Origin of the sequence: Streptomyces sp. NPDC045470, from assembly GCF_040646595.1 — a bacterium.
GTDB lineage: Bacteria > Actinomycetota > Actinomycetes > Streptomycetales > Streptomycetaceae > Streptomyces.
On record NZ_JBEZAN010000012.1, the window covers coordinates 1 to 56,257 of the forward strand.

The 56,257-nt window shown below is 73.1% G+C and carries 50 protein-coding genes and 1 pseudogene (1 of these 51 cut by a window edge); 28 read left to right on the top strand and 23 right to left on the bottom strand.

From position 1 onward, the window contains the following. The 6 genes from AB0A97_RS27730 to AB0A97_RS27755 all read right to left on the bottom strand — a co-directional run. The coding region (locus AB0A97_RS27730) for a hypothetical protein (RefSeq protein WP_361154970.1) at window positions 1-206 on the bottom strand (206 nt) is incomplete at its 3' end. A 290-nt stretch (window positions 207-496) separates the two neighbouring features. Next, on the bottom strand, window positions 497-1,192 hold the full coding sequence (locus tag AB0A97_RS27735; RefSeq protein WP_361154972.1) for an HAD-IA family hydrolase: 696 nt from the start codon (window positions 1,190-1,192) through the stop codon (window positions 497-499). Between the two features lie 31 nt (window positions 1,193-1,223). Next, window positions 1,224-1,910, bottom strand: coding sequence for a phosphatase PAP2 family protein (locus AB0A97_RS27740; protein WP_361154974.1), 687 nt, complete (start codon window positions 1,908-1,910; stop codon window positions 1,224-1,226). 162 nt (window positions 1,911-2,072) lie between these two features. Further along, window positions 2,073-3,011, bottom strand: a complete 939-nt coding sequence (locus tag AB0A97_RS27745; RefSeq protein WP_361154976.1) for a M56 family metallopeptidase — start codon at window positions 3,009-3,011, stop codon at window positions 2,073-2,075. Window positions 3,012-3,102: 91 nt separating this feature from the next. Next, a complete protein-coding gene (locus tag AB0A97_RS27750; protein ID WP_361154978.1) occupies window positions 3,103-3,693 on the bottom strand; it encodes a DUF5134 domain-containing protein in 591 nt (196 codons plus the stop codon). A 179-nt stretch (window positions 3,694-3,872) separates the two neighbouring features. Further along, entirely contained in the window at window positions 3,873-4,265 is a 393-nt protein-coding gene (locus tag AB0A97_RS27755) for a VOC family protein (RefSeq protein WP_361154980.1), read from the bottom strand. A 137-nt stretch (window positions 4,266-4,402) separates the two neighbouring features. Between AB0A97_RS27755 and AB0A97_RS27760 the strand changes: the two genes are divergently transcribed. Beyond that, window positions 4,403-4,936 carry a GNAT family N-acetyltransferase gene (locus AB0A97_RS27760; RefSeq protein WP_361154982.1) on the top strand — a complete coding sequence of 178 codons (534 nt, stop codon included), beginning with the start codon at window positions 4,403-4,405 and terminating at the stop codon, window positions 4,934-4,936. 118 nt (window positions 4,937-5,054) lie between these two features. On the opposite strand, the gene AB0A97_RS27765 is transcribed toward AB0A97_RS27760, so the two are convergent. Next, window positions 5,055-5,738, bottom strand: a complete 684-nt coding sequence (locus AB0A97_RS27765) for a glycerophosphodiester phosphodiesterase family protein (RefSeq protein WP_361154984.1) — start codon at window positions 5,736-5,738, stop codon at window positions 5,055-5,057. Window positions 5,739-6,670: 932 nt separating this feature from the next. Here AB0A97_RS27765 and AB0A97_RS27770 point away from each other — a divergent pair. The 4 genes from AB0A97_RS27770 to AB0A97_RS27785 all read left to right on the top strand — a co-directional run bounded on the left by AB0A97_RS27770 (window position 6,671) and on the right by AB0A97_RS27785 (window position 10,643). Further along, a complete protein-coding gene (locus AB0A97_RS27770; RefSeq protein WP_361154985.1) occupies window positions 6,671-8,068 on the top strand; it encodes a DUF6421 family protein in 1,398 nt (465 codons plus the stop codon). Between the two features lie 47 nt (window positions 8,069-8,115). Further along, window positions 8,116-8,877 (top strand): SDR family NAD(P)-dependent oxidoreductase, encoded by a 762-nt coding sequence (locus AB0A97_RS27775; RefSeq protein ID WP_361154987.1) that lies wholly within the window; start codon window positions 8,116-8,118, stop codon window positions 8,875-8,877. Next, window positions 8,874-9,944: a low specificity L-threonine aldolase gene (locus tag AB0A97_RS27780; RefSeq protein ID WP_361154989.1), complete on the top strand. Its 1,071-nt coding sequence runs from the start codon at window positions 8,874-8,876 to the stop codon at window positions 9,942-9,944. Before AB0A97_RS27775 ends, AB0A97_RS27780 begins: the two co-directional genes overlap by 4 nt. A gap of 93 nt (window positions 9,945-10,037) precedes the next feature. Then, entirely contained in the window at window positions 10,038-10,643 is a 606-nt protein-coding gene (locus AB0A97_RS27785; protein ID WP_361154991.1) for a transglutaminase family protein, read from the top strand. A gap of 31 nt (window positions 10,644-10,674) precedes the next feature. On the opposite strand, the gene AB0A97_RS27790 is transcribed toward AB0A97_RS27785, so the two are convergent. Continuing rightward, window positions 10,675-11,388 carry a lysophospholipid acyltransferase family protein gene (locus AB0A97_RS27790; RefSeq protein WP_361154992.1) on the bottom strand — a complete coding sequence of 238 codons (714 nt, stop codon included), beginning with the start codon at window positions 11,386-11,388 and terminating at the stop codon, window positions 10,675-10,677. A gap of 331 nt (window positions 11,389-11,719) precedes the next feature. Between AB0A97_RS27790 and AB0A97_RS27795 the strand changes: the two genes are divergently transcribed. The 6 genes from AB0A97_RS27795 to AB0A97_RS27820 all read left to right on the top strand — a co-directional run bounded on the left by AB0A97_RS27795 (window position 11,720) and on the right by AB0A97_RS27820 (window position 16,410). Further along, window positions 11,720-12,052 (top strand): thioredoxin family protein, encoded by a 333-nt coding sequence (locus tag AB0A97_RS27795; RefSeq protein WP_361154994.1) that lies wholly within the window; start codon window positions 11,720-11,722, stop codon window positions 12,050-12,052. 210 nt (window positions 12,053-12,262) lie between these two features. Further along, complete coding sequence (locus tag AB0A97_RS27800) at window positions 12,263-12,787, top strand: flavin reductase family protein (protein WP_361155248.1); 525 nt, start codon at window positions 12,263-12,265, stop codon at window positions 12,785-12,787. A gap of 275 nt (window positions 12,788-13,062) precedes the next feature. Then, a complete protein-coding gene (locus AB0A97_RS27805) occupies window positions 13,063-13,851 on the top strand; it encodes an electron transfer flavoprotein subunit beta/FixA family protein (protein ID WP_125048215.1) in 789 nt (262 codons plus the stop codon). A gap of 57 nt (window positions 13,852-13,908) precedes the next feature. Then, entirely contained in the window at window positions 13,909-14,871 is a 963-nt protein-coding gene (locus tag AB0A97_RS27810) for an electron transfer flavoprotein subunit alpha/FixB family protein (RefSeq protein WP_361154996.1), read from the top strand. Window positions 14,872-15,076: 205 nt separating this feature from the next. After that, entirely contained in the window at window positions 15,077-15,556 is a 480-nt protein-coding gene (locus tag AB0A97_RS27815) for an ATP-binding protein (RefSeq protein WP_361154998.1), read from the top strand. Beyond that, entirely contained in the window at window positions 15,556-16,410 is an 855-nt protein-coding gene (locus tag AB0A97_RS27820) for an RNA polymerase sigma factor SigF (protein ID WP_361154999.1), read from the top strand. The genes AB0A97_RS27815 and AB0A97_RS27820 overlap by 1 nt, the downstream gene beginning before the upstream one ends. 68 nt (window positions 16,411-16,478) lie before the next feature. On the opposite strand, the gene AB0A97_RS27825 is transcribed toward AB0A97_RS27820, so the two are convergent. Further along, complete coding sequence (locus AB0A97_RS27825; RefSeq protein ID WP_361155000.1) at window positions 16,479-16,694, bottom strand: DUF5133 domain-containing protein; 216 nt, start codon at window positions 16,692-16,694, stop codon at window positions 16,479-16,481. Window positions 16,695-16,997: 303 nt separating this feature from the next. Between AB0A97_RS27825 and AB0A97_RS27830 the strand changes: the two genes are divergently transcribed. Beyond that, window positions 16,998-18,257: an aromatic acid exporter family protein gene (locus AB0A97_RS27830; protein WP_361155002.1), complete on the top strand. Its 1,260-nt coding sequence runs from the start codon at window positions 16,998-17,000 to the stop codon at window positions 18,255-18,257. Continuing rightward, window positions 18,229-19,236 carry a PP2C family protein-serine/threonine phosphatase gene (locus AB0A97_RS27835; RefSeq protein WP_361155004.1) on the top strand — a complete coding sequence of 336 codons (1,008 nt, stop codon included), beginning with the start codon at window positions 18,229-18,231 and terminating at the stop codon, window positions 19,234-19,236. The genes AB0A97_RS27830 and AB0A97_RS27835 overlap by 29 nt, the downstream gene beginning before the upstream one ends. A gap of 96 nt (window positions 19,237-19,332) precedes the next feature. Here AB0A97_RS27835 and AB0A97_RS27840 read toward each other — a convergent pair whose 3' ends face one another. The 4 genes and pseudogenes from AB0A97_RS27840 to AB0A97_RS27855 form a co-directional block, all read right to left on the bottom strand. Further along, entirely contained in the window at window positions 19,333-19,806 is a 474-nt protein-coding gene (locus AB0A97_RS27840) for an NUDIX domain-containing protein (protein WP_361155005.1), read from the bottom strand. Between the two features lie 88 nt (window positions 19,807-19,894). Beyond that, window positions 19,895-20,811, bottom strand: a pseudogene (locus AB0A97_RS27845) (IS5 family transposase). A 68-nt stretch (window positions 20,812-20,879) separates the two neighbouring features. Next, a complete protein-coding gene (locus AB0A97_RS27850; RefSeq protein ID WP_361155006.1) occupies window positions 20,880-21,398 on the bottom strand; it encodes a DinB family protein in 519 nt (172 codons plus the stop codon). A gap of 97 nt (window positions 21,399-21,495) precedes the next feature. Beyond that, window positions 21,496-25,473, bottom strand: coding sequence for a helix-turn-helix domain-containing protein (locus tag AB0A97_RS27855; RefSeq protein ID WP_361155008.1), 3,978 nt, complete (start codon window positions 25,471-25,473; stop codon window positions 21,496-21,498). A 320-nt stretch (window positions 25,474-25,793) separates the two neighbouring features. Here AB0A97_RS27855 and AB0A97_RS27860 point away from each other — a divergent pair, with 320 nt between their 5' ends. Both AB0A97_RS27860 and helR read left to right on the top strand, forming a co-directional pair. After that, window positions 25,794-27,077: an aldolase gene (locus AB0A97_RS27860; protein WP_361155009.1), complete on the top strand. Its 1,284-nt coding sequence runs from the start codon at window positions 25,794-25,796 to the stop codon at window positions 27,075-27,077. Window positions 27,078-27,420: 343 nt separating this feature from the next. Next, entirely contained in the window at window positions 27,421-29,598 is a 2,178-nt protein-coding gene (gene helR / locus AB0A97_RS27865; protein ID WP_361155010.1) for an RNA polymerase recycling motor ATPase HelR, read from the top strand. Window positions 29,599-29,961: 363 nt separating this feature from the next. Here helR and AB0A97_RS27870 read toward each other — a convergent pair whose 3' ends face one another. Next, window positions 29,962-31,005 (bottom strand): LacI family DNA-binding transcriptional regulator, encoded by a 1,044-nt coding sequence (locus AB0A97_RS27870; RefSeq protein ID WP_361155011.1) that lies wholly within the window; start codon window positions 31,003-31,005, stop codon window positions 29,962-29,964. Between the two features lie 362 nt (window positions 31,006-31,367). On the opposite strand from AB0A97_RS27870, the gene AB0A97_RS27875 reads away from it, so the two are divergent. Further along, entirely contained in the window at window positions 31,368-32,324 is a 957-nt protein-coding gene (locus AB0A97_RS27875; protein ID WP_361155012.1) for an ROK family protein, read from the top strand. A gap of 167 nt (window positions 32,325-32,491) precedes the next feature. Beyond that, window positions 32,492-34,477, top strand: a complete 1,986-nt coding sequence (locus tag AB0A97_RS27880) for a protein kinase (protein WP_361155250.1) — start codon at window positions 32,492-32,494, stop codon at window positions 34,475-34,477. 175 nt (window positions 34,478-34,652) lie between these two features. Here AB0A97_RS27880 and AB0A97_RS27885 read toward each other — a convergent pair whose 3' ends face one another. Beyond that, a complete protein-coding gene (locus tag AB0A97_RS27885) occupies window positions 34,653-36,740 on the bottom strand; it encodes an NPCBM/NEW2 domain-containing protein (protein WP_361155014.1) in 2,088 nt (695 codons plus the stop codon). Between the two features lie 271 nt (window positions 36,741-37,011). On the opposite strand from AB0A97_RS27885, the gene AB0A97_RS27890 reads away from it, so the two are divergent. The 5 genes from AB0A97_RS27890 (at window position 37,012) to AB0A97_RS27910 (ending at window position 41,682) form a co-directional block, all read left to right on the top strand. Then, window positions 37,012-38,271 (top strand): ABC transporter substrate-binding protein, encoded by a 1,260-nt coding sequence (locus AB0A97_RS27890; RefSeq protein WP_361155016.1) that lies wholly within the window; start codon window positions 37,012-37,014, stop codon window positions 38,269-38,271. Window positions 38,272-38,316: 45 nt separating this feature from the next. Then, a complete protein-coding gene (locus AB0A97_RS27895) occupies window positions 38,317-39,231 on the top strand; it encodes a sugar ABC transporter permease (protein ID WP_361155017.1) in 915 nt (304 codons plus the stop codon). Further along, window positions 39,228-40,169, top strand: a complete 942-nt coding sequence (locus AB0A97_RS27900; protein WP_361155019.1) for a carbohydrate ABC transporter permease — start codon at window positions 39,228-39,230, stop codon at window positions 40,167-40,169. The genes AB0A97_RS27895 and AB0A97_RS27900 overlap by 4 nt, the downstream gene beginning before the upstream one ends. A 111-nt stretch (window positions 40,170-40,280) precedes the next feature. Then, on the top strand, window positions 40,281-40,574 hold the full coding sequence (locus AB0A97_RS27905; protein WP_361155021.1) for a hypothetical protein: 294 nt from the start codon (window positions 40,281-40,283) through the stop codon (window positions 40,572-40,574). A gap of 73 nt (window positions 40,575-40,647) precedes the next feature. Beyond that, a complete protein-coding gene (locus AB0A97_RS27910; RefSeq protein WP_361155023.1) occupies window positions 40,648-41,682 on the top strand; it encodes an NUDIX domain-containing protein in 1,035 nt (344 codons plus the stop codon). A gap of 219 nt (window positions 41,683-41,901) precedes the next feature. Here AB0A97_RS27910 and AB0A97_RS27915 read toward each other — a convergent pair whose 3' ends face one another. Then, window positions 41,902-43,275, bottom strand: a complete 1,374-nt coding sequence (locus tag AB0A97_RS27915) for a dipeptidase (protein WP_361155024.1) — start codon at window positions 43,273-43,275, stop codon at window positions 41,902-41,904. Window positions 43,276-43,465: 190 nt separating this feature from the next. Between AB0A97_RS27915 and AB0A97_RS27920 the strand changes: the two genes are divergently transcribed. The 3 genes from AB0A97_RS27920 (at window position 43,466) to AB0A97_RS27930 (ending at window position 46,875) form a co-directional block, all read left to right on the top strand. Further along, a complete protein-coding gene (locus AB0A97_RS27920) occupies window positions 43,466-44,668 on the top strand; it encodes a geranylgeranyl reductase family protein (RefSeq protein ID WP_361155025.1) in 1,203 nt (400 codons plus the stop codon). A 318-nt stretch (window positions 44,669-44,986) separates the two neighbouring features. Then, the gene (locus AB0A97_RS27925; RefSeq protein ID WP_361155252.1) at window positions 44,987-46,213 is read left to right on the top strand and encodes a histidine kinase; all 1,227 of its coding nucleotides are present in this window, start codon (window positions 44,987-44,989) and stop codon (window positions 46,211-46,213) included. Beyond that, on the top strand, window positions 46,210-46,875 hold the full coding sequence (locus AB0A97_RS27930) for a response regulator transcription factor (protein WP_361155026.1): 666 nt from the start codon (window positions 46,210-46,212) through the stop codon (window positions 46,873-46,875). Before AB0A97_RS27925 ends, AB0A97_RS27930 begins: the two co-directional genes overlap by 4 nt. A gap of 66 nt (window positions 46,876-46,941) precedes the next feature. Here the strand turns inward: AB0A97_RS27930 and AB0A97_RS27935 are convergent, their stop codons facing one another. The 3 genes from AB0A97_RS27935 to AB0A97_RS27945 form a co-directional block, all read right to left on the bottom strand. Next, window positions 46,942-47,205 carry a DUF6332 family protein gene (locus AB0A97_RS27935; protein WP_361155028.1) on the bottom strand — a complete coding sequence of 88 codons (264 nt, stop codon included), beginning with the start codon at window positions 47,203-47,205 and terminating at the stop codon, window positions 46,942-46,944. Window positions 47,206-47,353: 148 nt separating this feature from the next. Beyond that, a complete protein-coding gene (locus tag AB0A97_RS27940) occupies window positions 47,354-48,136 on the bottom strand; it encodes a maleylpyruvate isomerase family mycothiol-dependent enzyme (RefSeq protein ID WP_361155030.1) in 783 nt (260 codons plus the stop codon). Further along, window positions 48,123-48,506, bottom strand: coding sequence for a hypothetical protein (locus AB0A97_RS27945; protein WP_361155032.1), 384 nt, complete (start codon window positions 48,504-48,506; stop codon window positions 48,123-48,125). The genes AB0A97_RS27940 and AB0A97_RS27945 overlap by 14 nt, the downstream gene beginning before the upstream one ends. 346 nt (window positions 48,507-48,852) lie before the next feature. Between AB0A97_RS27945 and AB0A97_RS27950 the strand changes: the two genes are divergently transcribed. Both AB0A97_RS27950 and AB0A97_RS27955 read left to right on the top strand, forming a co-directional pair. After that, window positions 48,853-50,097, top strand: a complete 1,245-nt coding sequence (locus AB0A97_RS27950; RefSeq protein ID WP_361155033.1) for an ROK family protein — start codon at window positions 48,853-48,855, stop codon at window positions 50,095-50,097. Window positions 50,098-51,135: 1,038 nt separating this feature from the next. Beyond that, window positions 51,136-52,545: a lamin tail domain-containing protein gene (locus AB0A97_RS27955; RefSeq protein WP_361155034.1), complete on the top strand. Its 1,410-nt coding sequence runs from the start codon at window positions 51,136-51,138 to the stop codon at window positions 52,543-52,545. Here AB0A97_RS27955 and AB0A97_RS27960 read toward each other — a convergent pair. From AB0A97_RS27960 to AB0A97_RS27975, 4 genes are all read right to left on the bottom strand, one after another. Continuing rightward, a complete protein-coding gene (locus AB0A97_RS27960; RefSeq protein ID WP_361155036.1) occupies window positions 52,535-53,275 on the bottom strand; it encodes an amino acid racemase in 741 nt (246 codons plus the stop codon). The genes AB0A97_RS27955 and AB0A97_RS27960 overlap by 11 nt on opposite strands. Window positions 53,276-53,434: 159 nt before the next feature. Next, the gene (locus AB0A97_RS27965; protein ID WP_361155037.1) at window positions 53,435-54,484 is read right to left on the bottom strand and encodes a phosphotriesterase; all 1,050 of its coding nucleotides are present in this window, start codon (window positions 54,482-54,484) and stop codon (window positions 53,435-53,437) included. Then, window positions 54,478-55,062 carry a DUF4865 family protein gene (locus AB0A97_RS27970; RefSeq protein ID WP_361155038.1) on the bottom strand — a complete coding sequence of 195 codons (585 nt, stop codon included), beginning with the start codon at window positions 55,060-55,062 and terminating at the stop codon, window positions 54,478-54,480. The genes AB0A97_RS27965 and AB0A97_RS27970 overlap by 7 nt, the downstream gene beginning before the upstream one ends. A 117-nt stretch (window positions 55,063-55,179) precedes the next feature. Next, on the bottom strand, window positions 55,180-55,761 hold the full coding sequence (locus AB0A97_RS27975) for a TetR/AcrR family transcriptional regulator (RefSeq protein WP_361155039.1): 582 nt from the start codon (window positions 55,759-55,761) through the stop codon (window positions 55,180-55,182). A gap of 222 nt (window positions 55,762-55,983) precedes the next feature. Here AB0A97_RS27975 and AB0A97_RS27980 point away from each other — a divergent pair, with 222 nt between their 5' ends. Beyond that, a protein-coding gene (locus AB0A97_RS27980; RefSeq protein ID WP_361155041.1) for an SHOCT domain-containing protein crosses the window boundary here: on the top strand, window positions 55,984-56,257 show its 5' portion. It continues 38 nt past the right edge of the window; the window shows 274 of its 312 coding nt (coding positions 1-274); the start codon lies at window positions 55,984-55,986; the stop codon falls past the right edge of the window.

Below are 56,257 nucleotides of genomic sequence, written 5' to 3' on the forward strand. Positions count from 1 at the left end.
GCGGCCTTTTCTATTTGCTCGCGGTGCGGGGCGTACATGTGCTGGAACTTCTGTCCCTGCTCGTCGTCTCCCCACGGCGAGCCGAGGCCGTCCAGACGGCCTTTGAGTTTGCTCGTCGCCTTCGCCAGCGCGTTCGCTTCCCGGTGGAAACGCGGCGCCGCGGACTTGAGTTGGTCCGTATCTATGTCAAAGCCGTCACCGGCCATAGGTCCCCCCCAGGAACTGTGCTTTCGCGTGTTCCCACAACCTATCGCGAGCCACTGACAACGCTTCAGTCACTTTCACGGCCGTAGCTGTTCGCTGAACAAGTAATTGGCCGTATGTGGTCCGGGCGGCCACAGCCTTCCGATGTGGGCTGTCCGCGGCGCGGCGAGAAGTGAGACCGAATGGAGCTGCTTGTTTCTGCCGCCTTTGCGTGGATCCGTGGGCGCCGGTCGGGCGAAGGGGACCGCCCCCGGTTTCCGGCGCCACAAGGTGCCCGCCGGGTGTGCGAAGGTCAGCCGGCCGAGGCCAGGGCGGGGCGGAGGCCGTCGGGGCGTTCGGGGGGCGGGACGTGGTCGACGGGGAGGTAGGTGCAGCCCAGGGCGGTGGCTCCGCCGTCCGCGGTGCGGTCGTCGCCCACCATCAGGACCTCCGTGGGGGGCAGTCCCAGTTCCTCGCAGGCGATCTCGAACAGTCGTGGGTCGGGCTTCTGGATGCCGTGTTCGTACGACAGGACGTAGCTGTCGACGAAGCGGTCGAGGCCGTGTGCGCGGAGCACCGGCCGCAGGTCCCAGCCGATGTTGCTGACCACGCCGGTGCGGATGCCGCGCCGCCGCAGCTCGGACAGGACCTCGGCGGCATCCGGGTACGGCGCCCACGCGGCGGGTGTCATGTGGCGTTCGTACAGCGCGTCGTACAACGCGTCGTCGGGCAGCGGTACTTGCCGGGCCAGTCCGGTGTACAGCTCGCGGTGCCGGTCGGCGCTGCGGTCCCGGACCTCCCAGAGCGCGGCCAGCTCGGGCGGCATGTGGTCCGGCGACGAACCGCCGGGCAGCGCGCCGGCTCGGCTCAGCTCCGCCGCGAGGCGGGCCACCTCCTCCTCCGCGACGTCCGTCCCGGTCTCGTGCAGTACCGCCCGCAGCCAGCTCTCCGGCGATTCGATGCGCAGCAGCGTCCCGGAGAAGTCGAAGAGCACACCTTTGATCGTCATAGGGCCATCCTGGCGCGTCGGCGGCCCTCCGTCATCGCCGCGTTCCGTACCGGCGGGCGTACCCGGCCGCCGCGGCCGCCACCAGCGCCCCGCCCAGCAGCCAGCCCCCGAGCACGTCCGTGGCCCAGTGGACTCCCAGGTAGACGCGGGTGAGCCCGACACCCGCCACGGAAACGCCGACCAGCACCGCGGCCGCCCACAGCCGGCGCCGACGGGCCCCGGACAGCCGCAGCAGCCACAGTGCCAGGCCGCCCGCCACCGCGGCCGTCATGGCGTGGCCGGAGGGGAAGGCCGCGTAGTGCGCGGAGTCGACGGGGTCCGGCCACTCCGGACGCTGGCGCCCCACGAGCGCCTTCAGCACCTGCTGCAACGCCGTCCCGACGGCTGCTGTGACGGCCACCCAGCAGCCGAGCAGCCACTGCCCGCGGCGCAGTAGTGCGACGACCGCGACGGCCAGGAGGGCCCGCAGGGTCCACGGGTCCCACACCCAGTCCGAGAAGATTTTGTTGACGGAAGTCAGACCGGGGGCCGTGACGGCCGTGCGGTGCAGGGACGTGGCGATGCCGTGGTCGAAGGCGAGCAGCGGGCTCCAGCGGGCGGCCACCAGGGCGAGGAGGGCGGTGAAGGGAAGGAGCAGGAGGAGAGCGAGGCGTACGGAGCGGCGTGGTGAGGGGGGCGACGTGCTGGGCGCCGGGAGGGTGGCGGGGGTGGGGGGCATGAGGGAATCCTCGCGGAGGCGTGCGGGGTGGGGCCAGGGAGACTCCGTACGGGGGTGTGTTCGTACGACGGCGGGTGCCCGGCCGCGTACGCCCGAACCGCCTCGGTGCGCCCGTGCGCTCACGCCCCCGCGCCCGTACCCCCTCAGCGCGCTCCTCGCCCCTCAGTACGTCAGCGCGCTCAGTCCCGGTATGAACGTCACCAGGAGCGGGATCGCCGGGACGAGAGCCGCGACCGCGGTCATGCGCAGGCGGCGGCCGGGGGTGAAGCGCGGGGCCGGGGCGAGCAGGCGGTGTACGCGGTGGGGGAGCTGGGCGCACTGGGCGGGGCAGGGACCGAACACCCCGCGGTCCTCGTTGAGTTCGACCAGGGCCAGGGCGATCGTCAGGCGGCCGAAGCGGCGCGAGGCCACGTCGTCGGCGGCCAGTTCGACCAGCCGGTGCACCTGGTCGCGGAACGCGGCGAAGACCGGGACCTGCGGGAATCCGGCCGCGAGGGCCGAGGCGCAGTACAGCAGCACGTCGTGGCGGGCCCGCGCGTGGCCCTGCTCGTGGGCGATCAGCGCGTCGAGCTGACGGCCTTTCAGGCGGCGCAACGCCGAGGTGGTGACGACCAGTTGAGGGGTGGCGCCGGGCAGCCACCACGCTTCGGGGCGGTCGCCTTCGAGGACCACGAGCCGGTCACCGGAGGGCTCCTCGCCGGGCAGCAGCGGGGAGCGCCGCAGCAGGTCGGTGCGCCGCTGCCGCCGCCGGGCGCGGGCGCCGCGTACCTCGCGGGTGAGCATGACGGCCGTCCACGCGCCGCCGCCCGCCAGTATTGCGGCCAGTACGCCGGACCACGGGCCGTAGTCCTTGAGGGCGTACGCCTCGACGACGACGCGCGGCGCATGGCCGAAGAGGTGACTGCGTACGGCTTCCCACGCGGCGGCGCCGAAGAGGGACATCGCGAGGGCGCAGCACAGCAGTACGGTGGCGACCACGCACTGCCACACCCACAGGGCGAGCACCGGTTCGCGGTCGGGCCATTCGGCGCGGGCCATCAGGCGCGGCGCCGTCGCCGCGACCAGCGCGCCGAGCATCATCAGCGCGAGGGGGACCATCATGGCTTCAGCCTATGAGCGCGCGGCTACTGCGAGGTACGATCCGCCTCGGAAGTGACGTATACCACGGCCCCCGAAGCTCGAAGGGCCAGACTCAAAGGACCAGCAGCATCGCGAACATGCCGATGCCCATCGCCACCCGGCACGCTCCCACGACCTCCGGCCAGGAGGCCCGCGCCGGGGCTTGCACGGCGTCGTCCGCCGTGCCGGGAGCGGCCGCCGGTGTCAGCCGTACGCCGGCGGCGACGACGTACACGGCGTAGTAGGCCAGGAGCAGCACCGTGAACACCGGCAGTCCGCCAGGCCCCGTCGACCCCATGTGCTCCATGGACCCCGCGTGTGACGTGTGCGCACCACCACCCGGCCCGCCGCCGGGGACGGACACCATCGCCAGGGACATGTAGACCATCGCCGCCGCGCCCACCGCGTGGTGCGGATGCCTGTGCAGCAGCGCCCACAGGCCCGCGGCGCCGAAGACGGCCGCGAACGCCCAGGGGGCCCAGGGTGGCTGCGCCACGGCCGTGGCGGGTACGGCCATCGCCGCCATGCCCAGCCCCATCAGCGCCTCACCGCGCGCTTCCCGCCGCTGTGCGGCCGTACCGCGCCGTACGCTCGACAGGCAGTACGCGCCCGCTCCGGCACACAGCAGCACCAGCAGCCAGCCGACCCATGGCGGTCCGTGCACGGCGTCCTCCCCGAGAGCCCGTACGGCGGTCGCACGCGGGCGACGGTGCGGCGCGGCGTCGTGCGGCCCGGTACAGCGGCATCGTGCCCCGCTGACGGGTCGGGGACGCCCGCCGGAAACCCGGCATCGGGAGCGCACGGGCGCACGGTGGGGAGCATGGGCGGGCGGAGCCGCGGAGGTCAGATGCCGGGCCGGTACCGCAGCGGGTGGTCCGCCGGGACCTCGGTCAGCACGATGCGGTGGCCGTCCGGGTCCGCGATCCACATCTCGATCAGGCCCCACGGCTCCTTCACCGGAGGGCGCAGGACCTCCACCCCACGGGCCACCAGTTCCTCGTGCGTCGCGGCGGCGTCGGCGACCTGGAGCCAGAGTTGGAGCGTGGTCGTGGGGGGCTCGGGGGAGCGGCCGGAGACCTCCAGGAAGCCGCCGCCGAGGAAGTAGACCGTGCCGCGCTCCGGGCCGGTACCGAATTCGCGGTAGACCTCCAGGCCCAGCGCGCCGCCGTAGAACTCCCGCGACCGCTCGGGGTCGGACGGCCGCACCAGCACCCTGCTGCTCAGTACATGCACCATGCTGCGGACCCTACGCCTTCGGGCGGGCCGGGCGGTGGCGCGGTCGCTCTTGTTAGCCTCCGGTACGGCCGTACCGCGCGACGCCCCGGCGCCGGCGCCCGTACGCCGCGCCGCACGCCACCGAGAGGACACCGCCGATGCCGACCGTCGAGCTGACCTACAGAACCGCCACCGAAGCCGACGTCCCGGCGGTCGTCGAGCTGATCGAGTCCGCCTACCGCGGCGACGCGAGCCGGGTCGGCTGGACCACCGAGGCGGACCTGCTGGAAGGCCAGCGCACCGACCCGGAGGGTGTCACGGCCGTCGTGCGCGACGCGGACAGCCGGCTGCTGCTCGCCGAGAACGCGGGGGAGGTCGTCGCCTGCTGCCAGCTCGAACACCGCGGCGACCACGTGTACTTCGGCATGTTCGCGGTCCGGCCCGAGCTCCAGGGCGGTGGCTTCGGCAAAGTCATCATGGCCGAGGCGGAGCGCACCGCCCGCGCCGAGTGGGACGCGGCCGAGATGCGGATGACGGTCATCCGGCAGCGGGACGAGCTGATCGCCTGGTACGAGCGGCGCGGCTTCCGGCGTACCGGGAAGATGTTCCCGTTCCCGTACGGTGACGAGCGGTTCGGCATCCCGCAGCGCGCCGACCTGGAGTTCGAGCTGCTGGTCAAGACGCTCGGCTGAGGCGCCGGGCGGGCCGCCCCGTACCGCGGCAGCCCGCCCGTACCGCCCGTACCGCTCGTCATGCGGTGACCCGCCCGTACCCGCGTCCTGCGGCGGCCTGCCGCCGCCGCGCCGCACTTCAGGCCGTGAACCGCACCGCCCGCCGGATCTCGGGGAAGTCGGTCACCACGCCGTCCAGCCCCAGGCCGCGGCTGAGCCGGAGCTGGTCGTGGGTGTTGACGGTCCAGCCGAGCACGCGCAGCCCCGCGGTGTGGGCCCGTTCCACCAGCTCCAGGGTGAGCCTGCGGATGTCGAGGGAGAGCGCCGAGGCGCCCACGGCCCGGGCGCGGTCCACCACGTCGATGCCGTAGTGCTCGGCGACCAGTGCGGTCCGTACGCCGGGCAGCAGCCGGGAGACGGTGGCCAGCGCCTCGTCGTGGAAGGAGATCACCTCGACCCGGGCGGTCAGGTCACGGGCGCGCAGGACGTCGGCGAGTGCCCGGGCGGCGGCCGCGTCCTTGATCTCCGCCTGCAGCGGTGCCCGTACCGCGTCCACGATCTCCTCGAACACCGGAATCCGCTCGCCGTCGCCGGCGTCCAGTTCGCGCAGCTCGGCCAGGGTGCGGTCGGCGATCGGCCCCGTCCCGTCGGTCGTGCGGTCCACGTCCGCGTCGTGCATGACCACGAGCGCGCCGTCCTTGCTCAGGTGCAGGTCCAGCTCGATGACGTCGAGACCTTCGCGTTCGGCGCGGGCGAACGAGCGCAGGGTGTTCTCCGGCTCGACGCCCATCATCCCGCGGTGTCCGATGGTGAGAAAGGACAAGGCTGCCTCGTTTCTGTCGGGGGTGCCGGCAGACCGGTACCGGCCGCGGGCCACTGCTGCCGGACCTGTCCCGAGCGCGGGCCCACCGGCTGCACTTTCGAAACGGCGCACAGCCTAACGGGCGCCCGGAAGGCCGGAACCGATGTCGGACAGCGCTCCGACGTGGCCGGAACGGGGACTTGTCAGGTCTGCGGCCACACCCGCCGGGGCCGGGAAATCCGGGGTGGCGTCGGGGCTCGCGGCGGCCGGAACCGCGGCGAGGGGCGTGCGCCGGGGCGTCGCGCCGCTCCGGCCGGGGGCTTCCGCCCGGAATGCGGCTCACTCGTGCGTGGGCGAGTCCTCCGCGCGCTGACGCGGCGGGCCGGCGGGGCGGTCCGCAGGGGTGCGGGGCGGCCGGGACGGCCCGTACGGCGGGCCACGGCGACGGGCGGGCGGCAGGAGAGCGGAAGGGGAGTGACAGGAACCGGTCAAGGCGGTGGGTGTGGGCGCCGAGGCGGGGCGCAGGCGCCGTACCGGGGCGCCGAGCCGCCGAACCCCAGTTGGCGGGCCCGGCCGCCGGGTGCGCGCGGTGCTCCGTACGGGACGGTGCCGTACGGGAGCGGCTCGACGGGCGGACGGGAAACGGCCGGAACCACCCGCTCACCGAAGGCCGGTCCGCCGTGGCCGTCCGTCGTGCCGGGTGTCCGGCGGACGCCCTCCACCGGAGGGGACGACCCGTTGCGGGTACGTGTCGGTACGTGTTGAAACGTGCTGGAGGATGCGCGGTAGGCATAGGTCGGACTGACAGAAACTTCCGCTCCAGCTTCGGCAGGCAGGAAAAAGATTCGTGACCATAGGGGTTTGACGAAAGAATTTTCCCTGAGGCTCTTGAGGTCGCGGAGGGCCCGTGGATACCGTGTCCGCACAACAGGATCTCCTGCCGGAGGGTAGTCATGACGGAAATTCTTTCGCCTGTGGGTGCCCCGGGGGGCATCGGGACCGCAGAGCGTGTGGTCGCGCATCCCGCGTGGCCGGTGCTCAAGGACGCCGTCGAGGCCATCCGCCCGTGGCAGTCCAAGGACGGCTCGATCGACCTCGACGCCGAGGGCGTGCCCGCCGCCGACGACGTCCGGCGCGAGGTCGAGCGCGCCATATCGGCCATCGAGGAGCTGGCGCCGCTGCTCCCGCACGACGCCGCCTACCATCTGGCGCTCGTGGCGGACCTGCGCCGCTGGGCCGACGGCGGCTTCGCCGTGCCCGACTTCCTCGACTCGCTGCTGGCCTTCCAGCCCGCGCGGGAGCGTGTCGACGGCCGCCAGCACCTGGTCGTCTTTCCCATGTACACGCAGAACGGCAACCCGGACCGCAACTTCGAGGCGGTCGTGCTGCGCATGGTCTGGCCCGAGTGGCTGGCGGAGCTGGAGCGTACCCGTTACGACAACCCGCTGTTCTGCGGCATCACCTTCGAGGACTTCACCGCCGGGTACGACACCAACTCCGCCGTGCTCTTCCCGGAGACCATCGCCGTGCGCGAGGCACCCGAGCGCTTCACCTGGGGCGGCATCTTCTGCGACCGCGAGGCCGCCCGCTTCCGCCGGGTCAGCGAGGCCGCCGTCGAGACACTGGGCGTCGAACTGCCCGCCGACATCCGCGAGATGCTCGCCGACCAGGACCGCTGCCAGCAGGCGTTCGTGCTCTGGGACATGGTCCACGACCGCACCCACAGCCACGGCGACCTGCCGTTCGACCCCTTCATGATCAAGCAGCGGCAGCCGTTCTGGATGTACGGCCTGGAGGAGCTGCGCTGCGACCTGACCGCCTTCAAGGAGGCCGTCAAGCTGGAGGCCGAGGGCTTCCGTCAGGCCCGCGACGTGCAGTACGCGGTGATCTTCGACCGGATGTTCCGCTTCCCCGTCACCGGCGACCGGGTACGCAACTACGACGGCCTCGGCGGCCAGCTCCTCTTCGCGTACCTGCACCGGCACGACGTCGTACGCTGGACGGACAACACCCTCCACATCGACTGGGAGCGCGCCCCGCAGGTCACCAACCAGCTGTGCGGCGAGATCGAGAAGCTCTACCGGGACGGCATCGACCGCCCCAAGCTGGTCCACTGGTTCGCCGCCTACGACCTCGTCTCCACCTACCTGGCCCCGCACCCCGGCTCCGTCTGGGCCAAGGGCCCCGACGCGCTCGACCTCGACAAGCCGCCGCGCAAGCTGGTCGACGACGTCCTGCCGGACGAGTTCCCGCTGAGCATGTTCTACGAGGCTCTCGCCAAGAAACTGCGCGGCGTGATTGCCTCCACCAAGGGCATCACAGCCGGAAGCGACGTACTGGCGGCGGTGTGAGCGCCGGCGGTACCCAGGGCACGCCGGAGCACAAGGAGACGAGGAACATGAGTACTGCGACCAACGGCCAGGGACTGCTGGAAGGCGCGGTCGTCGCGGTGGCCGGGGCGGCCGGCCCCGCGGGGCGGGCGACGCTGCTGCGGCTCGCCGAGGCGGGGGCGACCGTGGTCGCCGCCGACGCGGACGCCGCACGGCTGGCGGAGGCCGTGGACGCCGCGCGGTACGCGCACGGCGGCGCCACCGTCACCGGCGACACCGTGGACCTGCTGGACCTGGACGCGACCCGCGGCTGGGCCGACCGTACGGAGAAGGAGTTCGGCCGGATCGACGGCCTGGTGCACCTGGTCGGCGGCTGGCGCGGCTCCGCGTCCTTCGCGGAGACCGACCTCGGCGACTGGGACCTGCTGGAGAAGCTGCTCATCCGTACGGTCCAGCACACCTCGCTCGCCTTCCAGGGTGCGCTGGAGCGGTCCGGGAACGGCCGGTACCTGCTGGTCAGCGCGGCGGGCGCGAGCAAGCCCACGGCCGGGAACGCCGCGTACGCCGCGTCCAAGGCGGCGGCCGAGGCATGGACACTGGCCCTCGGCGACGCCTTCCGCAAGGCCGGGGGCGAGGACGGCCCGAAGGCGGCGGCTGCCATCCTGGTGGTCAAGGCGCTCGTCAACGACCAGATGCGCGCCGAGCGCCCGAATGCCAAGTTCGCGGGCTTCACGGACGTCAAGGACCTGGCCCAGGCCGTCAGCGGCGTCTGGGAGCGGCCCGCCCAGGAAGTGAATGGACAGCGTCTGTGGCTGACCCCCGAAGCGTGACCGAACGGCAGACCGACGCCCGGCGGCGCCACGACCCGGCGGTACGCGGCTTCGCCAGCGACAACTACGCCGGCGCCCACCCGGAGGTGCTGGCGGCCCTCGCCCTCGCCAACGGCGGCCACCAGGTCGCCTACGGCGAGGACGAGTACACCGAAGCGCTCCAGCGGACGGTCCGCAGCCACTTCGGGCAGACCGCCGAAGCGTTCCCGGTCTTCAACGGCACCGGCGCCAACGTCGTCGCCCTCCAGGCGATGACCGAGCGCTGGGGCGCGGTGATCTGCGCGGACACCGCGCACATCCACGTGGACGAGTGCGGCGCCCCGGAGCGGGTCGGCGGCCTGAAGCTGCTGACCGTACCGACCGAGGACGGCAAGCTCACCCCGGACCTGATCGACCGCGAGGCGTACGGCTGGGACGACGAGCACCGCGCGATGCCGCAGGTCGTCTCGATCACCCAGAACACCGAGCTGGGCACGGTCTACACCCCCGACGAGGTGCGGGCCATCTGCGAGCACGCCCACGAGCGCAACATGCTGGTGCACCTGGACGGGTCGCGGATCGCCAACGCGGCGGCGTCGCTGGACGTACCGATGCGGGCGTTCACGAACGCGGTCGGCGTGGACGTGCTCTCCCTGGGCGGCACGAAGAACGGGGCACTGTTCGGCGAAGCCGTGGTGGTCGTCAACCCGGACGCGGTGCGGGCGATGAAGCACGTACGCAAGATGTCCATGCAGCTCGCCTCCAAGATGCGCTTCATATCCGTGCAGTTGGAGGCGCTGCTCACGCGCGACCTCTGGCTGCGCAACGCCCGGCACGCCAACAGCATGGCCCAGCGGCTCGCCGCCGGCGTCCGCGAGGTGGACGGCGTGGAGATCCTCTACCCCGTCCAGGCCAACGCCGTCTTCGCGCGCCTGCCGCACGACGTCACCGAGCGGCTCCAGAAGCGCTACCGCTTCTACTTCTGGGACGAGGCCGCGGGCGATGTCCGCTGGATGTGCTCCTTCGACACGACGGAGGAGGACGTGGACGGTCTGCTGACCGCTCTGCGCGAGGAGATGGGCCGCTGATCCGGCCCCGCCCTCGACCCTCGGCTGAGTGAATATGCGCCCGACCGGAAAAGTATTTGCTTCCGGTCGGGCGCATCACTATCTTCATGGTTCATGGAGCTGCTCCAGTACGAGCCCGACATGTCCGCCTACCTCGCCGCTGACGACGTGATCGACCACGAGCACACCGTCGTGCGCGACACCGCTCAGCGGCTGCGCTCCACGGCGCCGGACGCATACTCATACGCCGAGGCGGCGTTCACGTACGTCCGCGACACGATCCCGCACAGCGCCGATCACGGGGACCCGCGGGTCACCTGGCGCGCCTCCGACGTCCTGGAGCAGCGCACCGGCATCTGCTTCGCCAAAGCACACGCCCTGACGGCCCTGCTGCGCGCCGAGGGCATCCCGGCCGCGCTGTGCTACCAGAAGCTGGACACCGCGCACGGTCTGATCGCGCTCAAGCTGCCGGGGGAGCGGCGCTGGGCGCGGCAGGACCCGCGAGGGAACAAACCCGGCGTCGACGCGCGGTTCCGCCTCGACCGGGAGCAGCTGGCCTGGCCCGTCCGGCCGGAGCTGGGGGAAGTGGACTATCCGTTGCTCTTCGCCGAGCCGCACCCCGCCGTGCTGCACTGCCTCCGGAAGGCCGTCGACCGCCCGCACCTGTGGCAGCTCCTGCCGACCGCCCTGGAGATGCCCGAGCCGCGCCGGCGGGCATGATCCCGTGGCGCACCGGCCGGGCAGCCGCCGCTCAGGCGGTCGCGCCCGGTGCGGGAGCGGTGCCGCCGAGGTGGGCCGGGACCCACCAGGTGTCCTCCGGGCCCTTGGGGCGGACCGGGTACGCGCGCTGCGCCGCTTCCAGGAGGTCCTGCACGCGGGAGCGCAGCCGGTCGGTGATCTTCTCCGTCTGCTCGTCCGGCGACGCCTCGACCGGCTCGCCGATCCGGATGGTGATGGGGAAGTGGTTACGGCCCAGGTCCCGCTTGTGCCCCTTGGTCCACAGCCGCTGGGTGCCCCACAGCGCCATCGGCAGCAGCGGCACCCCCGCCTCCTGCGCCAGCCGGGCCGCGCCCGACTTGAAGGTCTTCAGGGTGAAGGACTCCGAGATCGTCGCTTCCGGGAAGACCCCGATGATCTCGCCGCCGCGCAGCGCGCTCAGCGCGTGCTTGTAGGCGTGCACACCCTGCGTACGGTCCACCGGGATGTGCTTCATCGCGCGCATCAGCGGCCCCGACACCTTGTGCCGGAAGACCGACTCCTTGGCCATGAAGCGCACCAGGCGCTTGGCGGGGCGGGCGGCCAGCCCGCAGAAGATGAAATCCAGGTATCCGATGTGGTTGCTCACCAGGACCGCGCCGCCGCGCCGGGGGATGTGGTCGGCCCCGGCGATGTCGAACTTCAGGTCGAGCGCCTTGAACGCCGCACGGGCGGCGCCGATGACGGGCGGGTAGACGAGCTCTGCCATGTCGGGGACCCCTTTTCTGTGCCTGGGGAGGGTTCTCCCGGCGAAGAAGTTACGCAGCCGTAAGTATGCGGCTTTCGGGAGATCGTGCCCGATCGGCGGCCCAGGGGCCACCGTACGGGACCCCGCTGCCGGGAGATTCTCGTCACGTGGTGGTCACACCGTCCAGTTGCCCGGTGCGGCAGAAGGTACACCTCGCGCCCGTACCCGGCGGGAATGAACGCGGCGCCGCGGACGCTGCACCCGTCGACGACAGGACCGACGGTGTGCGGCGCCGCCCCGCGGCAGCGGGCTTCCCCGGCGCGCCGCGCACCGGAGCGAGGGAGGGTGACGCGTGCGAGGGCAGGACGTGGGGACGCGGCTGGGCGCCGCCGAGGTCGGCGCCGGACTGGGGGAGCGGGCCACGCTCGTCCAGTTCTCCAGCGCCTTCTGCCAGCCCTGCCGGGCCACCCGGCGCACCCTGGCCGAGGTGGCCGGCATGGTGGACGGCGTGGCGCACGTCGAGATCGACGCGGAGGCGCACCTGGACCTGGTGCGGACCCTGCGGATCGAGCGCACGCCCACGGTGCTGGTTCTCGACGGGGACGGCGCGGTGGTGCGCCGGGCCGCCGGACAGCCCCGCAAGGCCGATGTCATCGCCGCTCTGGGGGTCGCGGTCCGTGATTGATCTCCCAGATGCCCGGCGTCACTTGACTGCCTGGCACACGCATCGTCAGGGTGACGTCATGCGGTCAGGCACCCTCCTTCACGGACGCGCGTACGCGGACCTCCGGCGCACCGTCGGTGTGCGCTGTCCCGGCGCGTGAGCAGCGACGACTTCGGCCGCGCCGGCGACGGCGCCGCTCCGTCCCGTACACCACGGCAGAAGGACACCTCCATGACGGCACCAGCCGCCCTCGGTACGCCCCGTTCCGCCACTCCCGACCTGCTGCGCTCCGTCTTCCGGCAGCACGCGGCGGGCGTCGCCGTGATCACCGCCCCGGGCGCCCGCCCGGTCGGCTTCACCGCCACCTCCGTGACCTCGGTGGCCGCCGACCCGCCGCTGCTGTCCTTCGGTATCAGCACCGGCTCCTCCAGTTGGGCCACGGTCGCCGAGGCCGGGTACGTCGGCGTGCACATACTGGGCGAGCACCAGCGGGAGCTGGCCGCCACCTTCGCGCGCAGCGGCGCCGACCGCTTCGCCGCGCCGACCTCCTGGCGCCCGGGTCCGTACGGCGTGCCGCTGCTGGACGGCGTGCTGGCCTGGCTGGTCTGCGAGGTGGTGGCCCGGGTGCCCGCCGGTGATCACCGGATCGTGCTCGGCCAGGTCGTCGAGGGCGACCCGGAGGGGTACGCCGGCACGGCGGGCCGCAGCCGCCCGCTCCTCTACCACGAGGGCCGCTTCAACGCCCTGCGCGACTGAGAGCCCCCTCCGAGCCCGCGCGGGTGTGCGCCGGGCGGCCGTCTCAACGCTTCGTGCGCCCCGCCGGTTCCGTGGGCGCGCCTCGTCCACCCCTTGCGGGGCCGTTGGCAACGTCACAGTTCAACGGCCTTGCTTCCGGGGAATGGGGTGGATGTACTGGCGAGTAATATTTCGGTGGGCGCGGGAGACCCGTCCGACCGGAAGCCGCCCCAACAGGCGCCTATGCTGCCAGCACAAGGCAGTTCGGAAGAGTCGAAGCAGGTAGGAGAGCCGGCGTGAGCCTGAGGATCGTTGTCTGTGTGAAGTACGTGCCCGACGCCACCGGCGACCGGCACTTCGCCGAGGACCTGACCGTCGACCGCGACGACGTGGACGGCCTGCTCTCGGAGCTCGACGAGTACGCGGTCGAGCAGGCCCTGCAGATCAAGGAAGCCGCCGACGGCGACGCGGAGATCACGGTCCTGACCGTCGGCCCCGAGGACGCCAACGACGCGCTGCGCAAGGCCCTGTCGATGGGCGCCGACAAGGGCGTGCACGTCGAGGACGACGACCTGCACGGCACCGACGCGCTCGGCACCTCCCTGGTCCTCGCCAAGGCCGTCGAGAAGACCGGCTACGACCTGGTCGTCTGCGGCATGGCCTCCACCGACGGCACCATGGGCGTGCTGCCCGCGCTGCTCGCCGAGCGCCTGGGCGTGCCGCAGGTGACCCAGCTGTCCGAGGTCTCCGTCGACGGCGGTGTCGTCAAGGGCCGCCGGGACGGTGACACCGCCACCGAGCACCTGGAGGCGTCGCTGCCGGCCGTCGTGTCGGTCACCGACCAGTCCGGCGAGGCCCGTTACCCCTCCTTCAAGGGCATCATGGCCGCCAAGAAGAAGCCGGTGGAGTCCCTGGACCTGGACGACCTGGACATCGAGGCGGACGAGGTCGGCCTGGAGGGCGCCTGGACCAAGGTCGAGGAAGCGGCCGAGCGTCCCGCCCGTACCGCGGGCACGATCGTCAAGGACGAGGGCGAGGGCGGCAAGCAGCTCGCCGAGTTCCTCGCGGGCCAGAAGTTCATCTGAGCCCCCGGAAACCCGTCCGCACCACCGCCCTCACTTTTCCCGCAGGAGAGCAATCCCATGGCTGAAGTCCTTGTCTACGTCGACCACGTGGACGGCGCCGTCCGCAAGCCCACCCTCGAACTGCTCACCCTCGCCCGCCGCATCGGCGAGCCGGTCGCCGTGCACCTCGGCCCCGGCGCCGACACCGCCGCCGCGACGCTCGCCGAGCACGGCGCGGTCAAGGTCCTGACCGCCGACGCCGCGGAGTTCGCCGACTACCTGGTCGCGCCGAAGGTCGACGCCCTCCAGGCCGCGTACGAGGCCGTCTCCCCGGCCGCCGTGCTGCTGCCGTCCTCCACCGAGGGCAAGGAGATCGGTGCCCGCCTCGCGGTCCGCATCGGCTCCGGCATCATCACCGACGCCGTCGACCTGGAGGCCGGCGACGAGGGCCCGGTGGCCACCCAGTCCGTCTTCGCCGCCTCGTACACCACCAAGTCCCGCATCACCAAGGGCACCCCGGTCATCACCGTCAAGCCCAACTCCGCCGCCCCGGAGGCCGCTCCGGCCGCCGGTACGGTCGAGCAGCTCGCGGTGACCGTCGCCGACGCCTCCAAGGGCACCAAGGTCGTCTCGCGCACCCCGCGCGAGTCCACCGGCCGCCCGGACCTGACCGAGGCCGCGATCGTGGTCTCCGGTGGCCGCGGCGTCAACGGCGCCGAGAACTTCCCGGTCATCGAGGCGCTCGCCGACTCGCTCGGTGCGGCCGTCGGCGCCTCGCGCGCCGCGGTGGACGCGGGCTGGTACCCGCACACCAACCAGGTCGGCCAGACCGGCAAGTCGGTCTCGCCGCAGCTGTACATCGCCGCGGGCATCTCCGGCGCGATCCAGCACCGCGCCGGTATGCAGACCTCGAAGACCATCGTCGCCATCAACAAGGACGCCGAGGCGCCGATCTTCGACCTGGTCGACTACGGCGTGGTCGGCGACCTGTTCGAGGTCGTCCCGGCCCTCACCGACGAGGTCAAGACCCGCAAGGGCTGACCCCGCGGGGCGCGGCGGGTCCGCGCCGCGCCGGCAGTGACAGGCCCCAGGGCCCGTACGCACCCGCGTACGGCCCCTGGGGCCTGTCGCGGCTCCGGGGCCTTCGTCCCGCACGCGGGGACGTAAGCCCCGGGTTCCGGGCCGCGGGGCGGGCACACCGAGGGTGCCGGAACCCGACTGCGGCACCGAAGGGAAGACCCGCACGATGCCCCTGCCCCACGCCCCGACCGACGCCCCCGCCGGCGCCTCGCCCGGCGCCCCGACCGACGACTGCGTCCGCGCCCTGCGGATGCGGCTGCCGGCCGGCCCGCGGGCCCCCCGCCTGGCCCGGGAGTCGGTCCGCGCCGTCCTGGATCCCGACCGCTACGCGCTCGGCGGCGGCCGGACCTGCCTCTCCGAGGTGGTCGCCAACGCCGTACGCCACTCCACCGCGCCCGACATCCCGCTGATGCTGATCGGGGAGGCGGACGGCAGCCTCTTCGCGGCGGTCCGGGACACCGCCCGTACGGTACCGATGGCCACCGGCACCGCGGACGAGCCGCCGGCCGAGGACGGCCGGGGCCTGGAAATCCTGGGCGCCCTAGCGGACGGCTGGGGCTTCGACCGGACGCGCTCCGGTAAGTGGGTGTGGTTCCGCGTGCGCCACCCGCGTTCGTCCCCGGCCGGCGGGCGGGTGACCGCGTGATGAGCGACCTCGCACCCGTACGGGACAGACCCGTGACCGGACCGGCCGGGCTGCCCCGGCTGGCGGATGCCGGAGCCGTCACCCCGCAGGACGCCCGCGAGGTGTCCCAGCTCTTCTTCGAGCGGCTGGCCGGCCTCCCCGAGGGCGACCCCGCCCACCGGTACGCGCGGGACTGCCTGGTCGAGATGAATCTGTCCCTGGTGCACTACGCGGTCCGCAGGTTCCGCAGCCGTGCCGAGGAGACCGAGGACATGGTGCAGGTGGGGACCATCGGGCTGATCAAGGCGATCGACCGGTTCGACCTGTCGCGCGGGGCGCCGTTCAGCGCGTTCGCCGTGCCGTACATCGTCGGGGAGATCAAGCGGTACTTCCGGGACACCAGCTGGGCCGTGCATGTGCCGCGCCGGCTCCAGGAACTCCGTATCGACCTGGCCAGGGCGCGGGAGAAACTGGCGCACGACCTGAACCGGGCGCCCACCACCGCGGAACTGGCCCGGCATCTGGACCTGGACCAGGAAGACGTCATCGAGGGCCTGTACGCCGGAAACGGATATTCCGCCGATTCCCTGGACGCCCCGCCGGAGGACGGCGACGCGCGTTCCGCGGGCGGGATGCTCGCCGCCTACCTCGGGGGCGAGGACCCTGCCCTGGAAATGGCGGAGAACGTGCAGGCACTCAAACCGCTGCTGGACGGACTCGAAGAGCGGGAGCGGCGGATTCTGCATCTGCGGTTCGGCGCCGAACTCACCCAGACGGAGATCGGCAAGGCGCTCGGAATCTCCCAGATGCAGGTGTCGCGACTGCTGACCCGCATTCTCGCGAGGCTGCGCGAGGGAATGCTGGAAGGGCACTGAAACGACAGCAGCCGCGAAACGCTTCGGCCCGCCTCCTGCCCGGGCAGGAGGCGGGCCGAAGCGTTTCTTCAGGCCGCTCGCCGGTATCCGGCGTCGTGCGCGAGCAGCAGGCTACGGGCCTCGCGGAGGGCGGCGGCGGGGTCGCGGTGACCGGTGTGGACGCCGAGCGTGTAGGACACGTCCTCCAGACGGCACTCTCTTTCGCGGGCCGGGGAGCCGCTCTCGGTGAGACGCTGGTGTTCGTGGACGAGGTCCCGCAGTACGTCGTAATTGATCAGTCGCATGATCCGTCCTTTGCTGCGCGGTGGGGAGTCGGAAATCGGATGCGCTGCCGCGGAATGCCGCTCCGTCGGCCTGCTGCTTTCCCGGTGCCCCGGGTACGGGCCGGGCGGCGGGCCTTCCGTCCCTGGTTGTACGGGACCTTTTCCCGCCCGGCGTCGCCGAACGGCACCATTTCTCCCCGCGGCCGCATTTCGCCGCCGGCGCCCGCATATCCGGCGGCCGCACCGGACAAGACAAGGTTTCGGCGGCCCGCACCGTAGGCCGCCGACGGGACGAGGCCGGAGCGCGGAGGGAAAGGGGTGCACGTGCGGGAGGAGAAAGCGACACCGCCCGGGCGCCGGGCGGGCACCGCACACGCGGTGGTCGGGCTGGCGCGCATCCGTGACGGGCCCTGGGCGGTCCGGTGGCTGGTCGCCGTCCGGGCCGCCGTGGCGGCGGCGCTGGCCTGGCAGCTCTGCCGCAGCATGTGGGAGACGCCGCAGCCGGGCCCGGCGGTCGTCGCCGCGCTGCTGGTCGTCCACCCGACGGTGTTCCGCTCGTGCACGGCGGGGCTCCAGTACGCGGCCGGGTGCACGCTCGGCGCCCTGATCGCCCTGCCCGCCGCGGTCCTCGTCGGACCGACGTGGCTGAGCATGACCGCCGTCCTGCTGCTGTCCCTGCTGGCCGCCGGGCACGAACGCCTCGGCGCGCACGGACTGCACGTACCGATCACCGCGGTGTTCGTCCTCCTGCTCGGGCCGAACCACGCGGGGCAGATCCTGCCGCACCTGCTGGAGATCGGCGTGGGCATCGCCGTCGCGGTGCTCTTCAACGCCCTGCTGCCGCCGCCGCTGCGGCTGCGGGCGGCGGAGTCCGCCCTCGACCGCCTGCGGGACGATCTGGCCGGCGTGTTGGACGGCATGGCCACCGCGGTACGGGAAGGTCGGCATCCCGACGACGTACTCGGCGCACAGTGGCCTGCCCGCGTCGCGGACACCACCGCCACGGCCCGCAGCGCCCTCGGGCAGGCCCACGAGAGCCTGCGCTGGAACGTGCGCGCGCGGAACCGGAACGCCGTCTGGCACCTGGACCGCAAGGTCCTGGAGAGCCTGGAGCGGGTGGCGCACGACGCGGAGGCGTGCGTCGGCGCGCTCGACGCCCTCGCGGCGCAGCGCCCGGCCTCGGCGGTGGCCGGCCCGGGCGCGGCAGTGGCCGGCCAGGGCACACCGCAGGACGGCCCGGACGCGGCGGCGCGGACGGGCGCGTGGGACCGGGAGTTCCGGGCCGGCTGCGCCCGGCTGCTGACCTGCCTGGCGCTGTGCGTACGCGGCTGCCGGGGCGGCAGCCCGCACCCCGTGCTGCCCGCGACCCGCCGGGTGTGGCGGGAACTGGCCGAGCGGTGCGGCGACCGGCACGACAGCCTGGACGTCCGGGTGGCCGAGTACCGCCTCCTGATGCTGCTCGACCGGGCCCTGCACGACGTGGCGGGCGGCCGCCGCACGGTGCGTCCCACGCACAGCCGTACCGCCCCCGCCACCACCGCCAGGGAAGAAGCCCATGCGCAAGCAGCCGCCGAGCACCGCTGAGCGCCCTTCCGGGAACGCGCGGCACCGGTTCACGGCCCTGCTGCCGCGCGCGCTGCTCGGCCTCGCCTTCGTGCTGTTCGTACTGGCCGCCGTGACCGTGTCGACCGGCGTGCCGGAGCCCCGTCGGCTGACGGCCGGTCCGGTGTCCGAAGCGGCGGTGTGCACGGTACTGGCCGCCACGCTGGTGGCCCTCTGCGGCAGCGCGGTACGACGGCGGCGACAGCGCGCGCTGGACCGCGCCGACACATCGGCCGCGACTGCGCAGCAGGCCCTGTTGCGGCCGCTGCCCGGACGGATCGGAAACCTGCGCCTGCGCGGTACCTACCTTCCCGCGCGGACCGCGCCCCGTAGCGGCGGAGACCTCTACGACGCGGTACGCAGCCCGTACGGCACCCGCCTGCTCGTCGGCGACGTACGGGCCAAGGGGATGCTCGCGGTGGAGGCGTCGGCGCTGCTGCTGCGCTCCTTCCGCGAAGCGGCGTACGCGGAGGAGCAGTTGACGGAGGTGGCCCGGCGTCTGGAGCACGACGCGCGGTGGCACATCGCGCGGCTGCCGGGCGCCGAGACGCCCGAACGGTTCGCCACCGCCCTGCTGGTGGAGATCCCCGAGGGCCCGGTGGCCCGGGTGGTCCACTGCGGGCACCCCGAACCTCTGCTCGTCGCCGGCGGCCGGGTCCGTCCCTGCCCGCCGGAGCGGCCCGGCGCCCCCGTCGGCATGGCCGACCTGGTGGGGGCCGGGCACGCGGTCCAGACGCTGCCGTTCCGGGCGGGGGAGCGGCTGGTGCTGCCCACCGACGGGTTCATCGAGGCCCGGGACGCGGCGGGGCGCTTCCACCCGTTCGCCGATCGGGTCGGCGAACGGGCCGCCGCGCCGCTGGACGACTTGGTGGACGGACTCCGCGCGGACCTGGACCGGCACACGGGCGGGGAGCTGCGGGACGACGCCGCACTGCTCGTCGTCGAGCGCGCACCCGAATGAGCGGTGCGCGACTGCTCGCCGGTACCGTCTAGGACTTGTCCGGTCGATCATGTGAGCCAGGTGACGGTCAAGCAGGAGTAGACGTTGGTGGTTTCCTCAGTGCTGGATCAGGCCGCCGACCGGGATGGACGCGACGTGGCCGGTTGCCGGAAGGGTCTGCGCCAGGGTGAGGCCGATGTCGACAAGTGACGACCGGCGCAGGCCAGCGACGTCGGGGATCGGAGTCCAGGTCGACTCGGCGATTTCGCCGTCCGGCTCCGGCCGGAGTTGGCCGCCGGTGATGCGGACTTGGTAGAAGATGCCGACATTCTGGTGTTCTGGCCCACCGGGGATGGCGCGTTCGGCTGCGGGGATGATCCTTGAGTCCACGCCCAGCAGGCGTTCGACCACCGCGTCGCAGCCGGTCTCCTCGGCGACTTCCCGGATCACCGCGTCGAACGGATCCTCCGCGTGCTCGACCCTTCCGCCCGGAAGGGTCCAGTTGGTCTCGCCATTCGGTGGTACGTGACAGGCGAGCAGCACCCGCCTGTCCTCGATGCACACGGCGTAAGCCGCCAGCCGGAAACTCATCCCAACCTCCCCACCGGACGCTACCCCAAAGTCCAAGACCCGCGCGTCGCTAGTTCTACTGTCCGACACCCGGGCCTTGTCCTGCCGGTTACGTTCGCAGCCAGATGACGAGGGCTGCCGCTGTCGCGGTGCCGAGGAAGACATAGCCGCGCTTGTCGTAGCGGGTGGCGACCGCCCGGTGCTGCTTCATGCGGTTGATCGCCCGTTCCACGGTGTTGCGCTTCTTGTACATCTCTTCGTCGAAGCCCGGTGGCCGTCCGCCGTGTGAGCCAGTGCGAAGACGGGCTGCCTGGCTGTCGATCTTCTCCGGGATGGTGTGCCGGATGCCCCGCCGTCGCAGCTAATCACGGCAGGGCCCATTGCTGTATGCCTTGTCCGCCGCCAGGCTGCCGGGCTTCTTGCGGGGTCTTCCCAGGCCGGTCCGTGGGACGCGGATCTTCTCCAGTACCGATTTGAACTGAATGCAGTCCGCCCGCTGCCCGGGTGTGACGATCAGGGACAGCGGACGGCATCGGCCGTCGGTGCTCAGGTGGAGCTTGCTGGTGAACCCGCCCCGCGTGCGGCCCAGGCCCTCACTTCCAGCACCACCTCCACCAGGCGGGCGACGAGGCTCTGCCACGCGCTTTCGCCCTGGTGTTCCGGCGTTTCGGCCTCCTTTGAGGCCGAAACCGGAGGGGGATCGGTGCGGGCACCGGCCGCGTGCTGGTGTGCGCGGACGATGGTGGAGTCGACCGAGACGTCCCAGTCGATCTCGCCGGCGGCATCGGCGGCGGCCTGTACCTGCTGGAGCAGACGCTCCCTCGTTCCGTCGGCCGACCACAGCCGGTGGCGTTCATAGACGGTCTTCCACGGCCCGAACCGCTCGGGGAGGTCGCGCCACTGCACGCCGGTCCGGACCCGGTGGAGAATTCCGTCAATCACCTGCCGGTGATCCCGCCATCTGCCACAACGCCTGTTGCTGACCGGCAGAAACGGCTTTAGCCGTTCCCACTCCGCGTTAGTCAGATCACCCCGCCCCGTGCCAACACAAACGACCCGGTCAGGGACTCGTCACATGATCGACCGGACAAGTCCTAGTCGCCCGTCACCCCGTCGATCCGCTCCCGCAGCAGGTCCGCGTGCCCGTTGTGCCGCGCGTACTCCTCGATCATGTGGACGTACACCCACCGGAGGCTGATGGTCCGGCCGTCCGCCATCGTGAACGTGTCGTCCAGGCCGCGGTGCGCCACGGCCCGGTCGGCGGCGTCGCACTCGGCACGCAGCACCGCGAGCGCCTCCTCGGCGCCGGCGGTGTCGAGGTTCTCGAAGTCGGCGTCCGGCTGCTCGTCGGTGAAGTAGAGATTGCCGATCTTCTGGCCCGCGACACGTGTCCGGAACCAGGAGCGCTCCACCTCCGCCATGTGCCGGACCAGACCGAGCAGCGTCAGGTTCGACGGCTCGGCGCTGGCCCGGACGAGCTGTTCCGGGGTGAGCCCGGCGCATTTGGCCAGCAGGGTGTCACGGTGCCGGTCCAGCCAGCCCTGGAGCATGCTGCGTTCGTCCGCCACGTACGGCTCGGTACGGCGGTCCACCTCGGGTGCGATCCATGTCATGCGGGAGAGTGTCGCCCGGCGTGATCGGAAACGCCATGGGTTAAATCCGTGCGGGCTCCGGACTTCGCGACCGCTGACGGCCCGCGCTCCCGTGCCGTCAGCGGTCGCAGATCGGGGCGTACGGGACATCGGGCAGCAACTCCCGCCAGCGGGCGGGTCCGGTCCTGCCCACCAGCGGGCAGATGCGCCCGGCCACCCGGCGCGCGTCCAGGTCCCACAGGCGTACGGAGCCGTCCGCGCCGGTGCTGGCGAGGGTCCTGCCGTCCGGCGCGTAGGCCACCGACCACACCACGTCGGTGTGCCCGGTGAGCGTCGCGGCCTGGAGACGGGCGGCGGTGTCCCAGACGCGTACGGTGCCGTCGAACCCGACCGTGGCCAACTGCCGCCCGCGCGGCGCGAACGCGATGTCGCGCACCGAACCGGTGTGGCCGCGCAGCACTCCGGTGGCGCGGTGCCGCCGCAGGTCCCACAGGCGCACCGTGCGGTCGTTGCCCGCCGAGGCGAGCACCCGCCCGTCCGCGCTGAAGGCCACCGCCCACACCGCACCCGTGTGCCCGCGCAGGACGGCGACTTGGCGGTGCGTGGCGGCGTCCCACAGCCGTACCGTACGGTCGTCGCTCGCGCTGGCCAGCAGCCGTCCGTCCGGGCTGAACGCCACGCCGTTGACGAAGTCGTCGTGCTGGGTCAGGACGGTCGAGCCGCCCCGCGCGAGGTCCCACAGCCGGACCGTGCCGTCCTCGCTCGCCCCCGCCAGTTGCCGTCCGCTGGGGGAGAACGCGACCGCGAACACCGCCCCGCGCGCCCCGGTCAGGACGCGCTCGCGGCTGCCGCTCGCCGCGTCCCACAGCCGTACGGTCCCGTCGGCCCCGGCGGTCGCGAACGTGCGGCCGTCCCGGCTGTAGGCCAGCCCTCGCACCGGGCCGTGGTGGCCGCCCAGCGGCGGCCCCAGTTGCGTACGGGACCGTACGTCCCACCGCTGGACCGAGCCGTCGGTGCCCGCGGCGGCCAGCCGCCGCCCGCCGGGCGCGAAGGCGACGGCGGACCGGCCGGAGACCGGCCGGGCGGTCAGCGCCGCGCCGGACGGGTTCCACAGGGCGAGGGTCCGGTCGAAGCTGCCGGTGGCCAGGGTGCGGCCGTCCGGGGCGAAGGCGACGGCGAGCACGTAGTCGCTGTGCCCGGTGAAGGCGGCGACGGTACGCCGGGTGGCGACCTCCCACAGGCGTGCGGAGCCGTCGCCGGAGGCGGACGCGAGGGTGTCGCCGTCGGGGCTGAACGCGAGGGCGTTGATGTCGTCGTTGTGGCCGGTGAGCCGCCCCGAGACGGTCATGTCACGGGTGTCGTACAGCGTCACCGTGCGGTCCGTGCCGCCGACGGCGAGTGTCGTGCTGTCCGGGCTGAAGGCCACGGCGACGACTCCGCTGCCGTGCCCGGCGCGGTCGGCCAGGACGGTGGGGGAGGCGGGGCGGTCGGCGTCGGACAGGGCGCTGCCGGGCACGGAGGCGGTCAGGGAGCGCGGCAGCCGCCACACCCGGACCCGGCCGTTGGCGTCGCCGCGGGCCAGCAGGCGCCCGTCCGGGCTGAACGCCACCTTGCCGCTCGCGCCGCCTCCCAGGCCGGGCAGGCGGGCCGTCCGCCGCATGCCGGGCGCGTTCCACAGGGTCACGCTGCCGCCGGGGCCGGTGGCGGCGAGGACCTGCGTACGGGCCGTACCGGCTGCGCCACCTGCGCCGGCCGGGTCAGGCGTACCGGTCGCACCGGCCGAACCAGGCGCAGCAGCCGGACCGGCCGCCTCGCCCCGTACGCCCGGACCGGCCGGCGCGAAGGCCACCTCCCCGCCCGGGCCCGCGCCGGGCACCGTGGTGACCGGGGCCCCGCGGCCGGTGTCCCGTACCCGTACCGAGCCGTCCGCGGCGCCCGCCGCGAGCAGCCCGCCGTCCGGGCTGAAGGCCACACCGCGGATCCGCGTCGCCCCCGCCCGGATCGCGGTGCCCAGCGGACGGCGGGTGCGGGGGTCCCATAGCCGTACCGTGCCGTCCGAGGCCCCGCCTGCCAGCAGGCCCCCGTCCGGGCTGAACGCGACGGCGTTGACCGGGCCCTGATGCCCCGTCAGGCGACCCGCGAACGGTCGCGCCTGAGTGCTCAGCAGCGCGCTGCGGGAGGCGGGGGACGGGCGCAGCCGGTACGCCTCGGCGGCGAGCAGTATGGCCGCCTCGGGCTGCCCGGTGGCCACCTGGCCCGAGCGGGCGGCCAGTTCACCGGCGTACGCGTCGAGGCGGCCGGTCTCCGCCGTACGCCACTGCTGGACCGCCAGCACCCCCGCGCACACGGCGAGGACGAGCAGTACGGCCAGGGTGCCGGCGAGCCTGCGGCGGCGGCGCACCCGGCGGCGCCCGGCCCGCGCCGCGGCCGCCTCGCGCGCCTGCGACGCGTCGAGGAACTCCTCCTCCAGCGGGCTGAGCCCGGCGTCCTCCCCCTGCTGCCCGGCCCACTCGCGGGCCACCGCCAGCCGGGTGCCCCGGTACAGCCCCGCCGCCTCCCGCCCCTCCCGCTTCCACGCCCCGGCCGCCTCCGAGAGCCGCTGGTGGACGACGAGCCCGGCCCGGTCGGCCCGGATCCAGCCGCGCAGCCGCGGCCAGGCCCGCAGCAGCGCCTCGTGGGTGATCTCCACGGTGTCCGCGTCCAGGGTCAGCAGCCGGGCGCGCACGAAGACGTCGATCACGGCGGCGGTCTTCTCCGGGTCCGGCAGATGCTCCAGCAGCCGCTCGCGCGGCACCCGCCGACGGGTCTCGCCCGCGATCTCACCGACCTGCACCAGCCGCAGCAGCACCTGCCGCGCCGCCCGCCGCTCGGCCGGGTCCAGCGTGGCGTGCACCCGCTCGGCGGTGGTGGCGACGGCGCCGTGCAGGCCGCCGGTCAGGCGGTATCCGGCGACGGTGAGGGTGCGGCCGGTGCGCTGCTGCCAGGTGCCGAGCAGGGCGTGCGCCAGCAGGGGCAGTGCCCCGCCGATCACCGGGCCGTCGTCCTCGTGGAGGCCCAGATCGGACAGGAGCAGCTCTTCGAGGCCCGGTTCCAGCTCCAGCCCGGCCTCCCGGGCGGGCCGGACGATCGCCGCACGCACCTCCGGTACGGACATGGGCCGCAGCGCGAAGATCCCGGCGGACAGGGCCGGGGCGAGCGAGGGGTGGTCCAGGCACTGGCCGTAGAAATCGGCGCGTACGCAGAGGACCACGGCGCACGGGGCGTCCCGCGCGGCCGCGCAGAGCGCCGCGACGAACGCCCGCCGCTCGCGGGGGTCCTCGCAGGCGGTGAAGACCTCCTCGAACTGGTCGACGACGAGGACCAGGCGCGGGTGGGCGCCGAGGGCGGCGCGGACGGCGGCGGGGCATCGTCCGGGGGCGTCGGCCAGGACGTCGGCCAGGGCTTCGGCGGACCGGCCCTCGTCGGCGGCCGGATCGAGACGGGCCGGGGGCGGTCCCGGAGCCGCGGAGACTTCCGCCGTACCTGTAGCCGTACCCGTACTCGCACCCGCACTCCTGACCGTGTCCGGATTCGGCGCCGCGGCCCCCGGCCCGGCCAGCGCCGCGGCCAGTCCGGTGAGCGGATGCGGGCCGGGCGTCAGGACACGTACCGCCCAGTGCCGGGAGCCGGGCAGGGCGCCGGCGCGCAGGGCGGGCAGCAGGCCGGCGCGGAGCAGGGAGGACTTGCCGGCGCCGGACGGGGCCGCCACGACGAGCGGACCCGCGGCCTCCAGGCGTTCGGCGAGGCGGCCGACCAGTGCGGCGGTGGCGCGTTCCCGGCCGAAGAACCAGGGGGCGTCCTCGGCGGTGTAGGCGGCGAGTCCCGGGTACGGACAGCGGTCGCCGGGCGTGCGGGCGGACAGCAGCCGGGTGAGCGCGCCGTCCGCGGCCAGCGCCGCGTCGCAGCGACGGGCGACGTCGCCGGTCGGCGGCTTCTCACCGTTCTCGATCTTGCTGAGATAGCCCTTGCTGTAGTGCACCAGCTGCGCCAGGGTCCGGAGGGAGACCTCCCGCTCCCGCCGCAGCCGCCGCAGCGCGTCCCCGAACTCCTCCGGCATACAGGCCCCCACGCCTCGTGCGGGCGGCCGGGCGCCCGGGCCGCCCGCACCGCGCCGGTGATGTTACGCAGGGGCGTTCCGTCCGGGCCGGGGAAGACGGAAGAAGCACCGAAAGGGGTGAAACGGGGTGCGCCGCGCGCGGGCGCACGGCGCACGCGATGGGGAACGCTCCCCATGGGGCGTCCCGCCGATCCCGTCGCCGGAGGGTGTTGACCTGCGAACTCGGCCCGGATAGCTTCGCTCTACGGATTGTGGATTCCGTACAGCGGAAAAGTGAGGCAGCGTCTACGTGGTGGGCGCGAGCACAGGGAGGGTGCCGGATGGGGCAGCACGAGACGGTGGCGACAAGTCTCGCGGACACCGTACGCGAGGAGATCGGAGCCGCCCTCGCGGAGGTCGACGCGGACCTCGCGCGGCGCTACCCGGGCGATCCCGGCACCCGGCAGCCGGTCCACACGGTCTACGTCCCCGGCGACGTGTTCAGCGCGGGCACCGTCCGCGAGTGGGGCGACGCCGCCCTCGCCGCGCTCGACGAGCACGCCCCGGACGCGGCGGCGTTCGCCGGCGTCCTGGGCATACCCGACGACCTCGCGGAGCCGGTGTACGAGCGGGTGCGGGCCAAGCTGGAACGCGAACCCGTCGAGGACCTGCGCATCGACTTCGAGGACGGCTACGGCCTCCGCCCGGACGCCGAGGAGGACGCGGCCGCCGTCCGCGCCGCCGCCCTCGTCGCGGCCGCCCACCGGGACGGCACCGCCGCACCCTGCACGGGCATCCGCATGAAGTGCATGGAGGCCGCCGTCCGCGACCGCGGCATCCGCACCCTCGACCTCTTCCTCACCGGCCTGATGGCGGCCGGCGGCCTTCCGGACGGCCTGGTGCTGACCCTGCCCAAGGTCACCTACCCCGAGCAGGTCACCGCGATGGTGCGGCTGCTGGCGGCGTTCGAGAGGACCCACGGCCTGCCGGCCGGGCGGATCGGGTTCGAGATCCAGATCGAGACCACCCAGTCCATCCTGGGCGCCGACGGCCGCGCCACCGTCGCCCGCCTGATCGAGGCCGCCGAGGGCCGCGCCACCTCCCTGCACTACGGCACCTTCGACTACAGCGCCTCCTGCGGCGTCAGCGCCGCCCACCAGGCACTGGACCACCCGGCGGCCGACCACGCCAAGGCCGTGATGCAGGTCGCCGCCGCGGGCACCGGCGTCCGCCTCTCCGACGGCTCGACCAACGTCCTCCCGGTGGGCGCGACCACACAGGTCCACGACGCCTGGCGGCTGCACCACGGCCTGGTGCGCCGCTCGCTGGCCCGCGCGTACTACCAGGGCTGGGACATGCACCCCGCGCACCTGCCCACCCGCTACGCCGCCGTCTACACCTTCTACCGCGAGGGCCTGGAGCAGGCCGCGGCCCGGCTGGCCGCGTACGTGGCCAAGGCGGGCGGCGACGTGATGGACGAGCCCGCGACCGCCAAGGCGCTCAGCGGCTACCTGCTGCGCGGCCTGGACTGCGGCGCCGTCGACACCGCCGAGGTCGCCCGCCTGACCGGGCTCACCCGCGCCGACCTCGACGGCCTCGCGGGCCGGCCGGCACCGAACGCCTGACGGCCCTCCGGGGGCCGGATCTCACCAGCGGCGTACGGCCCTGCCGTGCGCCGCACAGGTGTGCCTGGACGCCTGTGCCCGGCCCCCGATCGCCGGGGGCGCCGGGGGCGAAAACGACAAAGGCAAGGAGTTCTGCCACTCCTTGCCACTCTCAACTTATAGCGCACAGGGGGGCTTGCGGCAAGGCCCCGGTCGTACCGCAGAATCTCTGGCCTAGGCCAGAACCTGCGGAATTGGGGGATACGCGAAGTGCGTGTGTTGTTGCCGGTGTACGGGGTGTGCGAGGCGCAGCCCGCCGCCCGGCAGACCTCCGCGGGTGCGGCCCAGGATCGGAGCTGACACCATGAATTCCCTGACCACCACCAGTGTGTTCGCCCTCCCCGCCCGACTCGCCGCCAAGGCCGACCCGCGGCTGACGGCGGCCGACGAGCGGCACTTCGCGGCCATCGCGGAGAGCCTGGAACAGACCGTCGGCGAACTGTCCGCCCGCCTCGACGCCGAACTCAAGGCGCCCGGCGGCACCGGCCGGCAGGCGATGGACCGCGACGCGGAGGTGCACCGGCTGACCGCACGCCTGCGCACCCTGCGCCGCTTCGGCCTCGACCTGTGCCTCGGCCGCATGGTCGGCGAGGACGGCGCCGAGCCCGTGTACGTCGGACGCCTCGGCCTCACCGACAGCGCGGGCCGCCGGCTGCTGGTCGACTGGCGCTCCCCGGCGGCCGAACCGTTCTTCGGAGCCACCCACGCCGACCCGATGGGCCTGACGAGCCGCCGCAGGTACCGCTGGACCCGCGGCCGGATCAGCGACTACTGGGACGAGGTCTTCACCGCGGACGGGCTCGAAGGGCACGCCGCGCTCGACGACCACTCCGCCTTCGTCGCCAGCCTGGGCAGCAACCGTTCGGCCCGCATGCGCGACGTGCTCGGCACCGTCCAGGCCGACCAGGACGCCATCATCCGGGCGAGCTCCCGCGGCGCCCTCGTCGTCGACGGCGGCCCGGGCACCGGCAAGACCGTCGTCGCCCTGCACCGCTCCGCCTACCTCCTCTACTCCGACCCCCGCCTCGGGCACCGCCGCGGCGGCGTGCTGTTCGTCGGCCCGCACCAGCCCTACCTGTCCTACGTCGCCGACGTCCTCCCCAGCCTCGGAGAGGAGGGCGTACAGACCTGCACCCTGCGCGACCTCGTGGCCGAAGGCGCCGCCGCGACCGTCGAGACCGACCCGGAGGCGGCCGCCCTGAAGGCGTCCGTGCGCATGGTGCAGGCGATCGAGACGGCCGTCAGGTTCTACGAGGAGCCGCCTGCCGAGGGCATGACGGTCTCGACCCCTTGGGCCGACGTCCGGCTGACCGCCGACGACTGGGCCGAGGCGTTCGAAGCACCGGAACCAGGCACCCCGCACAACGAAGCACGCGAGCAGATATGGGAGGCCCTGCTCGCGATCCTGACGGACAAGCACGACGGCGAGGCCCCGGCCGACCAGCTCCGCGCGGCGCTCCAGCACGACAAGGAGCTGCTGAGGGCCCTCTACCGCGCATGGCCGCTGCTCGAAGCGGCCGACCTCGTCTCGGACCTGTGGACGGTACCCGCCTACCTCCGGCTGTGCGCTCCCTGGCTCAGCCGCGACGACATCCGCACCCTGCAACGCGCGGACGCCCAGGCGTGGACGGTCTCCGACCTGCCGCTCCTGGACGCGGCGCGGCAGCGGCTCGGCGACCCGGAAGCGTCGTTGCGCAAGCGCCGGCACGCCGCCGCCCTCGCCGCCCAGCGCGAGTGCATGACACAGGTCGTCGACAATCTGATCGGGGCCGCGGCCGACTCCGGCGCCGACGGTGACGACGGCGAAGGCCTGGTGGTGATGTTGCGCGGCGAGGACGCCCGGGCCGACCTGGTCGACGAGACCGCGCTTCCCACCGCCGAACCGGACCTGCTGGCCGGCCCGTTCGCCCACATCGTGGTGGACGAGGCCCAGGAACTGACCGACGCGGAATGGCAGATGCTGCTGCTCCGCTGCCCGTCCCGGAGCTTCACCATCGTCGGCGACCGTGCCCAGGCCCGGCACGGATTCACCGAGCCGTGGCAGGAACGCCTGGCACGCGTCGGGCTGGACCGGACCGACGTGGCCTCCCTGAACATCAACTACCGCACGCCGCAAGAAGTGATGACGGAGGCAGAGCCCGTCATCCGGGCCGCCCTCCCGGACGCCAACGTCCCCACCTCCGTCCGCAGCACCGGCATCCCCGTCGCCCACGCCCCCGTCACGGACCGGGACGCGATCCTCGATGCCTGGCTCACCACCCACGACGACGGCATCGCCTGCGTCATCGGCGACCCCTCCTTCCCGGCCACACCCCGCGTCCGGTCGCTGACCCCGGAGCTTGCGAAGGGGCTGGAGTTCGACCTGGTCGTCCTGGTCGATCCGGAAAAGTTCGGCGAGGGGGTGCGGGGAGCGGTGGACCGGTACGTGGCGATGTCCCGGGCGACGCAGCGGCTGGTCGTTCTGACGAGTTCCGCTGCTTAGCCTCCCTTGAGGGGCCAGGCGCTCCGGCTCCATGGCGTCATCGGTCTCCAGCGTCAGCAGAGAGCTTTCGACGGCACGGCGGAGCAAGGATCGTGTGTCGCCCCGGTCGGTCTTTTCGAGGAGTGGACCCGGACGGCGCACCGACGGCCGACCGCCCCCTGGGGCTGGGGGGGGGTTGAGTGACCACGGGCGCGCCGTGACGTTTCAGCGCGCGCGTCCGCCGGGCGCCGGTCCGGTCGGGAGCGCCCGGCTCGTACGGCTGTGTGCGTGACCTGCGGGCCCACGCCGCCCAGCACGCGCCGAGCCGGGACAGCCGGAGTGCGGTCTTCGGTTCGGTCGCGCCGGACCTGGTGCCGGGGGCACTCAGCCGTCCGCGGGCGGGGGCAGTTCGCCCGAGCCGCGCGGGACGAGGCGGGTGGGGATCTCCTGACGCTGCGGCGGGATCTCGGTACCGTCCAGGCGGCGGAAGAGCATCGTGGCGGCGGTACGGCCGAGGCGCGCGGCGTCCTGCGCCACGACCGTGATCGCGGGGGACACCAGGTCGGCCAGCTCGAAGTCGTCGAAGCCCACCAGGGCGACCGGGCGCGGATGTTCGGCGAGCACCCGCACCGCGGTGACCGTGACCCGGTTGTTGCCCGCGAACAGCGCGGTGACCGGGTGCGGCCCGTCCAGCATGGCGGTGGCCGCGAACCGCACCCGGTCGGGCGCGGTCGACCCGAGGGAGACCCACGACTCGTCGACGGCCAGTCCGGCCGCGGCCATCGCCGTACGGTAGCCGCGCAGCCGCTCCCCGGCGGTGTGGATGCGCGGCTGGTCGCCGATGAAGCCGATCCGGCGGTGGCCGTGCGCGATCAGGTGCGCGACCGCGTCGCGGGCGCCGCCGAAACTGTCGGAGAGCACCGTGTCCGCCTCGATCCGGCCCGCCGGGCGGTCCACGAAGACGGTGGCGACGCCCGCCGCGATCTCCGGCTCCAGGTAGCGGTGGTCGTCACCGGCCGGAATGATCACCAGGCCGTCCACCCGGCGCGCGCACAGGGCCAGGACCAGCTCCTGCTCGCGTGCCGGGTCCTCGGCGCTGGACCCGTTGATCAGCAGCGCGCCGTGGTCCCGGGCGACCTCCTCGACGGCGCGGCTGAGCGGCCCGTAGAACGGGTCGGCGAGGTCCTCCAGGACCAGGCCGATGCTGGCGGTGCGGCCCTTGCGCAGGATGCGGGCCGAGTCGTTGCGGCGGAAGCCGAGGGCGGTGATGGCGTCCTGGACGCGGCGCTCGGTCTCGGGGGTGACGCCGGGCTCGCCGTTGACCACCCGGGAGACCGTCTTCAGACCGACGCCGGCCCGGGCCGCGACGTCCTTCATCGTGGGCCGGCTGCCGTAGCGACGGGAGGTGCCCCGGGCGGTGTCGGTCACGTGCGCGGTCCTGATTCTGTCGGCGGTGAGGGAAAGTGGGGGAGTGGGGAAAGGTGGGGGAGCGGTGGCCGGGCGGTCCCGAGAGGGCCGCGGCTCCGGTGCTCGCTCCGGTTGTTGCTGGAGAGACGGGCGGGATGGGTGTGGCGGTTCCCCCTCCGGTACGCCGATGATGGCTGTGGCGGTGTCCGGAGGGCCGGTGCGTGCGGCCGACCGGCGGGACCGTCCGGCGGCACCGCACGACGACGTGCGGCACGGCGTCGAGCATAACCTCTGGACAACGTTGTCAATCAGCACGAGACTGGCGTTCCCGTGCCGGGTCCACGCACCCCGGCCCAGGCGCCCCACCAGGAGATTCGACACCGATGCAGACGGACCTGAGCGCAGCGCTGGACATCGGCGGCACCAAGATCGCCGGCGCGCTGGTGGACGAGCACGGCAGGCTGCTCGTCCGCACCACCCGGCCCACGCCCGCCGACCGGGACGGCACCACCGTCCTGCGCGCGCTGGCCGAGGTGGTGGGCGAGCTGACCGCCCACCCCGAGTGGGCCAGGGTGGCCGCCGTCGGCATCGGCAGCGCGGGCCCGGTGGACGCCAGGCGCGGCACGGTCAGCCCGGTCAACATCCCCGGCTGGCGGGACTTCCCGGTCGTCGCCGAAGTACGGGACCTGGTCGGAGCGCGCCCCGTCGTCCTGGTGGGCGACGGCGTGGCCATGACCGCCGCCGAGCACTGGCAGGGCGCCGCCCGCGGCTACGCGAACGCCCTGTGCATGGTGGTCTCCACCGGCGTCGGCGGCGGCCTGGTCCTGAACGGCCGGCTGCACCCGGGCCCCACCGGAAACGCCGGCCACATCGGACACATCAGCGTGGACCTCGACGGCGACCCCTGCCCGTGCGGCGCCCGCGGCTGCGTCGAACGCCTCGCCAGCGGCCCCAACATCGCCCGCCGCGCCCTCGAACGCGGCTGGCGGCCGGGCCCGGACGGCGACACCAGCGCCGCCGCCGTGGCCGCCGCGGCCCGCGCGGGTGACCCGGTGGCCCGTCACTCGTTCGAGCGGGCCGCCCAGGCCCTGGCCGCGGGAGTCGCGGCCACCGCCGCGCTCGTCGAGATCGAGATCGTGGTCGTCGGCGGCGGCGTCGCGGGCGCCGGGGACCTCCTCTTCGTCCCCCTGCGCCGCGCCCTGCGCGACTACGCCACGCTCTCCTTCGTCCGCGGCCTCACGGTCGTACCGGCGCAGATGGGCACGGACGCCGGTGTGGTGGGCGCCGCGGCCGCCGCCGCACAACAGTCCCGTCTCGATGCCTTCGCCCCGACCGCCTGAGAGGGCGTACGACGCCCCACGGCCCTCTAGGCTGGTGCCGACCATGGCAGGGGACGAGTGGGGCGAACGGGGCGAGTGGCGTGAATGGTGTGAACGGGCCGGGAGACGTGGGCCGCGGCGGCGAGGGTGGCGACAGCGCTCGTGAAGGGGGCGGTGGCGCCGGGGAGTTGACCGGGCGGCTGCTCGGCGGGCGGTACCGGGTCACCGGGCAGATCGGGCGCGGCGGCATGGGCGTCGTCTGCCGGGCGGTGGACGAGGTGCTGAGCCGGGAAGTCGCCGTGAAGGTGCTGCGCGCCTACACCGACGCGTCCGCGCCGGAGCTGGCCGACCTGCGGACCCGGATGCAGCGCGAGGCACGGGCCGCGGCCCGGGTCCGGCACCCCGGCGTGGTCACCGTGCACGACGTGATCCACGAGGACGGGCGCCCCGTCATCGTCATGGAACTGGTCGACGGCCCGTCGCTGGACGACGCGCTCGACCGGGGCGGCGCCATGGACCCGCGTGAGATCGCCGCCATCGGCGCCAAGGTGATGGACGCGCTGGACGCCGCCCACCAGGTGGGCGTGCTGCACCGGGACGTCAAGCCCGGCAACGTCCTGCTGGAGCGCTGGGACCGGCGGGCGGACCGCCCGGACGCCGGGGTCGGCCGCGTGGTGCTCACCGACTTCGGCATCGCCAGCATCGAGGCGCCCGACGACGGGGCCAGCACCCACCTCACCCGCAGCGGCGAACTCGTCGGTTCGCTCGACTACCTGCCGCCCGAGCGCGCCCAGGGGCAGCCGCCGTCGCCCGCCTCGGACATCTGGTCGCTGGGCATGACGCTGTACGCGGCGGTGGAGGGCAGCGGAGCGCCGTTCCGCCGGACATCGGTCTGGTCGACCCTGACGGCGATCGTCTCCGAACCGCTGCCCGCGCCGCGCCGCGCCGGGCCGCTGACGCCCGTACTGCACGCGCTGATGGCCAAGGACCCGGCCGCCCGGCCGAGCGCGGCCGAGGCGCGGGCCCTGCTGACGGCGGTGGCCGACGGGCGCGACACGGTGCGGCTGGGGATGGCGCCGGGGGCGGGTACGGGAGCGGGTGAGGGTACGGGGCCGGGTACGCAGCCGGGCCCAGGTCCAGGTCCAGGTCCAGGCCCGGGTGCGGGTCCAGGCCCGGGTACAGGTACAGGCACGGACCCGGGTACGTCGTGGACGCCGACCGCGGCGGATATCCCGGCGGCGCCCTTGCCGTCGCCGCCAGGCGGTCAGGCACCGACCGGGCCGGTCAGCGGTCAGCCGCCCGCCGGCCCGGTCGGCGGCCGGGCGTCCACCGGCCCGGTTCCCGTCGGAAACCCGGGGGAACGGGAGACCAGTACCGTGGCGGCCACCGGCACCGGCACCGCCACGCCTCCGTCCGGGCGCGGACGCCGTACCGCCGTGCTCACCGCCGCCGCTGTGGCGGCCGTCCTGGTGGCGGGTGGGGGAGTGACGTACGGGCTGATGGCCCGGGACTCCGGCGGTACGGTCGCCGAGCGGCGGCCGGGCGCCCCCGCACGGGAACAGGAGCAGGCCGCGCGGACGGACGCGTCGGGCACGCCGAAGGAGGCCGGGGACGCCAAGCCGGGCGACGAGGCGACCGGGAAGGACGAGAACGGGCGGAGTGCGGCGCCCGCCACCTCGGGCGAGCCGTCGAAGGGTGCCGCGTCCGGGAAGCCGAAGCCCGGCGGCGCCCCCGGCAACGGCAAGGACGGCGACGGGGGAGCGGCGGCCGGCGGTACGGGAGGCAGGGGCGACGGCGGGCCGGGCGGCAGTGACGGTTCCGCGTCCGGCGGCGGGTCCGCCGCCTCGGGCGGTGGCGGCGCCGTCGGCGGGACCGGTGGCGTACCGGAGCCCAGCTCGTGCGCGCCGATCGGCGGCGGCAAGGTCAACTGCCAGGTGTGGCGCACGGCCGCCTCGTACACCGGCTCCTTCCAGCACGTCGGCACGTTGAACGCGGGCACCAACTACTTCTACTGCCAGGCGAACCTGGGCCGCCGGGAGACGTACGGCCGGTGGACCAACACCTGGTGGGCGAAGACGGACGACGACAGCGGCAACAGCGGCGTGTACGTCAGCGCCGTGTACCTCAAGGGCGGCCGGAACGACGCGCCGGTCCCCGGCCTGCCGATCTGCTGACCCGGCCGTACGGAAGGGACCGGGCCGGTACCGGGCGCCGAGTACCGGCCGAGTCCGGGCGCCGAGGACCGGCCGGTCCCCGCCACCGAGGACCGGCCGGACCCGGACGACGCCGTGAGCCGGGCGGACCGTGCGGCCCGCCCGGCCGGTGTGCGGTGTGCGCCGAACGCCCGCGTCAGCAGGTGAACTTCGCGTCGGCCCAGTCGCCGTGGTCGTAGAAGAAGCCGTCGCCGGCGTCCTGCACGACCAGCCGTACGGTGCCCGCCCCGGTGACCGCGGCGCTGATCGCCTTCGCCGGGTCGGTGCCGGTCAGTCTGCCGCTCTCGGCGACCTTCCGCCCGTCGGCCCACACCTCGAAGGTGACCGTCCCCTGGTCGCCGGTCTCGTCGTCCACGCCGACCTGCGCGCTGAACGCCGAGCACTTCCCGCCCGTGTAGTACGTGATCTCGCTGGGCGCGTGGGTGCCCAGCCCTTTGGCGTACGGCACGCCGCCGATGGTGATCGGCGTCCCGTCACCGGGCCGCTGCCCGCCCACGCTCATGTCCTTCTCCACCGGCCCGTAACCGTTGGTGGCGGAGAGCCAGGTCAGGTCGCTGGCGTACGAGGTGCCGGCGGGCGGCGCCTGGACGGCGGTGACCGCGAACGGCAGCGTCAGGGTCACCCGCTGCCCGCGTGTCGAGCGGTAGTCGGTGGTCAGCGTCAGCTCGTACGGTCCGGGCCTGGTCCCCGCGAGCGGCGATATCTTCCACGCGGTGGCCAGTTCCTTGCCCGGGGGCAGGACCTGGGTGCCGGTGGACGTGACCGGCTCGACGCGCCAGCCCTGCGGGCCTTTGAGGTCGACCTTGACGTCCAGCGCGGGGGTGCGGCCCAGGTTGCGGGTGAGGGTGGCGATCCGGGCCTCCTTGCCGACCTCGATCGGCGCGACGCCGTCCGCCGCGGTGTCGAGGGCCGGCGGGTACTGCGCCCAGTGGCGGTCGGCGGCGACGCGGTACAGCAGCGTGCCGTGCGCCGGTACGGTCCCGGCGATCTCACCCGCGGTGTGGGTGTTCTCGCCCTTCCACAGGTCGCGCAGCCGGTAGCCGCTCGCCTGCGGCAGGCCCGCCTCCTGGGCCGTGGTGGTGATGTGCTGCGGCCGGTCGGTCTCGTTGAACAGGGCCACCGCCCGGTCGCCGTTGGCCAGCGGCTTGCTCAGGACCCAGCGTCCGCCCTCGGACTTCAGCACCTGGGCCTGCTTGCCCAGCGGGTCCTGGTCGAGCGCGACGACCTCGCGGTTGTCGAGGATGTCGAAGGTAGCCTGCGACGCCTTGCGCAGGTCGGTGCCGATCAGCAGCGGCGCGGCCATCATCGACCACAGCGAGAAGTGGCTGCGGTACTCGGTGTCCGTCATCCCGCCGTTGCCGACCTCCAGCATGTCCGGGTCGTTCCAGTGGCCGGGACCGGCGTACGGCGCCAGCGGCGCGTTCGCCTTGAAGATCGAGACCATGCTGTCCCACACGTCACTGATGTCACCGGTGGTGCGCCACAGGTGCCCGACGTCCGCCGCCCACTCCCACGGCTTGTTCTCGCCCCACTCGCAAATGCTGTAGACGATGGGGCGGCCCGTCGCCTTCAGGGCGTCGCGCATGGTGATGTAGCGCTTCTTCGCGTCCACTCCCTGGTTATTGCAGTTGTCGTATTTCAGGTAGTCCACTCCCCAGTCGGCGAACTGCTGGGCGTCGGAGTACTCATGGCCCAGCGCGCCGGGCATCGCCTGGGCACACGTCGTGGTGCCGGCGCTGGTGTAGATGCCGAACTTCAGGCCCTTGGAGTGGACGTAGTCGGCCAAGGCCTTGATGCCGTTGGGGAAGCGGGTGGTGTCCGGGACCAGTTTTCCGTTCGCGTCCCGCTCCTTCTTGGCCCAGCAGTCGTCCAGGTTCACGTACTCGTAACCGGCGGCCTTCAGTCCCTTCTCGACGAAGATGTCGGCGATCCCCTTGATCATCGCCTCGTTGAAGTCGGCTCCGCAGTGGGTGGAGTTCCAGTTGTTGAAGCCCATGGGGGGTGTCCTGGCCAGGCCGTCGGGCAGTCGCGGGGCGGCGGACACGGCCGTTCCGGCGGAGACGGCCGCGGTGGAAGGGGAGCCGGGCGGACCGTCGGCGGCGTCGGCCGTGCGAGCCGCGGCGGGCAGGGCCGTCACCCCGGCCGAGCACAGGAACGCCGCGGACAGCGCCGCGACGACTCTTCGCCGGGCGCGGCGGGTGGTGAGGGGGGTGTGCGGGCGCATGATTCGCGTCCTCCGTTCGCGGAGAGAGCAGTAAGTCATGTACCGGACAATTGCGAGTGTTTACGGTAAGGCTTGTTGGACTGTGTTGGAAGGCGAAAGGGGAAAATGCGGGAAGGGGCCGCCGAAAGCCTTGACCGATGCCCGAGTTGGGAGTGAGATCCCAGCACTCGCGTTCGGTTCTGTTCGGTTCCATCGCCGAGGAGGGGGAGAAGACATGGTCCGGTCATGGGGGGACGGCCCGGGCGGGGGTACGCGCCGGGCGGTACACGGGATGCCCCGGCGGTCCCTGTTGCGAGGCGTGGCGGCCGGTGCGGGGGCGGTCGCGCTGCCGTCGCTGCTCACCGCCTGCGGCGACGGCTCCGGCGACGGCGTCACCCTGGGGTCCAACGCCTCCGACGCGGTGCCCAAACGCGCGTACGCCGACGCCTTCGCGGCGTACGAGAAGAAGTCGAAGAAGCCGGTGAAGGTCAACACGGTCAACCACGAGAACTTCCAGGAGAACATCAACCGTTACCTCCAGGGCACGCCCGATGACGTCTTCACGTGGTTCGCCGGATACCGGATGCAGTACTTCGCGCGAAAGGGCCTGCTCGCCGACATCAGTGATCTCTGGAGGAAGTTCGACGGGTTCTCCGACGCGGTGAAGAAACAGTCCACGGGCGAGGACGGCAAGCAGTACTTCGTGCCGTACTACTACTACCCGTGGGCGGTCTTCCACCGGAAGAGCGTTTTCCGGACGCGGGGTTACGAGATCCCGGAGAACTTCGATCAATACCGCGCGCTCGCCCGGCGGATGCAGAAGGACGGCCTCACCCCATTCGCCTTCGGCGACAAGGAAGGCTGGCCCGCCATGGGCACCTTCGACTACCTCGACATGCGGGCCAACGGGTACGACTTCCATCTCGCCCTGATGCGTGGGGAGAAATCCTGGACCGGCCCGCAGGTACGGCAGGTCTTCGACCTGTGGCGGAGCCTGCTGCCGTACCACCAGAAAGGCGCCAACGGCCGGACCTGGCAGGAGGCGGCGCAGTCCCTCCAGGGGAAGAAGGCCGGCATGGCGGTGCTCGGACTGCAGCACCCCGGCCAGCAGTTCACCGCGGAGAACCGCGCGGACCTGGACCTCTTCCCGTTCCCCGAGATCGATCCGGCCTTCGGCAAGGAGGCGGTCGAGGCGCCGATGGACGGGTTCCTGATGGCCAAGAAGGCGCGGCACCGGGAAGCCGCCCGCGACCTGCTCGCCTTCCTCGCCACACCCCAGGCCGAGCTGGCCTACCTGAAGCGGGACCCGAACAACATCGCGGCCAACGGCGCGGCCGGCACCCAGACGTACGACGCCCTGCAGAAGAAGGCCGCCCGGCTGGTGGCCGGCGCCCGGCAGATATCGCAGTTCATGGACCGCGACACCCGCCCCGATTTCGCCTCGACCGTACTGATCCAGGCGCTCCAGCAGTTCATCGGCGACCCGGACGACATCGACGGCCTGGTGAACAGCATCGAACGGCAGAAGAAACAGATATTCGCCGCGGACTGACGCGTGACCACCACCGACCGTACGACCCACGGGGGACCCGGAACCATGCCGAAGACCGCGGCGCGCCGCGCCGGGCGCCGGGGCTTGCGGCGCCACACCCGCCGCGACCTCGCCGTGCTGTGCGTCCTGCTGGGCCTGCCGCTCCTGCTCGACCTCGTCCTGGTGTGGGGACCGACGATGGCCTCCATCGGCCTGTCCTTCACCGACTGGGACGGCGTCGGAGACATCGAATGGACCGGCCTCGGCAATTACGCCCACCTCTTCGCCGATTACCCGCAATTCTGGCCGGCGGTCCGCAACAACCTGTTGTGGCTCGCCGCTCTCGGCCTGCTCGCCACCCCGTTCGGCCTGCTGCTCGCCGCGCTCATCGACCGCGGCGTGCGGTTCAGCCGCTTCTACCAGTCCACCCTCTACATGCCGGTGGTGCTCTCGCTCGCCGTCGTCGGCTTCATCGCCCAGCTCGTCCTCTCCCGGGACCAGGGCGCCCTGAACGCCCTGCTGGGCAGCGGGCGGGACCCGGTCGACTGGCTCGGCGACCCGGACCTGAACATCTGGATGATCCTGCTGGCCGCCTGCTGGCGGCACACCGGGTACGTCATGATCCTCTACCTCGCCGGGCTGAAGTCGGTGGACCCGACGCTCAAGGAGGCCGCGGCCATCGACGGGGCCACCGAGCGGCAGACGTTCTTCCGGGTCGTGCTGCCGGCCCTGCGCCCGGTCAATGTCATCGTCGGTGTCATCACCGTCATCGAGGCCCTGCGCGCCTTCGACATCGTCTACGCCGTCAACAAGGGCCGCAACGGCCTGGAACTGCTGTCCGTCCTGGTGACCGACAACATCGTCGGCGAGGCGAGCCGGATCGGCTTCGGCTCGGCCATCGCCGTCGTCCTGCTGCTGGTCTCGCTCGGGTTCATCGTCACCTATCTCGTCCAGGAACTGAGGGGGGAGGAGCGCCGATGACCGTGCCCGCCGTAGGGACCACGCGCCCGGTACGCGCCGCCGGGCCGGCCGGTGGCGCACCCGGCCGCCGCCGGGGCGGGCGGGCCGGCCGGGGCGGCCGCTGGGGCGTGCACGCCTTTCTGCTCGCCGTCTCGCTCGCCTTCCTCGCGCCGCTGCTGCTGGCCGTCTACGCGTCGCTGCGCCCGTACGAGGAGACCGCCAGGGACGGCTACTTCTCCCTGCCGAGCCGGCTCTCCTTCGACTATTACCGGCAGGCGTTCACCGATTCCGGCATGGGCCGGTATTTCCTGAACACCCTCCTGATCGCGGTGCCGGGCGTCCTGATCACGCTTTTCCTCGCGTCGTTCACCGCCTTCGCCGTGGCCCGGCTGCGGCTGCGCGGCTCACTGCTCCTGCTGATGTTCTTCACGGCCGGAAACCTGCTGCCGCAACAGGTCATCATCACGCCGCTCTACGTGCTCTTCACCAAGGTGCCGCTGCCCTACTGGCTGTCCGACTCGCTCACGCTCTACGACTCCCTGTGGGCCGTGCTCGCCGTGCAGATCGCTTTCCAGCTCGGCTTCTGCGTCTTCGTGCTGGCGAATTTCATGCGGACCCTGCCGAGGGAAATCCTGGAGGCCGCGGTCGTCGACGGCGCCGGGGTGTGGACGCGCTACCGGCACGTGACACTCCCGCTGTGCCGGCCCGCCCTCGCCGCACTGGGCACGCTGCAATTCACCTGGATGTACAACGACTTCCTGTGGGGCCTGGTCTTCCTCTCCGACGGCGACAAACTCCCGGTCACCTCGGCCCTGAACAACTTGCGCGGCCAGTTCTTCACGGACTACAACCTGCTGGCGGCGGGCTCGGTCATCGTCGCCCTGCCCACGGTCGTCGTCTTCCTGCTCCTGCAACGGCACTTCATCGCGGGCCTGACCCTGGGCGCGAACAAGGGGTGACGGGGCGGGCGGCGCCCCGTACGCCCGCGCGGGAACGCGGTGCGCGGCCCCTTGCCGGGGCGGTTCGGGGCGGCGACGCTCCGGCTATCGCCCGAGCGAAAGGGGAGCGTCATGACGAACGCGCAGATGTGGGCGTTGATCGTGGGATTCGCGTCACCGGTGCTCATCTCCGTCGTCAACCAGCCGCAGTGGTCGCACGCCGCCAGAACCCTGGTGCAGGTGGTGGTCTCGGTGCTGGTGGGGCTGGGGAGCGCGCTCTTCGCCGGGGATTTCGCCGGAAAGGACGTGGTGACCAGCATCCTCGTCGCCGCGGTGGCCGCGATCAGCGCGTACAAGGGGGTCTTCAAACCTTCCGGTATTGCGCCGAAGGTGGAAAAGGCCACGTCCGTGCCGGCGCGCCGATAGCCCCGTCCCCGCAAAAGTTTCCGTGGCAGGGTGTTACGGGCAACTCACAGGGGTCTAGGGACAAGGGGGCAATGTGATCGTCTGGCTGAACGGCGCGTCCGGTGCGGGGAAGTCCACCGCGGCCCGGCACCTGCTGGACCTGCTTCCCGGAAGCACGCTCTACGACCCCGAGCTGGTCGGCAGCGAGCTGCGGCTGTTGCTGCCCGCCGCACGGCTGGAGCAGATCGGCGACTACCAGGACCTTCCGTCCTGGCGCCGGCTCGTCGTGGACACGGCCGCCGCGCTGCTCAACGAGGTGCCGGGACCGCTCGTCACCCCGATGCCGCTGCTGCGCCAGGAGTACCGGGACGAGATATTCGGCGGCCTCGCCTCGCGCCGGGTGCCCGTACGCCATGTTCTGCTGCATGCGGAGGAAACGATCCTCCGAGAGCGTGCGGGCCAGCGCGCGGGACATGCCGGGGGCGCGCCGGCCGACACGGCGGCGCAGGACCGGTGCCGGGCGCACCTGGAGGCGTACGAGGACGCGCTCGGCTGGCTCAAACAGGACGCGCACGTCATCGACACGGCCCGGCTGACACCGCGGGAGACCGCCGAACGGATCGCGGAAGCAGTCCAGGCCGGTGCCGGGGCCTGCGACATCGTGCAGACACCGGAGCCCACGGCGGAGACCCTCGCGGCCGGGGTGCTGCTCTTCGACGACGCCGACCGGGTCCTGCTGGTGGACCCGACGTACAAGCCGGGCTGGGAGTTTCCCGGCGGTGTCGTGGAGCCGGGTGAGCCGCCGGCCCGCGCGGGACTGCGCGAGGTCACCGAGGAACTGGGCATCCGGCTGCACAGCGCGCCACGGCTGCTGGTGCTGGACTGGGAACCGCCGAAGCCGCCCGGCTTCGGCGGCCTGCGGATGCTCTTCGACGGCGGCCGGCTGGCGGGCGAGCAGATCCGGGACCTGCTGCTGCCGGGGCCCGAACTGCGGGACTGGCGGTTCGCGACCGAGGCCGAGGCGGCGGACATGCTGCCTCCGGTGCGCTGGAACCGGCTGCGCTGGGCCCTGCGCGCACGCGAACAGGGACGCCCGCTCAATCTTGAGGCGGGCGTCCCTGTGGGGTGAGGGGCAGGGCGCGGCGTGGTGACGGGAGCCGAGGGCGGCGGTGGTACGGGTGCCGGAGTGGTCCGAAGGCGGCCGCCCGGAAGCGGCTGCCCGGAGGCGGCGGTCCGGAGGCGGCGGGAGAGCCCCCGGACCGGCCGTCACGGGTGTCCTACGGGCCGGGCGGCTCGGCGGCCGCCTGACGGGGCGCGCGGCCCGGTTGCCGGCCTACGGGCGGACGGCTCAGTTGCCGGCGGCCTCGTACTGGCGCGCGTACCGCTGGAGGAACAGCGCCTCGGCCAGCGAGAGGCGCTCCAGCTCCTCCGGCGAGACGCTCTCGTTGACCGCGTGGATCTGCGCCTCCGGCTCGCTGAGGCCGATGAGCAGGATCTCGGCCCGCGGGTAGAGCGCGGCCAGCGTGTTGCACAGCGGGATCGAACCGCCCATACCGGACGTCTGCATCTCGGTGCCGTCGTACGCCTCCCGCATCGCCTCCGCCATCGACGCGTACGCCGGGCTGTCGGTGTCCGCGCGGAACGCCTGGCCCTGCCCGATCTGCTCGACAGTGACCCGCGCGCCCCACGGGGCGGCCTTCTCCAGGTGCGCGGTGAGCAGCTCGGACGCCTTCACGGCGTCCGTGCCCGGCGGGATCCGCAGGCTCACCAGCGCCCGCGCGCCCGCCTGCACGGACGGCGTGGCGCCGACCACCGGCGGGCAGTCGATGCCGAGGACGGTGACGGCGGGACGGGCCCAGATCCGGTCGGCGACCGTGCCGCTGCCGGTCAGCCCGACACCGTCCAGCACCTTGGCGTCCTTGCGGAACTCCTCCTCCGCGTACTGCAGACCGTCCCAGCGCTCGTCCGCCTCCAGGCCGTCGACGACCGTCGAGCCGTCCTCCGCGCGCAGCGAGTCCAGGATGCGGATCAGCGCCGCCAGCGCGTCCGGCGCCGCGCCGCCGAACTGGCCGGAGTGGAGGTTGCCCTCCAGGGTGTCCACCTGGACCCGGACCAGCGTCATGCCGCGCAGCGTCGCCGTCACCGTCGGCAGGCCGACCCGGAAGTTGCCGGTGTCACCGATCACGATGGTGTCGGCGGTCAGCAGCTCGGGGTGGGCCTCCGCGTACTGCTCCAGCCCGCCGGTGCCCTGCTCCTCGGAGCCCTCCACGATCACCTTGACGTTGACCGGGACGCCGCCGTGCTCCTTGAGCGCCCGCAGCGCCGTCAGGTGCATGATCAGACCGCCCTTGCAGTCGGCGGCGCCGCGCCCGTACCAGCGGCCGTCCCGCTCGGTCAGCTCGAACGGCGGCGATATCCAGGCGGACTCGTCCAGCGGCGGCTGCACGTCGTAGTGCGCGTACAGCAGCACGGTCGGCGCGCCGGCCGGCCCCGGCAGGAAGCCGTACACGGACTGGGTGCCGTCCGGGGTGTCCAGCAGGGCCACGTCCGTGAAGCCCTCGGACCGCAGCGCGCCCGCCACCCACTCGGCGGCGGCCTCGCACTCGCTCCTGGGAAACTGCGCCGGATCGGCGACCGACTTGAAGGCCACCAGCTCGGCCAGCTCGGTCCTGGCCCGGGGCTGCAGCGAGGCGACGGTGTGCGCGAGCGGGCTGTCAGGCATGGAACGCTCCTTGTGGGCGCGGCGTTGTACACGTGGGTCACGTGCCGGTCCGTCCGGTTCTACCGCACCGGACCAACCGTACGTACGGGCGATTGTGGGGCCGATCTTCCCACAGGAAGGGCGTCCGACGGCGCGCCGTAGGATGCGGGCGGTACGCGCAGCAAGGCATCGAACGGGAGCAGAAGCACAGGTGAGCAGCGACAGCGCAGCCGAGGGAAACCAGCAGGTGTGGGACGTCGTGGTGGTGGGCGCGGGGCCCGCCGGAGCCTCGGCCGCCTACGCAGCGGCGTGTACGGGACGCCGGGTGCTGCTCCTGGAGAAGGCCGAACTCCCCCGCTACAAGACCTGCGGCGGCGGCATCATCGGACCGTCCCGCGACGCGCTGCCACCCGGCTTCGACCTGCCGCTGCGCGACCGGGTGCACGCGGTGACCTTCTCCCTCAACGGAAAGCTGACCCGCACCCGCCGCTCGAAGAACATGCTGTTCGGGCTCATCAACCGTCCCGACTTCGACGCCCAGCTGGTCAAGACGGCCCAGGACGCCGGCGCCGAGCTGCGCACCGGCGCCACGGTCTCCCGCGTCGAACAGCACGGCTCGGCGGTGCCGGACCGGCGGACCGTCGCCGTGGTGCTGGGTGACGGCGAGGTGGTGCTGGCCCGCGCGGTGGTCGGCGCGGACGGCAGCGCCAGCCGGATAGGCGCCCACGTCGGCGTGAAGATGGACCAGGTCGACCTGGGCCTGGAAGCGGAGATCCCGGTGCCGCCGACGGTCGCCGAGGACTGGGCCGGACGGGTGCTCGTCGACTGGGGCCCGATCCCGGGCAGCTACGGCTGGGTCTTCCCCAAGGGCGACACCCTCACCGTCGGCGTGATCTCGGCCCGCGGCGAGGGCGCCGCGACCAAGCGCTACCTGGACGACTTCATCGGCCGGCTCGGCCTCGCGGGCTTCGAGCCGAGCATCTCCTCCGGCCATCTGACCCGCTGCCGCGCCGAGGACTCGCCGCTCTCCCGCGGCCGCGTCCTGGTGTGCGGTGACGCCGCCGGGCTGCTGGAGCCGTGGACCCGCGAGGGCATCTCCTTCGCGCTGCGCTCCGGGCGGCTCGCGGGGGAGTGGGCCGCCCGTGTCGCGGAGGCGCACGACGCGGTGGACGCCCGCCGCCAGGCCCTGAACTACGCCTTCGCGATCAAGGCCGGACTCGGCGTGGAGATGGGCGTCGGCCGCCGGATGCTCACCCTCTTCTCCCGCCGCCCGGGCCTGATCCACGCGGCCCTGACCGGCTTCCGCCCGGCCTGGCACGCTTTCGCGAAGATCGTCCGGGGGACGACCACGCTGGCCGAGATCGTCCGTACGCATCCGGTCGCGCGGCGGGCGATGGGGGCGTTGGACAAGTAGGGGCCGGGCACCGGGAGCCGGGACCCGGGGAGCGGGGGCCGGGCACCGGGAAGCAGGGAGCAGGGGGACGGGGGAGCAGGGAGTCGGGAGCGGTCGCCGCCCGGCGGCTACTCCCCGGGGAGTACGCCTGAGCACCGCGCCGGGCTGACGCTCTCATGCGGTGTGCCGGTCTAGCGTGACGGCATGGACGACGTACGGCCGCGGTGGGCGCGGCACTGCGGCGGCCCGCGTCCGGGCCGGTGGCGGGCGCTGGGAGGCGGCGGGGCCGCGGGGCCGTGGCGGGCGGAGGACGACGGCGGGCCCGTGGGCCGGTCCGGCATGCGGCTGCCCTGGATCTCGACGGTCTGGTTCACCGTGTTCGTGTTCGTCGGCACCCGGTTCGCCGCGAAGGGCCAGCCGGGCCGCGCCGGCCTCGATCTGCCGGCGTATGTGCTGGTGATCGCGGGCGCGGCCCTGCTGCTCCTGCGGCACCGCCACCCGCGCACGGTCGCCCTCGGCACCGCGCTCGCGACCACTGTCTACCTCGCCGCGGGATATCCGTACGGCCCGGTCCTGTTCCTCTGTGCCTTCGGCTGCTTCGCGGCCGTCGTCGCCGGGCACCGTACGGCCGCCTGGGCCGCCGTCGGCCTGGTCTGGGCGAGCCACCTCCTGGTCGGCCACTGGCTCTACCGCTGGCTGCCGCCGAGGGGTGACGGGCCCGCTGCCTGGGGGGAGCAACTGTTCGTCACGGTTTTGGTGGTGGCGGTCGTGGCGGTCTCCGAGCTGGCGCGCGTGCGCCGTGAACAGTTCGCACGGGTACGTGCCGAGCGGCGGGCGGCCGCTCGGCGGCGGGCCGACGAGGAACGGCTGCGGATCGCCCGGGAACTGCACGACGTGCTGGCGCACAGCATCTCCGTCATCAACGTCCAGGCGGGCGTCGGCCTCGCGTTGCTGGACGACGACCCCGAGCAGGCCCGCAGCGCCCTGACCACCATCAAGGCCGCCAGCAAGGAGGCGCTGGGTGAGGTCCGGCAGGTCCTGGACACCCTGCGGGCACCGGGCGCCGCGCCGCGCGCCCCGGCGCCCGGCCTGGGCCGGCTGCCCGAACTGTGCGAGCAGGCCGAGGACGCCGGCCTGGCGGTCGAGGTCACGGTGGACGGCTCGCCCGCGGGACTCGCCCCGGGCACCGACCTCGCCGCCTTCCGCATCGTCCAGGAGGCGCTCACCAACGTCGTACGGCACTCCGGGGCCCGGACCGCCCGCGTCCGCCTCGGCCACTTCCCCCGCACGCTGGAGATCACGGTGGACGACGACGGCCCGCCGGCCGCCGCCGGGCGCGCCGGAGACGTCACCGGAGGCGGCAACGGCCTGGTCGGCATGGGCGAACGCGCCGCCGCACTCGGCGGCACCGTCGAGGCGGGACCGCGCCCGGACGGCGGCTTCCGGGTGCACGCCCGCATCCCCCTGCGCCCCGCGACACCCGCCGGGCCGCCGGAGCCGGGGCGGCCCGGCGCCGCGCGTGCTGCGGATACGGTGAGGGACCAGGCCACCGAGGAGGAGTCGTGATCCGGGTACTGCTCGCCGACGACCAGCTGCTGGTCCGCGCCGGCTTCCGGGCGCTGCTGGACGCCCAGCCCGACATCGAGGTCGTCGGAGAGGCGGCGGACGGCGAGGAGGCGCTGCTCGCCCTGCGCGACCTGTGCCCCGACGCCGTCCTGATGGACATCCGGATGCCGGTGCTGGACGGGCTGGCCGCCACCCGTCAGATCACCGAGGACCCCCGGCTGTCCGCCGTGAAGGTCGTCATGCTCACCACCTTCGAGCTGGACGAGTACGTCTTCGAGGCGATCCGCTGCGGCGCCTCCGGCTTCCTGGTCAAGGACACCGAACCGGAGGAACTCGTGCGGGCGGTGCGTGCCGTGGTCGAGGGCGACGCGCTGCTCTCGCCGGGTGTCACCCGCCGGCTGATCGCGGAGTTCGCCGCGCGCTCCAAGGAGCCGGCCGCGGACGGCACCCTGGCCACGCTCACCGAGCGGGAACGGGAGGTGATGGCGCTGGTCGGCCTCGGAATGTCGAACGAGGAGATCGCCCGCCGCCTGGTCGTCAGCCCGCTGACCGCCAAGACCCACGTCAGCCGCACGATGGTCAAGCTGGGCGCCCGCGACCGGGCCCAACTCGTGGTGCTGGCGTACGAGTCGGGGCTCGTTCGCCCCGGGTGGCTGGGGTAGCCGTCCGTCGGAGACGGTGCGGGGTGGCCCAGGACGGTCAGTTCGCCCTGGAGCCTCGACCGGGGGTCATTCCGCCAGGGCCCCCGGTCCGGCGCGGCGGCCTGCGAAGCGGCGCAGGACCCGCACCACCCGCCAGACGAACGCGACCCCCGCCGCGCTCGCGGCCGCCGCCAGGAGCGCTCCCGTACCGTTCCGGCTCAGCCGGAGGAAGAGCAAGGGGATCACGGCCGCGCCGAAGGTGAGGGCGGCCACGAACACGCCGGTCAGCAGCGCGAAACCGATCTCGACGGTCGTCGCGTCGCGTTCGGCCTGGGAGCGGGTGGGCGACATGGTGACAGTCTGTCATGCGCTGCCCTGACTTTCGGTGTCACGCAGGGAAAGCGCCGCTCCTTGCCGTTCCACCCGCTGCTGCTGCCTGACCAGCCGCCCCCTCCGCCCACGTCCGTCCATGACCGTCTGCTCCGTCGTACGGCGACCGTCAGATGCCCGAGCGCTCCTGCCACAGCCGGGCCAGCCCGGCGTCGCCCGTGACGGTGATGCCCTCCAGCGAACGGCGGTTCCACAGGGCGAGGTACAGGTCGGGCGCCGGGCCCTCGATCACGCAGTCCGCCGCGGCGGCCCCGGACAGCGCGGCGCCTCCCGGCGCCGCCGCGCCCGGTATGCGTTCGGCGCGCGGCGGCGCGTCCGACAGCCGGACCGTCCAGGCCGCGCCGGGTGTGCCGACCGCTCCGGAGGCCCGTATGAGCAGCGTCTTCGGTGCCTCCGTACGCATCGTGCTGTGCTCCCGCGCCTGTATGCCGACGAGCAGCTCGTCGATGCCGTCGACGGCGAAGGCGGGGGCGGAGGGGGTGATGCCCGCGCCGAGCGCCGCCTCCGCGTCGGCGCGGTGCACCGCCGTCTCGTGCGCCTGGCGGCGCGTCCAGAAGGCCAGCGGGGACGGTGCGGGCAGGAAGGTCCAGCAGGACAGGTCCGCCGGGGCCGAGCGCAGCGCCCGCACCAGCGTCCGGCAGCCGTCGCGCAGCCAGTCGGCGAGCTGATCGTCGGGCAGCGCCGGGGCCTCGGGGAACCGGGCCGGCTGCTGGAGGCCCTGCGTCACGAAATCCGTCGCCCAGCGGTGCACCCGGCCCGTGTGGGAGAGCAGATCGCGCACCCGCCACTCCGGGCAGGTGGGGACCGGCGCGTCGGCCCCGGCCTTCTCGGCGGCGTCCGCGAGGAGTTGCCCGTCCCGCTCCAGGGACTCGGTGAAGTCAGTGTTCTCCATGCCGCTGAGTGTGCCAGCCGCCACTGACAACGGTCCCGCGCCTGACCGGGCGCCCGCGCAGCGCCCGGTGGATCACCCCGAGCAACAGCGCGTTGACCAGCGCGGCGGCGACCAGCGTCAGGATCAGGTACCACTGCGGCGAGCCGGCTCCGCCCCACAGCGCGTCACCGGCCAGCCACAGCGGGAAGACCGTGGGAGCGGTGAGCAATGCCACCCAGACGCCGGAGAAGGAGGCGTCCTCGTGCTGTACGAAGGCCAGGTCCACCACGGCGAAGAGCGCCGCCGCGAGCACCAGCGCGAGGTAGCCGAGCGAGACCGGATTGCCGAACATCAGCCGCGCGGGTCCGCGCAGCCGAGGTGTGACGTTCATGCAGCCCCCAGGTGTCGGGGTGGCCGGGTGGCTCCGGGGTGCGCGTCCCGCGCGCCGGTGTCCTCCGGCCGGATTCCCTGGCCGAATCCGTGACCAAGCAGTCAATTATGGTCCGCATACGGTCCCTTCCGACAGGTCGCGTACCCGGTATCGGTGTATCGACTCCCGCGTACGTGCCCGTACGCGCCATGCAGTAGCCGTACGGGACGCGGCCTGCCGCCGAACGGGACGCGCCCCACAGGCCGGGCGGGGTGTGAGCGGCGCTCCCGGAGGGTGGCCCGCCCCTTCCCGCGCGGAAGGGTGGCCCGTATTTTGTTTACCGCTGGTACAAAGCAAGAATGGGGACGTGACCCACACTCGGACAACCAGGCTGGAGCGGGGCCGCAGCGCTCTCGGGCCCGCACTGGAGCTCGTACACACCGGGCGCGCACCCACCCGTGCCGTCCTGACCTCGGAACTCGGCGTGACCCGGGCGACCGCGGGCGCGGTGGCGGCGGAGCTGGAAGCGCTCGGGCTGATCGTCGTCGACTCCCGCCCCACCTCCTCGGCGGGGTCCCAAGGCCGCCCCTCCCACCGCCTGTTCCTGGACGAGAACGGTCCCGTCGTCCTCGCCGGGCAGATCCACGCCGACGGTTACCGCGTCGCGCTGGTCGGCCTCGGCGGACGGATCGTGACCACCGTGAGCGGCTGCGGCACGATCCCCGCCGACCCGGCGCACGTGCTGGCCGAAGCGGTGGCGGCGGGCTCCGGGCTGCTCGAACGGACCGGGCGGCGCTGCCTCGGCGCGGCGCTCGCCATCCCGTCGGCCGTCGCCGAACCCGACGGCGAGGCGCTCAACCCCCTGCACCTGGCCTGGCCTTCGGGCGCCCCCGTACGCCGGCTCTTCCGGCGCGCCCTCGCCGAGGCCGGCGTCCCGGGAGTCACCGCCGCGGTCGGCTTCACCGGCAACGATGTCAACCTCGCCGCACTGGCCGAACACCGGCACGGCGCCGGACGTGGCGCCCGCGACCTGCTGTGCATCGCCTCAGGGCACCGGGGCGTCGGTGGCGCGCTGGTCCTGGACGGCCGGTTGCACAGCGGCAGTTCGGGCCTGGCCCTGGAGGTCGGCCATCTGACCGTCAACCCGGAGGGCGCGCCCTGCCACTGCGGCAGCCGCGGCTGTCTGGACGTCGAGGCGGACCCGCTCGCCTTCCTCGGCGCCGCGGGCCGCGCACCCGGCCCCGAGGGCTCGCTGCTCCGGCAGGCCACCGACCTGCTCCGCGAGGAGTACCAGGACCCGTCCGTACGGGCCGCCGCCGACCTGCTGATCGACCGGCTGGGCCTCGGCATCGCCGGACTCGTCAACATCCTCAACCCCGACCGCATCATCCTCGGCGGCCTGCACCGTGAACTTCTGGGCGCCGACCCGGAACGGCTGCGGGCCGTGGTCGCCGAGCGCAGCCTGTGGGGACGCAGCGGCGGCGTGCCGATCCTGCCGTGCACGCTCGACCACAACAGCCTGGTCGGCGCGGCGGAGCTGGCGTGGCAGCCGGTGCTGGACGATCCGCTGGTGGTCCTGGAGGGGGAAGACCGGGAAGACGGCCCTGCCTGAACGGCATGGGCACGGTCGCGTGTTCGACGGCTTTCCTCGCAATCTCATGTGGTCCATGCCACCCCGGAGGGACGTGATGTGAGCCACAGGTCTTCCGGCGACGCCGCTTGAACAGTGCGTATGACACTCGGTTGGCCGCCGCTCACGCAAGATGGAGCGTGCGCGCCGCTCGAAATGCCCAGCCGGGCAGGGCAAGATGGGTGCATCAACCGCCTGTCCGGTGGTGTGGACCGGGAAGTTCACGGTCCGCGACTCCGGGCGGCGCGCAGGCATGAAGGGCCCTGCCCCCTTGGCGCTCAACCGGCGGAGGCAGGACCCGGCTGCAGGGGCCCCGGTGTTCAGCCGGGGCCTTACTGCTGCTCAGTGGAAGTGCTGAAAGGTTTCACGCAGGAACTTCAACGCCGCGTACAGCGGGCTGAACCAGCGCGCCTTCCGAAAGTAGCCCTCCCACGAACAGCGAGTACAGCAGCACCCCTTCGGACACGAGTCCATCGGGTATCACCTCCGGTCCGGGGCCGGGTTTCATCGCGACCCCGCGGGAGCCGCGAGCTGGTCCGCCAGGGCCGGAGGTGAGGCAACAGATTAGCTCGGTGTGACCGCCCTCATAGCCCTCTCGGACACCAGTGGCAGCCGTGATGCCGCAGTCCGGCCCGGCACCGCGGGCCGTACGGCATCTCCCCACCGGTCCCTCGGGCCCCCTCCGGGCTCTGGACCTGCGGGGATTCACTTACCTCGCGGTAGCACCGAGTGTCAGTTCCCGATCCGGCCGTTGCGTAAATCACACATGCAAGGGTGGGGGCGCGTGCATGCGGTGTTGGTGCGTCACGTGACATTGCTGGTGCAAATCCCACTCCTCGGCGGACGGTGGTGGACGCCCGCCGACCAGGGCTGACGGGTGGTCAACCACCGGCCGTCGCCCGTGCCTTTCGCGCATCCTTCGGCTTTCCTTCAGGTGCCGTCCACCTGGCGGGAGGCGTCCCGACCGGTCCGCGTCGGACCGTCGTGCCGCCCCTTCCTCCCGACCCCTGGACGGACACCGTGACCGCATCACGTACGCGCCGCCGGCACCGTGCTCTCACCCTGCTCCTCGTCACCGGATCGGTGCTGGCCGGTGCGACGGCCGTCCCGCCTGCCCATGCGGCCCCGGCCGGTGACATCCGTATCAACGAGGTGGTGACCACCGGGAGCGTCGAGGACTCGATCGAGCTGTACAACAAGGGCACCGCGACGGTCGACATCTCGGGCTGGGTCCTCAAGGACGACAAGGACGGCTCGAAGTACACGATCGCTTCCGGGACCGAGCTGGCCGCGGGTGCCTTCCGCGCCTTCGACGTCCACGGCGCATCCGGGCTGGGTTCGGACGACCGGGCCCGCCTGTATCTGCCGGACGCCAAGACTCTCGTCGACAGCTTCTCCTGGCGCAGACACTCCGCCCCCTCCTGGTCACGCTGCCCCGACGGCACCGGCGCCTTCAAGGCGGCCGACGTGACCCTGGGCGCCGCCAACGGCTGCGGTGGCAACGGCAGCGCGCCGACGGCGTGGCCCGGCAGCGGCGCCGTGACGCACGCCGACGCCGCCAACGTGTTCGGCGAGGACCTCAGCGGCCTCTACCAGGACGGCGACATCATGTGGGCCGCCCAGAACAGCGGCAAGCTGTGGCGCCTGGTCCGTGACGCCTCCGGCGGCTGGACGCCCGACACCGGCCGCGGCTGGGCCTCCGGCAAGGCCCTGCGCTTTCCCGGCGGTTCCGGACGTCCCGACAGCGAGGGCGTGACCGTGACCGGCAGCGGAGCCGCCGCCGGTGTCTTCGTCGCCAGTGAGCGCGATGGCGACGCCTCCGGCGCCAGCCGGCTGTCCGTCCTGAGATACGACGTCTCCGGCACCGGCTCCATTCTGACCGCCACCAAGGAGTGGGACCTCACCTCCGACCTGCCTCCCGTCGGCTCCAACCTCGGCTTCGAGGGCATCACCTGGGTCCCCGACGCCTACCTGACGGGAGCCGCCTTCAAGGACGCCTCCACCGGCGCCGCCTACGCCCCGGCACGGTACGGCCCCCACGGCGGCGGCGTGTTCTTCACCGGCGTCGAAGGCACCGGCATGATCCACGGCTACGTCCTGGAGGACTCCGGCGCCTTCACCCGCGTCGCGTCCTTCAGCAGCGGCATGAGCGGCATCATGGAATTGCAGTGGGAGCCCCGGGCCGCCCGCCTGTGGGCCGTCTGCGACGACACCTGCAAGGGACAGCACCGCACCTTGCAGACCACCTCCACCGGCACCTTCACCACCACCGCCGTCCACAACCGCCCCGCCGGCATGCCCAACTACAACAACGAGGGCTTCACCTTGGCAGGCGCCGATGAATGCGTCGCCGGCTCGAAGCCCGTCTACTGGTCCGACGACAGCAACGACGACGGCCACGCACTGCGCAAGGGCAGGATCACCTGCTGACCTCCGCCCCGGCCGGCCCTCCCCGCCACAGCGGTACGGCCCGTCGGCCGACGGCGGCCTCGAAGGCCGCGTGGGCCAGCAGCCGCGTCGAGTCCAGCGTCGGCAGGGGCGAGACCTCCGGTGTCACCAGGAGCGGAATCTCCGTGCACACGAGGGCGACCGCGTCGCAGCCCCGTGCGGACAGCCGCTCGATGACGCGTAGGTACTCCTGGCGGGCGGGCTCGGAGAAGACGCCGTTCACCAGATCGTCGAAGATGATCCGGTGGACGGTACGGCGGTCGTCCTCGTCCGGTACGTCGGCCGCGATGCCCCGGGAGCCCAGCGCGCGCCCGTAGAGCGGGCCGTCCATCGTGTACGCGGTGCCCAGGACGCCGACGCGCCGGTACCCGTCCCGGGCGGCGCGTTCGGCGACCACCTCGGCTATGTGCAGGCCGGGCAGCGGCAGCTCCTCACCGGGCAGTTCGAGGGCCAGGTGGGCGGTGTTGTCCGGGCAGACGAAATAGTCCGCGCCCGCCCGAGCGAGGCGCGCGACGCTCTCGGCGAGTGTCGCTCTGACCGAGTGGTGGTCGCCGGCCTCCCAGGCGGGCATGGACCGCGCCATGCTGATGCAGTCCAGCGTCACGTCCGGATGGCCGTACGCCCCCAGCTCGGCGGACGCCTCCTGGCAGAAGGCCCGGAAGCACAGCGCCGCCCCTTCGGCGCTGTGCGCGAGGATGCCCAGGTGTTCCACGGTCCCTCCAGTGGCCGGCGGTTCACGCTGCCGCCATTGTCACCCGCCCCACTGACAACGGCCGTCCGCCCACCGGTTTCGGCCCCCCCACCGGCCTCAGCCGGCCCCCCACCGGCCTCAGCCGGCCCCCCTCCGGTTTCGGCCGTCCCCCCACCGGCCTCAGCCGCCCGCCCGCCGGTCTCCGGCGCCTCCCGCCTGCTCCCACTCCACCGCGAACGCGCGGGCCGGATGCGTCGTGAAGATGTTCCGTACCAGCTCGGCGCCCAGGGCGAGTTCGAGCCGCGGCCGCAGGCGGCGCAGCAGATGGGGCATGCCGGGCCCGCCGCTGACCGACCGGGCCGCCGCCGTCGTCGTGTCGCCGCCGAGGAGCAGCCGGTCCCCGTACCCGGCGTCGGCGAGTGTGGCCAGCGCGTCGGGCAGCCGCCAGTCCGTGGCGTGGTGGGCGCGTGACGGCCCGTCGAACGCCAGATAGGCCCCGGCGGCGGCGGCCGACCGGTGGGCCACCGGGTCGGGGGCGCGGTTGAGATGGCCCAGGACGACCCGCCGCGGCGGTACCGCCAGCCTCCCGCACAGCAGGTCGAGGACGTCCTCGGCCCCGGTGCCCAGTTCCAGGTGCACGCCGATGGGGGCGCCGGTGGCGTGGTGGGCCTCGGCCGCGGCGGCCATGGTGTACCGGGCGTGCGCGTCCAGGCCGTGGAAGCCGCCGGCGACTTTGATCAGGCCGGCTCTCGGGCGCGCGTCGGCGCCGCCGGCCGTATCCGTACGGCCGTCACCGCGGCTCCCGGACCAGCTCCCGATCCCCGTCGTCAACTCCGCCACGAACAGCGCCGCCAGGTCCACGGAGCCCCCGCCGGAGCCGGTCGCACCGCCCTTCGCCCCCACCCGCTCCAGCACCTCGGGCGCGTAGTGCGCCGCCTGGTGCAGCCCCGTCGCCGCGACGATCCGCACCCCTGAATCCTCGGCGAGCCGCCGCAGTTCACCGGCGCGCCGCCCCATTCCGTACGGCGTCCACTGGATCACCGTGCCGCCGCCCGCCTCCCGGAAGGCCCGCAGCTCGGCCGCCGCCGCGCCGGTGTCGTCGAGTTCCTGGCCGGGGAGCCGCGGGCTGCGCAGGAACAGGTGGTCGTGGGCGTCGCAGAGGCCCAGCGAAGCGGGGGAGACGTCTCCCGACACCGTACGGACGGCGGGTTGCCGACGCGCGTTCACCACCGCGCCCCGGTCGGCAGCTGCCCGGCCCCCGGCGCGGACAGGTGCAGCACCTCGAAGTGCTCCCCGTCCGATGCGGGCGCGGTGCCTTCCCAGAGGGCGAAGTGCACCAGTTCCCAGTGCCGTGGGTCGAGCGCGAGGGCGGTGGTGTGCACCCCGTCGGTACGGGCCAGCCGCCGTTGACCCGCCACCGCTTCCGCCACGGCGGTGGCCGGATCCGTCACCTCGGCGAGCGGCTGGATGCGGCGGACGAAGGAGCCCGGCACCGCTCCGGCGGACGGTCCCCGTTCGTGGTGGACGCCCGTCCAGTGCCGCACCTCGGGGCGGCCGAAGTCGCGGATCACGCCGCGGAAGCCGTCGCCGAGCAGGAAACGGTTCATCGCCAGGGGATCGGCCCAGAGGTAGAACGGCGCGTATTGATTGACGGGCGAACCGTCGACACCGCGTTCTCGGATGCCGTACGCCTTGATCCCGAGCCCTGCGCAGGTGTCGAGGAGATGCCCCCGGGTCCGTACCCGGTTGCGGATGACCCCCATGTCGTAGTCGGCGGGGAGGGTGACGGTGTACTGCATGGCGTGCACGGGTGCTCCGAGTGGGTGGGCGAAAGGGTGGGGTGCGGGCTCACGCGGCCCGCTCGGCGTCATTGCGGTGCGGATGCGAATGCGGATGCGGGGGCGGGTGGCCGCGGTGACGGGACGTCAGGCGGCGGGAGCCGGGCCGGTGGTGCGGGCCGCGAGCAGGGACAGTACGCCGCGTACCGCGGTGTCGAAGGGGGCGGGGGACCCGGCGGCGCGGGCCAGTACGTAGCCGCCCTGCACGGTGGCGACGACGGCGGCCGCGGTCTCTTCCGGGTCCAGCTCCGCGTCGAACTCGCCGCGCTCGCACCCCTCGCGGAGGATTCCGGCGATCCGGCCGCGCAGCCAGTCGAGCGTCTCGAAGACGGGCTGCCGCAGCGCCGGGTCGGCGATGACGTCCGGGTCCATGGTCAGCCGGCCCACCGGGCAGCCGCGCAGCACGTCGCGCTCGCGCAGCAGGTAGGCCCGCACCCGGTCGCAGGCGCCGCCGTCCCCGGAGAGGGCGGTGTCGGCGGTGTCCCGCATGACCTCGGCGGTACGGCGGATGGCGGCGAGCGCGAGGTCGGACTTGCCCGTGAAATGGTGGTACATGCTGCCTTGCCCGACGCCGGCGCGCTGCAGGATCGCCTTCGGGCTGGTGCCGGTGAAGCCGCGCTCCCAGAGGAGCTCCCTGGTGCTCTCGACGAGCCGTTCGGAAGTGGTCATGCAGTGACTGTACATACCAGTAGTTACAGAAATCGACCCGGGTGTTCGGAACGGATGGACGGACCCGCCCGGAGCGCCTGATTCCGTATCACGTACTTCCCTCGCCGTACGCACGGTGTCGTCAGCCGTACGACGACCGGCGGCCCCCGGCGGGCCAGGCTCGGAAGGGTGAACCACGCAGTCGCGCCGAGACGGTGCCCGACGACAAGGAGCTGATCTTTCATGTACGAGCTTGCGCACCCGTGGACCGGCGGCGGCCCCGGCCCTTGGTTCCTGCTCTTCCCGCTGTTCTGGGCGGCCGTGGCGTTCGGGGTGGTCACCCTGCTGCGGCGTACCGTGTGGCGCGGTGGCCGGAAGCCGTTCGGCGGCCCTGGGGGCGCCGGTCCCGCCCCGGCAGGCCGTGCCGAACCGTCGCCCATCGACGTGCTCGCCCGGCGCTTCGCGACCGGGGAGATCGACGAGGACGAGTACTGGCGCCGGCTCTCCGTCCTGGACG

Excerpts from the sequence above, each read along its gene's own strand:
- AB0A97_RS27735 (WP_361154972.1), bottom strand. The coding sequence starts at position 1,192 with ATGACGATCAAAGGTGTGCTCTTCGACTTCTCCGGGACGCTGCTGCGC.
- AB0A97_RS27740 (WP_361154974.1), bottom strand. The coding sequence starts at position 1,910 with ATGCCCCCCACCCCCGCCACCCTCCCGGCGCCCAGCACGTCGCCCCCC.
- AB0A97_RS27745 (WP_361154976.1), bottom strand. The coding sequence starts at position 3,011 with ATGATGGTCCCCCTCGCGCTGATGATGCTCGGCGCGCTGGTCGCGGCG.
- AB0A97_RS27755 (WP_361154980.1), bottom strand. The coding sequence starts at position 4,265 with ATGGTGCATGTACTGAGCAGCAGGGTGCTGGTGCGGCCGTCCGACCCC.
- AB0A97_RS27760 (WP_361154982.1), top strand. The coding sequence starts at position 4,403 with ATGCCGACCGTCGAGCTGACCTACAGAACCGCCACCGAAGCCGACGTC.
- AB0A97_RS27770 (WP_361154985.1), top strand. The coding sequence starts at position 6,671 with ATGACGGAAATTCTTTCGCCTGTGGGTGCCCCGGGGGGCATCGGGACC.
- AB0A97_RS27775 (WP_361154987.1), top strand. The coding sequence starts at position 8,116 with ATGAGTACTGCGACCAACGGCCAGGGACTGCTGGAAGGCGCGGTCGTC.
- AB0A97_RS27785 (WP_361154991.1), top strand. The coding sequence starts at position 10,038 with ATGGAGCTGCTCCAGTACGAGCCCGACATGTCCGCCTACCTCGCCGCT.
- AB0A97_RS27790 (WP_361154992.1), bottom strand. The coding sequence starts at position 11,388 with ATGGCAGAGCTCGTCTACCCGCCCGTCATCGGCGCCGCCCGTGCGGCG.
- AB0A97_RS27800 (WP_361155248.1), top strand. The coding sequence starts at position 12,263 with ATGACGGCACCAGCCGCCCTCGGTACGCCCCGTTCCGCCACTCCCGAC.
- AB0A97_RS27810 (WP_361154996.1), top strand. The coding sequence starts at position 13,909 with ATGGCTGAAGTCCTTGTCTACGTCGACCACGTGGACGGCGCCGTCCGC.
- AB0A97_RS27815 (WP_361154998.1), top strand. The coding sequence starts at position 15,077 with ATGCCCCTGCCCCACGCCCCGACCGACGCCCCCGCCGGCGCCTCGCCC.
- AB0A97_RS27820 (WP_361154999.1), top strand. The coding sequence starts at position 15,556 with ATGAGCGACCTCGCACCCGTACGGGACAGACCCGTGACCGGACCGGCC.
- AB0A97_RS27825 (WP_361155000.1), bottom strand. The coding sequence starts at position 16,694 with ATGCGACTGATCAATTACGACGTACTGCGGGACCTCGTCCACGAACAC.
- AB0A97_RS27835 (WP_361155004.1), top strand. The coding sequence starts at position 18,229 with ATGCGCAAGCAGCCGCCGAGCACCGCTGAGCGCCCTTCCGGGAACGCG.
- AB0A97_RS27840 (WP_361155005.1), bottom strand. The coding sequence starts at position 19,806 with ATGAGTTTCCGGCTGGCGGCTTACGCCGTGTGCATCGAGGACAGGCGG.
- AB0A97_RS27850 (WP_361155006.1), bottom strand. The coding sequence starts at position 21,398 with ATGACATGGATCGCACCCGAGGTGGACCGCCGTACCGAGCCGTACGTG.
- AB0A97_RS27855 (WP_361155008.1), bottom strand. The coding sequence starts at position 25,473 with ATGCCGGAGGAGTTCGGGGACGCGCTGCGGCGGCTGCGGCGGGAGCGG.
- AB0A97_RS27860 (WP_361155009.1), top strand. The coding sequence starts at position 25,794 with ATGGGGCAGCACGAGACGGTGGCGACAAGTCTCGCGGACACCGTACGC.
- helR (WP_361155010.1), top strand. The coding sequence starts at position 27,421 with ATGAATTCCCTGACCACCACCAGTGTGTTCGCCCTCCCCGCCCGACTC.
- AB0A97_RS27875 (WP_361155012.1), top strand. The coding sequence starts at position 31,368 with ATGCAGACGGACCTGAGCGCAGCGCTGGACATCGGCGGCACCAAGATC.
- AB0A97_RS27885 (WP_361155014.1), bottom strand. The coding sequence starts at position 36,740 with ATGCGCCCGCACACCCCCCTCACCACCCGCCGCGCCCGGCGAAGAGTC.
- AB0A97_RS27890 (WP_361155016.1), top strand. The coding sequence starts at position 37,012 with ATGCCCCGGCGGTCCCTGTTGCGAGGCGTGGCGGCCGGTGCGGGGGCG.
- AB0A97_RS27895 (WP_361155017.1), top strand. The coding sequence starts at position 38,317 with ATGCCGAAGACCGCGGCGCGCCGCGCCGGGCGCCGGGGCTTGCGGCGC.
- AB0A97_RS27900 (WP_361155019.1), top strand. The coding sequence starts at position 39,228 with ATGACCGTGCCCGCCGTAGGGACCACGCGCCCGGTACGCGCCGCCGGG.
- AB0A97_RS27905 (WP_361155021.1), top strand. The coding sequence starts at position 40,281 with ATGACGAACGCGCAGATGTGGGCGTTGATCGTGGGATTCGCGTCACCG.
- AB0A97_RS27915 (WP_361155024.1), bottom strand. The coding sequence starts at position 43,275 with ATGCCTGACAGCCCGCTCGCGCACACCGTCGCCTCGCTGCAGCCCCGG.
- AB0A97_RS27925 (WP_361155252.1), top strand. The coding sequence starts at position 44,987 with ATGCGGCTGCCCTGGATCTCGACGGTCTGGTTCACCGTGTTCGTGTTC.
- AB0A97_RS27935 (WP_361155028.1), bottom strand. The coding sequence starts at position 47,205 with ATGTCGCCCACCCGCTCCCAGGCCGAACGCGACGCGACGACCGTCGAG.
- AB0A97_RS27940 (WP_361155030.1), bottom strand. The coding sequence starts at position 48,136 with ATGGAGAACACTGACTTCACCGAGTCCCTGGAGCGGGACGGGCAACTC.
- AB0A97_RS27945 (WP_361155032.1), bottom strand. The coding sequence starts at position 48,506 with ATGAACGTCACACCTCGGCTGCGCGGACCCGCGCGGCTGATGTTCGGC.
- AB0A97_RS27975 (WP_361155039.1), bottom strand. The coding sequence starts at position 55,761 with ATGACCACTTCCGAACGGCTCGTCGAGAGCACCAGGGAGCTCCTCTGG.